The organism is Microbulbifer sp. MI-G, from assembly GCF_030440425.1.
In the GTDB taxonomy this organism is placed as follows: Bacteria; Pseudomonadota; Gammaproteobacteria; order Pseudomonadales; family Cellvibrionaceae; genus Microbulbifer; species Microbulbifer spongiae.
On the sequence record NZ_CP098023.1, the window covers coordinates 4,232,105 to 4,287,863 of the forward strand.

66 protein-coding genes (2 of these 66 cut by a window edge) are annotated in these 55,759 nt (G+C 54.1%); 40 read left to right on the forward strand and 26 right to left on the reverse strand.

Annotated features, from left to right (window positions below; all coding sequences use genetic code 11):
• Positions 1 to 137, forward strand: partial view of a c-type cytochrome gene (locus tag M8T91_RS17470; protein ID WP_301415500.1) — the 3' portion only. It extends 280 nt beyond the left edge of the window; only the last 137 of its 417 coding nucleotides appear in the window; its start codon lies off the left edge, out of view; it ends in the stop codon at positions 135 to 137.
• A 126-nt stretch (positions 138 to 263) separates the two neighbouring features.
• Here M8T91_RS17470 and rep read toward each other — a convergent pair whose 3' ends face one another.
• Positions 264 to 2,297 carry a DNA helicase Rep gene (rep, locus tag M8T91_RS17475; RefSeq protein WP_301415501.1) on the reverse strand — a complete coding sequence of 678 codons (2,034 nt, stop codon included), beginning with the start codon at positions 2,295 to 2,297 and terminating at the stop codon, positions 264 to 266.
• A 123-nt stretch (positions 2,298 to 2,420) separates the two neighbouring features.
• Between rep and M8T91_RS17480 the strand changes: the two genes are divergently transcribed.
• The 5 genes from M8T91_RS17480 (at position 2,421) to M8T91_RS17500 (ending at position 5,252) form a co-directional block, all read left to right on the forward strand.
• Positions 2,421 to 2,669, forward strand: coding sequence for a DUF3565 domain-containing protein (locus tag M8T91_RS17480; protein WP_301415502.1), 249 nt, complete (start codon positions 2,421 to 2,423; stop codon positions 2,667 to 2,669).
• A gap of 2 nt (positions 2,670 to 2,671) precedes the next feature.
• The gene (locus M8T91_RS17485) at positions 2,672 to 3,127 is read left to right on the forward strand and encodes a YaiI/YqxD family protein (protein ID WP_301415503.1); all 456 of its coding nucleotides are present in this window, start codon (positions 2,672 to 2,674) and stop codon (positions 3,125 to 3,127) included.
• Positions 3,128 to 3,166: 39 nt separating this feature from the next.
• Positions 3,167 to 3,640 (forward strand): GNAT family N-acetyltransferase, encoded by a 474-nt coding sequence (locus M8T91_RS17490; protein WP_301415504.1) that lies wholly within the window; start codon positions 3,167 to 3,169, stop codon positions 3,638 to 3,640.
• Between the two features lie 15 nt (positions 3,641 to 3,655).
• Complete coding sequence (locus M8T91_RS17495; protein WP_301415505.1) at positions 3,656 to 4,225, forward strand: GNAT family N-acetyltransferase; 570 nt, start codon at positions 3,656 to 3,658, stop codon at positions 4,223 to 4,225.
• Positions 4,226 to 5,063: 838 nt separating this feature from the next.
• The gene (locus M8T91_RS17500; protein WP_301415506.1) at positions 5,064 to 5,252 is read left to right on the forward strand and encodes a hypothetical protein; all 189 of its coding nucleotides are present in this window, start codon (positions 5,064 to 5,066) and stop codon (positions 5,250 to 5,252) included.
• 70 nt (positions 5,253 to 5,322) lie between these two features.
• On the opposite strand, the gene M8T91_RS17505 is transcribed toward M8T91_RS17500, so the two are convergent.
• Positions 5,323 to 5,661 carry a TGF-beta family protein gene (locus tag M8T91_RS17505; RefSeq protein ID WP_301415507.1) on the reverse strand — a complete coding sequence of 113 codons (339 nt, stop codon included), beginning with the start codon at positions 5,659 to 5,661 and terminating at the stop codon, positions 5,323 to 5,325.
• Between the two features lie 489 nt (positions 5,662 to 6,150).
• On the opposite strand from M8T91_RS17505, the gene M8T91_RS17510 reads away from it, so the two are divergent.
• Complete coding sequence (locus tag M8T91_RS17510; RefSeq protein ID WP_301415508.1) at positions 6,151 to 6,369, forward strand: hypothetical protein; 219 nt, start codon at positions 6,151 to 6,153, stop codon at positions 6,367 to 6,369.
• A gap of 152 nt (positions 6,370 to 6,521) precedes the next feature.
• On the opposite strand, the gene M8T91_RS17515 is transcribed toward M8T91_RS17510, so the two are convergent.
• A complete protein-coding gene (locus tag M8T91_RS17515; protein WP_301415509.1) occupies positions 6,522 to 7,373 on the reverse strand; it encodes an alpha/beta hydrolase in 852 nt (283 codons plus the stop codon).
• A gap of 989 nt (positions 7,374 to 8,362) precedes the next feature.
• Complete coding sequence (locus M8T91_RS17520; protein WP_301415510.1) at positions 8,363 to 8,806, reverse strand: GNAT family N-acetyltransferase; 444 nt, start codon at positions 8,804 to 8,806, stop codon at positions 8,363 to 8,365.
• 776 nt (positions 8,807 to 9,582) lie between these two features.
• Here M8T91_RS17520 and bla point away from each other — a divergent pair.
• Positions 9,583 to 10,464, forward strand: a complete 882-nt coding sequence (gene bla, locus M8T91_RS17525; protein ID WP_301415511.1) for a subclass B3 metallo-beta-lactamase — start codon at positions 9,583 to 9,585, stop codon at positions 10,462 to 10,464.
• 425 nt (positions 10,465 to 10,889) lie between these two features.
• Here bla and M8T91_RS17530 read toward each other — a convergent pair whose 3' ends face one another.
• On the reverse strand, positions 10,890 to 11,096 hold the full coding sequence (locus tag M8T91_RS17530) for a hypothetical protein (protein WP_301415512.1): 207 nt from the start codon (positions 11,094 to 11,096) through the stop codon (positions 10,890 to 10,892).
• 93 nt (positions 11,097 to 11,189) lie between these two features.
• Here M8T91_RS17530 and M8T91_RS17535 point away from each other — a divergent pair, with 93 nt between their 5' ends.
• The 25 genes from M8T91_RS17535 to M8T91_RS17655 all read left to right on the forward strand — a co-directional run bounded on the left by M8T91_RS17535 (position 11,190) and on the right by M8T91_RS17655 (position 24,925).
• Complete coding sequence (locus M8T91_RS17535; RefSeq protein ID WP_301415513.1) at positions 11,190 to 11,651, forward strand: VOC family protein; 462 nt, start codon at positions 11,190 to 11,192, stop codon at positions 11,649 to 11,651.
• A 114-nt stretch (positions 11,652 to 11,765) separates the two neighbouring features.
• Entirely contained in the window at positions 11,766 to 12,110 is a 345-nt protein-coding gene (locus M8T91_RS17540) for an ArsR/SmtB family transcription factor (RefSeq protein WP_301415514.1), read from the forward strand.
• Positions 12,111 to 12,173: 63 nt separating this feature from the next.
• On the forward strand, positions 12,174 to 12,893 hold the full coding sequence (locus M8T91_RS17545; protein WP_301415515.1) for an AraC family transcriptional regulator: 720 nt from the start codon (positions 12,174 to 12,176) through the stop codon (positions 12,891 to 12,893).
• A gap of 74 nt (positions 12,894 to 12,967) precedes the next feature.
• Positions 12,968 to 13,423, forward strand: coding sequence for a nuclear transport factor 2 family protein (locus M8T91_RS17550; RefSeq protein WP_301415516.1), 456 nt, complete (start codon positions 12,968 to 12,970; stop codon positions 13,421 to 13,423).
• A gap of 183 nt (positions 13,424 to 13,606) precedes the next feature.
• Positions 13,607 to 13,948: an ArsR/SmtB family transcription factor gene (locus tag M8T91_RS17555; RefSeq protein ID WP_301415517.1), complete on the forward strand. Its 342-nt coding sequence runs from the start codon at positions 13,607 to 13,609 to the stop codon at positions 13,946 to 13,948.
• Complete coding sequence (locus tag M8T91_RS17560; RefSeq protein ID WP_301415518.1) at positions 13,945 to 14,412, forward strand: SRPBCC family protein; 468 nt, start codon at positions 13,945 to 13,947, stop codon at positions 14,410 to 14,412. Before M8T91_RS17555 ends, M8T91_RS17560 begins: the two co-directional genes overlap by 4 nt.
• Positions 14,409 to 14,882 carry an SRPBCC family protein gene (locus tag M8T91_RS17565; RefSeq protein ID WP_301415519.1) on the forward strand — a complete coding sequence of 158 codons (474 nt, stop codon included), beginning with the start codon at positions 14,409 to 14,411 and terminating at the stop codon, positions 14,880 to 14,882. The genes M8T91_RS17560 and M8T91_RS17565 overlap by 4 nt, the downstream gene beginning before the upstream one ends.
• Positions 14,883 to 14,995: 113 nt before the next feature.
• Positions 14,996 to 15,571, forward strand: a complete 576-nt coding sequence (locus M8T91_RS17570) for a dihydrofolate reductase family protein (RefSeq protein ID WP_301415520.1) — start codon at positions 14,996 to 14,998, stop codon at positions 15,569 to 15,571.
• A 1-nt stretch (position 15,572) separates the two neighbouring features.
• Complete coding sequence (locus tag M8T91_RS17575; protein WP_301415521.1) at positions 15,573 to 15,944, forward strand: YciI family protein; 372 nt, start codon at positions 15,573 to 15,575, stop codon at positions 15,942 to 15,944.
• Complete coding sequence (locus tag M8T91_RS17580; RefSeq protein ID WP_301415522.1) at positions 15,941 to 16,558, forward strand: hypothetical protein; 618 nt, start codon at positions 15,941 to 15,943, stop codon at positions 16,556 to 16,558. The genes M8T91_RS17575 and M8T91_RS17580 overlap by 4 nt, the downstream gene beginning before the upstream one ends.
• A complete protein-coding gene (locus M8T91_RS17585; RefSeq protein WP_301415523.1) occupies positions 16,555 to 17,055 on the forward strand; it encodes a GFA family protein in 501 nt (166 codons plus the stop codon). The genes M8T91_RS17580 and M8T91_RS17585 overlap by 4 nt, the downstream gene beginning before the upstream one ends.
• A gap of 15 nt (positions 17,056 to 17,070) precedes the next feature.
• Positions 17,071 to 17,697 carry a YdeI/OmpD-associated family protein gene (locus tag M8T91_RS17590; RefSeq protein ID WP_301415524.1) on the forward strand — a complete coding sequence of 209 codons (627 nt, stop codon included), beginning with the start codon at positions 17,071 to 17,073 and terminating at the stop codon, positions 17,695 to 17,697.
• 13 nt (positions 17,698 to 17,710) lie between these two features.
• Complete coding sequence (locus tag M8T91_RS17595) at positions 17,711 to 18,166, forward strand: cupin domain-containing protein (RefSeq protein ID WP_301415525.1); 456 nt, start codon at positions 17,711 to 17,713, stop codon at positions 18,164 to 18,166.
• Entirely contained in the window at positions 18,163 to 18,855 is a 693-nt protein-coding gene (locus M8T91_RS17600; RefSeq protein ID WP_301415526.1) for a DUF899 domain-containing protein, read from the forward strand. The genes M8T91_RS17595 and M8T91_RS17600 overlap by 4 nt, the downstream gene beginning before the upstream one ends.
• Positions 18,797 to 19,636 carry an alpha/beta fold hydrolase gene (locus M8T91_RS17605; protein WP_301415527.1) on the forward strand — a complete coding sequence of 280 codons (840 nt, stop codon included), beginning with the start codon at positions 18,797 to 18,799 and terminating at the stop codon, positions 19,634 to 19,636. Before M8T91_RS17600 ends, M8T91_RS17605 begins: the two co-directional genes overlap by 59 nt.
• Entirely contained in the window at positions 19,633 to 19,992 is a 360-nt protein-coding gene (locus tag M8T91_RS17610; protein ID WP_301415528.1) for an iron chaperone, read from the forward strand. The genes M8T91_RS17605 and M8T91_RS17610 overlap by 4 nt, the downstream gene beginning before the upstream one ends.
• Positions 19,993 to 20,052: 60 nt before the next feature.
• On the forward strand, positions 20,053 to 20,532 hold the full coding sequence (arr, locus tag M8T91_RS17615; RefSeq protein ID WP_301415529.1) for an NAD(+)--rifampin ADP-ribosyltransferase: 480 nt from the start codon (positions 20,053 to 20,055) through the stop codon (positions 20,530 to 20,532).
• A 156-nt stretch (positions 20,533 to 20,688) separates the two neighbouring features.
• The gene (locus M8T91_RS17620; protein ID WP_301415530.1) at positions 20,689 to 21,159 is read left to right on the forward strand and encodes an SRPBCC domain-containing protein; all 471 of its coding nucleotides are present in this window, start codon (positions 20,689 to 20,691) and stop codon (positions 21,157 to 21,159) included.
• A gap of 268 nt (positions 21,160 to 21,427) precedes the next feature.
• Positions 21,428 to 21,934 carry an SRPBCC family protein gene (locus M8T91_RS17625; protein WP_301415531.1) on the forward strand — a complete coding sequence of 169 codons (507 nt, stop codon included), beginning with the start codon at positions 21,428 to 21,430 and terminating at the stop codon, positions 21,932 to 21,934.
• Between the two features lie 114 nt (positions 21,935 to 22,048).
• Positions 22,049 to 22,441 (forward strand): DUF1801 domain-containing protein, encoded by a 393-nt coding sequence (locus M8T91_RS17630; RefSeq protein ID WP_301415532.1) that lies wholly within the window; start codon positions 22,049 to 22,051, stop codon positions 22,439 to 22,441.
• Between the two features lie 151 nt (positions 22,442 to 22,592).
• Positions 22,593 to 23,153, forward strand: a complete 561-nt coding sequence (locus M8T91_RS17635) for a TetR/AcrR family transcriptional regulator (RefSeq protein ID WP_301415533.1) — start codon at positions 22,593 to 22,595, stop codon at positions 23,151 to 23,153.
• The gene (locus M8T91_RS17640) at positions 23,150 to 23,614 is read left to right on the forward strand and encodes a VOC family protein (RefSeq protein ID WP_301415534.1); all 465 of its coding nucleotides are present in this window, start codon (positions 23,150 to 23,152) and stop codon (positions 23,612 to 23,614) included. The genes M8T91_RS17635 and M8T91_RS17640 overlap by 4 nt, the downstream gene beginning before the upstream one ends.
• An 11-nt stretch (positions 23,615 to 23,625) precedes the next feature.
• Positions 23,626 to 24,051 carry a YybH family protein gene (locus tag M8T91_RS17645; protein ID WP_301415535.1) on the forward strand — a complete coding sequence of 142 codons (426 nt, stop codon included), beginning with the start codon at positions 23,626 to 23,628 and terminating at the stop codon, positions 24,049 to 24,051.
• 25 nt (positions 24,052 to 24,076) lie between these two features.
• Positions 24,077 to 24,616: a GFA family protein gene (locus tag M8T91_RS17650; RefSeq protein ID WP_301415536.1), complete on the forward strand. Its 540-nt coding sequence runs from the start codon at positions 24,077 to 24,079 to the stop codon at positions 24,614 to 24,616.
• Between the two features lie 3 nt (positions 24,617 to 24,619).
• Positions 24,620 to 24,925 (forward strand): DUF6958 family protein, encoded by a 306-nt coding sequence (locus tag M8T91_RS17655; protein ID WP_301415537.1) that lies wholly within the window; start codon positions 24,620 to 24,622, stop codon positions 24,923 to 24,925.
• Positions 24,926 to 25,636: 711 nt separating this feature from the next.
• Here M8T91_RS17655 and metF read toward each other — a convergent pair.
• The 4 genes from metF to M8T91_RS17675 all read right to left on the reverse strand — a co-directional run bounded on the left by metF (position 25,637) and on the right by M8T91_RS17675 (position 30,265).
• Positions 25,637 to 26,473, reverse strand: coding sequence for a methylenetetrahydrofolate reductase [NAD(P)H] (gene metF / locus M8T91_RS17660; protein ID WP_301415538.1), 837 nt, complete (start codon positions 26,471 to 26,473; stop codon positions 25,637 to 25,639).
• Positions 26,474 to 26,534: 61 nt separating this feature from the next.
• On the reverse strand, positions 26,535 to 27,920 hold the full coding sequence (gene ahcY / locus M8T91_RS17665; RefSeq protein ID WP_301415539.1) for an adenosylhomocysteinase: 1,386 nt from the start codon (positions 27,918 to 27,920) through the stop codon (positions 26,535 to 26,537).
• 95 nt (positions 27,921 to 28,015) lie between these two features.
• Positions 28,016 to 29,236 carry a methionine adenosyltransferase gene (gene metK, locus M8T91_RS17670; protein WP_301415540.1) on the reverse strand — a complete coding sequence of 407 codons (1,221 nt, stop codon included), beginning with the start codon at positions 29,234 to 29,236 and terminating at the stop codon, positions 28,016 to 28,018.
• Positions 29,237 to 29,308: 72 nt separating this feature from the next.
• Complete coding sequence (locus tag M8T91_RS17675) at positions 29,309 to 30,265, reverse strand: metalloregulator ArsR/SmtB family transcription factor (RefSeq protein WP_301415541.1); 957 nt, start codon at positions 30,263 to 30,265, stop codon at positions 29,309 to 29,311.
• A 260-nt stretch (positions 30,266 to 30,525) separates the two neighbouring features.
• On the opposite strand from M8T91_RS17675, the gene tkt reads away from it, so the two are divergent.
• The 3 genes from tkt (at position 30,526) to M8T91_RS17690 (ending at position 34,623) form a co-directional block, all read left to right on the forward strand.
• Entirely contained in the window at positions 30,526 to 32,523 is a 1,998-nt protein-coding gene (gene tkt, locus M8T91_RS17680) for a transketolase (protein WP_301415542.1), read from the forward strand.
• 116 nt (positions 32,524 to 32,639) lie between these two features.
• Complete coding sequence (gene gap / locus M8T91_RS17685) at positions 32,640 to 33,647, forward strand: type I glyceraldehyde-3-phosphate dehydrogenase (protein ID WP_301415543.1); 1,008 nt, start codon at positions 32,640 to 32,642, stop codon at positions 33,645 to 33,647.
• A gap of 439 nt (positions 33,648 to 34,086) precedes the next feature.
• Positions 34,087 to 34,623, forward strand: a complete 537-nt coding sequence (locus tag M8T91_RS17690) for a peroxiredoxin-like family protein (RefSeq protein WP_301415544.1) — start codon at positions 34,087 to 34,089, stop codon at positions 34,621 to 34,623.
• A gap of 113 nt (positions 34,624 to 34,736) precedes the next feature.
• Here the strand turns inward: M8T91_RS17690 and M8T91_RS17695 are convergent, their stop codons facing one another.
• The 4 genes from M8T91_RS17695 to M8T91_RS17710 form a co-directional block, all read right to left on the reverse strand.
• Positions 34,737 to 35,135 (reverse strand): ester cyclase, encoded by a 399-nt coding sequence (locus M8T91_RS17695; protein ID WP_301415545.1) that lies wholly within the window; start codon positions 35,133 to 35,135, stop codon positions 34,737 to 34,739.
• A gap of 155 nt (positions 35,136 to 35,290) precedes the next feature.
• Positions 35,291 to 35,626: a hypothetical protein gene (locus tag M8T91_RS17700; RefSeq protein ID WP_301415546.1), complete on the reverse strand. Its 336-nt coding sequence runs from the start codon at positions 35,624 to 35,626 to the stop codon at positions 35,291 to 35,293.
• A 7-nt stretch (positions 35,627 to 35,633) separates the two neighbouring features.
• Entirely contained in the window at positions 35,634 to 36,107 is a 474-nt protein-coding gene (locus M8T91_RS17705; protein WP_301415547.1) for a type VI secretion system amidase effector protein Tae4, read from the reverse strand.
• 414 nt (positions 36,108 to 36,521) lie between these two features.
• Positions 36,522 to 37,049, reverse strand: a complete 528-nt coding sequence (locus M8T91_RS17710; protein WP_301415548.1) for a hypothetical protein — start codon at positions 37,047 to 37,049, stop codon at positions 36,522 to 36,524.
• A gap of 609 nt (positions 37,050 to 37,658) precedes the next feature.
• On the opposite strand from M8T91_RS17710, the gene M8T91_RS17715 reads away from it, so the two are divergent.
• The gene (locus tag M8T91_RS17715) at positions 37,659 to 38,042 is read left to right on the forward strand and encodes a hypothetical protein (RefSeq protein WP_301415549.1); all 384 of its coding nucleotides are present in this window, start codon (positions 37,659 to 37,661) and stop codon (positions 38,040 to 38,042) included.
• 93 nt (positions 38,043 to 38,135) lie between these two features.
• On the opposite strand, the gene ubiD is transcribed toward M8T91_RS17715, so the two are convergent.
• The 12 genes from ubiD to proC form a co-directional block, all read right to left on the reverse strand.
• A complete protein-coding gene (gene ubiD / locus M8T91_RS17720) occupies positions 38,136 to 39,599 on the reverse strand; it encodes a 4-hydroxy-3-polyprenylbenzoate decarboxylase (RefSeq protein WP_301415550.1) in 1,464 nt (487 codons plus the stop codon).
• 158 nt (positions 39,600 to 39,757) lie between these two features.
• A complete protein-coding gene (gene rbp, locus M8T91_RS17725; protein WP_108731407.1) occupies positions 39,758 to 40,027 on the reverse strand; it encodes an RNA-binding regulator in 270 nt (89 codons plus the stop codon).
• Positions 40,028 to 40,297: 270 nt separating this feature from the next.
• On the reverse strand, positions 40,298 to 41,557 hold the full coding sequence (gene rho, locus M8T91_RS17730) for a transcription termination factor Rho (RefSeq protein ID WP_301415551.1): 1,260 nt from the start codon (positions 41,555 to 41,557) through the stop codon (positions 40,298 to 40,300).
• A 369-nt stretch (positions 41,558 to 41,926) separates the two neighbouring features.
• Positions 41,927 to 42,256, reverse strand: coding sequence for a thioredoxin TrxA (trxA, locus tag M8T91_RS17735; RefSeq protein ID WP_301415552.1), 330 nt, complete (start codon positions 42,254 to 42,256; stop codon positions 41,927 to 41,929).
• A 146-nt stretch (positions 42,257 to 42,402) separates the two neighbouring features.
• Positions 42,403 to 43,614: a radical SAM family heme chaperone HemW gene (gene hemW, locus M8T91_RS17740; RefSeq protein ID WP_301415553.1), complete on the reverse strand. Its 1,212-nt coding sequence runs from the start codon at positions 43,612 to 43,614 to the stop codon at positions 42,403 to 42,405.
• The gene (gene rdgB / locus M8T91_RS17745) at positions 43,604 to 44,221 is read right to left on the reverse strand and encodes an RdgB/HAM1 family non-canonical purine NTP pyrophosphatase (protein WP_301415554.1); all 618 of its coding nucleotides are present in this window, start codon (positions 44,219 to 44,221) and stop codon (positions 43,604 to 43,606) included. Before rdgB ends, hemW begins: the two co-directional genes overlap by 11 nt.
• Before the next feature lie 105 nt (positions 44,222 to 44,326).
• Complete coding sequence (locus tag M8T91_RS17750) at positions 44,327 to 44,779, reverse strand: DUF4426 domain-containing protein (protein ID WP_301415555.1); 453 nt, start codon at positions 44,777 to 44,779, stop codon at positions 44,327 to 44,329.
• Between the two features lie 180 nt (positions 44,780 to 44,959).
• Positions 44,960 to 45,550: a methionine biosynthesis protein MetW gene (gene metW / locus M8T91_RS17755; protein WP_301415556.1), complete on the reverse strand. Its 591-nt coding sequence runs from the start codon at positions 45,548 to 45,550 to the stop codon at positions 44,960 to 44,962.
• Positions 45,541 to 46,731 carry a homoserine O-succinyltransferase MetX gene (gene metX, locus M8T91_RS17760; protein ID WP_301415557.1) on the reverse strand — a complete coding sequence of 397 codons (1,191 nt, stop codon included), beginning with the start codon at positions 46,729 to 46,731 and terminating at the stop codon, positions 45,541 to 45,543. Before metX ends, metW begins: the two co-directional genes overlap by 10 nt.
• Positions 46,732 to 46,846: 115 nt before the next feature.
• Positions 46,847 to 48,814 (reverse strand): dynamin family protein, encoded by a 1,968-nt coding sequence (locus M8T91_RS17765; protein WP_301415558.1) that lies wholly within the window; start codon positions 48,812 to 48,814, stop codon positions 46,847 to 46,849.
• Between the two features lie 149 nt (positions 48,815 to 48,963).
• Positions 48,964 to 49,572 (reverse strand): YggT family protein, encoded by a 609-nt coding sequence (locus M8T91_RS17770; RefSeq protein WP_301415559.1) that lies wholly within the window; start codon positions 49,570 to 49,572, stop codon positions 48,964 to 48,966.
• Positions 49,573 to 49,635: 63 nt separating this feature from the next.
• Positions 49,636 to 50,469: a pyrroline-5-carboxylate reductase gene (gene proC, locus M8T91_RS17775; protein WP_301415560.1), complete on the reverse strand. Its 834-nt coding sequence runs from the start codon at positions 50,467 to 50,469 to the stop codon at positions 49,636 to 49,638.
• Between the two features lie 141 nt (positions 50,470 to 50,610).
• Between proC and M8T91_RS17780 the strand changes: the two genes are divergently transcribed.
• Positions 50,611 to 52,617, forward strand: coding sequence for a S9 family peptidase (locus M8T91_RS17780; RefSeq protein WP_301415561.1), 2,007 nt, complete (start codon positions 50,611 to 50,613; stop codon positions 52,615 to 52,617).
• 178 nt (positions 52,618 to 52,795) lie between these two features.
• On the opposite strand, the gene M8T91_RS17785 is transcribed toward M8T91_RS17780, so the two are convergent.
• The gene (locus M8T91_RS17785; RefSeq protein ID WP_301415562.1) at positions 52,796 to 53,491 is read right to left on the reverse strand and encodes a YggS family pyridoxal phosphate-dependent enzyme; all 696 of its coding nucleotides are present in this window, start codon (positions 53,489 to 53,491) and stop codon (positions 52,796 to 52,798) included.
• A 68-nt stretch (positions 53,492 to 53,559) separates the two neighbouring features.
• On the opposite strand from M8T91_RS17785, the gene M8T91_RS17790 reads away from it, so the two are divergent.
• Positions 53,560 to 54,594 (forward strand): type IV pilus twitching motility protein PilT, encoded by a 1,035-nt coding sequence (locus tag M8T91_RS17790; protein WP_301415563.1) that lies wholly within the window; start codon positions 53,560 to 53,562, stop codon positions 54,592 to 54,594.
• A 64-nt stretch (positions 54,595 to 54,658) separates the two neighbouring features.
• On the forward strand, positions 54,659 to 55,759 hold the 5' portion of the coding sequence (locus M8T91_RS17795; RefSeq protein ID WP_301415564.1) for a PilT/PilU family type 4a pilus ATPase. Its footprint extends 51 nt past the window's final position; the window shows 1,101 of its 1,152 coding nt (coding positions 1-1,101); the start codon lies at positions 54,659 to 54,661; the stop codon falls past the right edge of the window.

A 55,759-nucleotide genomic window follows, 5' to 3' on the forward strand; every position in this document is an offset into this window, starting at 1 on the left:
TCGCCAAGGGCATGGAGACGCTCTACAGCAACGCCATCAACGGTATCAATGCCATGCCGCCCAAAGGCCTGTGTATGGATTGCAGCGATGACGAAATCAAAGCGACCGTCGACTATATGGTGGAAAAAAGCAAGTAGCCGCTTACGCTACCCGGAGGCCGCTCAAGGAGCGGCCTTTTTTGTTCGCCGGTCATGGCCTATGCCCCACGAGAGTACCAGGCGCTGCTGGCGCAACAAGGATAAAGGTATCGCGCTGCGCGCACCTCAATCAAACATGCGCAACAACGACCCCAGGGTCTCCTCTCCCTTTGTCTGATTCTGCTGCGGCGTGGTTTTGCCGAATCCCTCCCGAATTACATCCTCCTCGGGCAATTCATCCAAAAAGCGGCTGGGCGTGGTGTCCTGAATTTCGCCGAACTGCTTGCGCTTGCCGGCCAGGGTCATCGTCAGCGTGCGCTGCGCGCGGGTGATACCGACGTAGGTGAGACGGCGCTCCTCTTCAATATTGTCATCTTCGATACTGTTGCGATGCGGCAGCAGGTTTTCCTCCATGCCGATCATAAAGACATGGGGGAATTCCAGGCCCTTGGCGGCGTGCAGCGTCATCAGACTGACCTTATCGGTAGCCTCCTCTTCCTCCTGGCGCTCCAGCATATCCCGCAGGATCAGCTTGGAGATGGCCTGTTCCAGGCGGATATCCTGCTCCAGTGCATCATCGGTGCCCGCCATGATCTTGTTGAGGGACTCCAGCAGCCAGTACACATTCTCCATGCGCTTCTCAGCCACTTTCTCACTGCTGGCGTTTTGCGCCAGCCAGCCGGCGTAGTCGATATCCTCCAGCATTTCGCGCAGGGCCTCGCTGGCAGTGGTTTCGCGGCAGTTGCGCTGTACACCCTCGAGCCACAGGGCAAAGCGGTTGAGACGTTCGTAGCCCTGTTCGTTAATCTGGGCCTTGAAGCCCAGTTCGCAACAGGCCTTGAACAGGGAGACCTCGCGACTTTTGGCATAGTGGCCCAGGGTTTCCAGGCTGCTGGTGCCAATCTGGCGGCGCGGGGTGTTGATAATCCTCAGGAAAGCGTTGTCATCGTCGGGATTCACCAGCAAGCGGAGGTAGGCCATCACGTCCTTGATCTCGGTGCGGGCGAAAAACGAGGTGCCCCCGGACATCTGGTAAGGGATTTGGTGTTCCTGCAGCTTCAGCTCCACCAAGCGCGCCTGGTGGTTACCGCGGTAGAGCACGGCGAAATCCCTGAATTTGCAGCCGCGACGGCTTTTTTGCAGGTAGATCTCGTTGGCGATGCGCTCGGCCTCGTCATTTTCGTTGATCATCCTGATCACGCGAATCTCTTCCCCCAGGCCGCGATCGGACCACAGCGCCTTGTCAAACTCATGGGGATTATGGGCGATCAACTGGTTGGCCACTTTGAGAATACGACTGGTGGAGCGGTAGTTTTGTTCCAGCTTGATCAGGCGCAGGCCGGGGAAATCGGTCTTGAGGGCAGTCATATTCTCCGGTCGCGCGCCGCGCCAGGCGTAGATGGACTGATCGTCGTCCCCCACCACCGTGAGACTGCCGCGATCCCCCAGCAGCAGTTTCACCAGCAGGTACTGGGCATTGTTGGTGTCCTGGTATTCGTCCACCAGCAGGTAGCGGATCTTCCTGCGCCAGCGCAGCAGCAACTCCGGGTCACTGTCGAACAGCTGCACCGGCAGCAGGATCAAGTCGTCGAAGTCCACCGCATTATACGCCTTGAGGGCCTCGCAGTAGCGATCGTAGGCAATGGCAATGGCCTGTTCACCGGGGCTCTGTGCCTGCTCCAGGGCCCGGCGCGGTGTGCGCATATCATTCTTCCAGTTGGAGATCTGGTTCTGCACCCGGTCGAGCAGGTCCGTATCCAGATCACCATCGCGCAGCATCAGCTCCTTGATCAAGGCGCGGGCGTCCTCGGCATCGAAGATGGAGAAGCCCGGCTTCAGGCCGGCAGCGCGATATTCCTTGCGCAGGATATTCAGGCCCAGGTTGTGGAAGGTGGATACGACAAGGCCATGACTTGCCCTGGAGCGCTTGCCATCCGGCCCCGCCAGCAGTTTGCCCACCCGCTCTTTCATTTCTCGCGCGGCCTTGTTGGTAAAGGTGAGGGCAGCGATATTGCGCGCGGCGTAGCCACACTGCTCGATCAGGTAAACGATCTTGCGGGTGATGACGCTGGTCTTGCCGGAGCCGGCACCGGCCAGTACCAGGCAGGGACTATCGACATATTTCACCGCTTCCGATTGGCGGGGATTGAGCTGGGTCATAGATGGGGCTACATGGTTGCGCGACGGAAAAGCGGGGGATTCTATCAGCCTTGGCTCGATTCCTCCCAGCACCCGTACGAAGGTTCGCCTGGGCGTGTACTTTGACGGTGGGATTGGCTATAAATGCGCCCTATTCTCTGCCTGTGTCATCCCATGCAACAACCCATTGCCGGTTATCATCTGGATGGAGAGGGTCACTGGGTAGCCGAGCTTGCCTGTGGCCACTGCCAGCATGTGCGCCACAATCCGCCCTGGACCAACCGGCCCTGGGTAATCACTGAGGCGGGGCGCGCATCCAGATTGGGCGTTCAACTCAACTGCAGGAAATGCGATGCGGGGCTGCCGCCCGATAAACTCGAAAAGGCGCTATAGCCATGACAAGAATCTGGGTCGATGCCGATGCCTGCCCGGTGGTCATCAAGGAAATTCTGTTCCGCGCTGCAGAGCGCACTGCAACAGAAATGACCCTGGTAGCAAACCAGGCAGTCAGGGTGCCGCCGTCCCGTTATATCCGCTCCCTGCAGGTGACCGCGGGCTTTGATGTGGCCGACAATGAAATTGTGCAGCGCTGTGCAGCCGGGGATCTGGTGATCACCAGCGATATCCCCCTGGCGGCGGAGGTCATTGATAAGGGCGCCGAGGCCCTGAACCCCCGCGGTGAACGCTACACCAAGGCCAATATCCGCGCGCGCCTGAATATGCGCGACTTTATGGATACCCTGCGTTCCAGCGGCGTGCATACCGGTGGCCCGCCGGCGCTCAGCCAGGCGGATCGCAAAGCCTTCGCCGATCAGTTGGACCGGTGGCTGGCAAAGTGCCGCAACGAATAAGCCTGGGGGTCAACATTGGACAGTTTCAGGCTGGAGCCAATGCGGGCAACACAATTCTCAACACTGATGTCCTGGCTGCCGGATCGACAGCAGTGCCAGCAGTGGGGCGGCCCGCAGTTCCGCTTTCCTTTCAATAGGGCATCTTTCCTTGAGGATTGCCGCTGGCCGGAGTTGCCAAGCTACGTTCTCCAGAACCGTGAGGGTAAACTGCTCGCCTTTGGCCAGTATTACCGACACCTGGGCCGCTGTCATTTGGGACGCTTGATTGTTTCTCCCAATCATCGCGGGACCGGGCTGGGAAGCACTCTGGTTACCCGGCTCGCACAAACCGGTATCAAAGCCTTGGAGGTCACTGAGTGCTCCTTATTTGTACTGCGCACTAATTTGGCAGCACGCAGACTTTATGAAAAGCTGGGCTTTGTGGTGACCGCCTATCCAGAGCAGCGTGAGTGGCTCGACGCCTGTGATTTTATGGTCGCCCCGGCCGAAGGTTTCAAGGAGAACAAATCATAAAATAGTTATTAACCAATGGCTGAACTAATACAACCAAACACCGAACGCCTGCAATTACGCCAGTGGCGAGAGGCAGACAAACCCGCTCTCGCCGTAATGAATACCGACCCCAGGGTAATGGCATTTTTTCCTGCACTACTCACACGGGGAGAAAGTGATGCGGGTGTCGATCGTAACAGTACATATATAGAAGAGTATGGCTGGGGCTTCTGGGCGCTGGAACTTAAAGAGAGCGGTGAATTTCTCGGCTTTGTCGGCATCAAACCAGTCCCCGATGATCTGCCGTTTGCCCCTGCGGTAGAAATTGGTTGGCGCTTGGCCCATCCCCACTGGGGCAAGGGCTACGCCACTGAAGCTGCGCGCGCATCCCTGGCGGTGGCCTTTGAACGTTTACAACTGGCCGAAGTGGCCTCCTTCACTGCCCTGCCAAATCTTCGCTCCCAGCGGGTGATGGAGCGCCTTGGTATGCAGCGGGATGCCCTGGTGTTTGCCCATCGCCAGGTGCCCGCTGAAAGCCCGCTGTCGCGTCACTGCCTGTATCGGTTGACCGCAAAAGACTGGGGCCAAATGGTCGCGGCGAAATAATAACACCAGCACAAAGCACTGTTATTGACCCTGAGCGTTTTTAATGGAGTCAGAGGTGAGTGGGCCAAGTGATTGGAGCCCTTTTTCCGGGCAATAAACTAATGCCTTTTCCGCTATGGTACATGGAGAAGGGGCAAGGTGTTAATCCGTGGGCGATAGGCAAAAAACAATCCCGGATGTCCGGGGAATCAATGCTCAATGCCTTGATGCACAACAAACCACTTCAGCAGCCGGTGGGAACTGAACTTGATGTTACCTGAAGCTTCACCTTGATTGTATTCCTTGCTAAAAGACATTGGGGTTGATCTGCTGCCCTAGCGTCCAACCAGTAAACCGGCGCAAGCGAAAAAAACCAATAAAAAGAGCGCGAAGAATATCGCTCTACCCACGAGACGCCCGGTAACGGAGCGCTCGCAGGTAATCCATCACTACAATAAACTTCAAAAAACAAAGAAGAACCGCATCATGACCGCGTAAATAAGAGAAAAACGCCACCTCCCAGTGCGGACAACATCGAGAGATGGCTAGCCCCAATAGATAACTAAGATATCTAGCGAGGCTGTCTTGAATGATACGCCATACACTCGTTCGCCTTCAATAAACGTCTCCCTGAAGGCGCGTTTTGCGAGTCACCCGGGCACCCGGGGGCGGAGTGTGCTGTGGCGTTGCGTGATGATTGGTGCGGTCTTTTACTTGAGCCGCGCACCGCTCCGGCTGTGCACGCTGCAATTTTCCCTTTGCTTTTTTTCCCACACGGATTACGCCTGCGGCGAGAGAAGCGGCGCTATGGGTTTTTGCCCGGCGTTTCTGTCACAGGCGACATAAGGAACCATTAAAAATGCCTATATTACCCTGTCGACTATTTCAGCCAATGGAACTGGAGGATTATTTCACCTTCACGCTGGTCGCCATCAAGGAGCATACGGTAGATCTGCACATTGCACCCGGTAAGGGTAACCGCGTGATGCGGGCCGTGCATTTCCTGCAGCTATTTGTCGATACTTTAATTAGTGTGAACAGGCCCTAGAAGAAAGTCTCGTATATTTTCGTGGTTTATAAGCAGGTAGTTCAGTGCAAGTGAACTACCACAATTTAGTCTATCTACAGGCTGCCCGAGTGGCGATGGCATTGGGCAGAGTGTCTTGAATTACCTGGCCGTTCTCGTCTTCGAACAGAATTGACATGCTGGTGAATTCTACTGGCACACATTGCAAAGGTATTCGCGCCACATTGTTAATAAGAAGTCCATGAGTTTCTGCTTGTACGACGCTACACTCCCCCTCAGCATCCTTGATGTTGACTGTGGTGGGGAAAATGACAAAAGGGTAAGCTTCTTGCAGATTTATTGTCCTGTCAACCAAGCGACAATTTGCATAGCTAAGACTGGTGAAAAAGTTGGAAAATATTATTAAAAAAATTGGCAATATTTTATTCATATTGTTATTCCCTTAACAAAGATATGGTTAATGTTGTGATTCAGCATAGAAAGCAAGGCAATCCATGTGCGCGTTTTATAACGCAGACTTTTTTCATTTCAAGGGAATTTCTCACAACTCTTTCTCAACCAAGCATCGCTTATTCAGTTTGATTAATAGGAATACAGTGGATCAGGCAGACTAAAGCTTTGATATGTCAATATATGCTATTGCTTGCATTAAAGAAGTTCTTTGAGAGTCCAGCTGTTTCCGCGAGCCCCCTTTAGTTGCTTCTTATACAGACGAAAAAAGAATCAGTCATTAGCTACCGCCAGCCCCGCTTTGCTTCCCCCGAATTTTTTGTAATCTCTAAAGTGTGTTTCTTGCTTTTCCTCTCGGTCACGGAGTGATCGCGACAATAAATTGAAATTCTCTTTATCTGCCTCAGATCAAATCTGTGCATAAGATAAGAATTGCTACAGACCTATACGTAAGCTACAACCTAAAAAAGTGGATGCGGCCTTTTCTGAAACCGAGGCGACCAAGAATCCCACCGATGCTGAAAAGTCGTTTATTGCGCTGTATAACGCCCCGGTGGATGCTCCCATTGTCAATCGGAATTCATTCGGTGATACGCAATTTGACTGGCTGATGGGTGCGCTGAACCCCGGTGACAGTGCCGCTGAGGTGATGAGGGAAGGGGGGAGCTACCGGGGAATATTCCTTTAAAGGTAATGGCTATGTCCGCGGTGGCATCTTTGACCCTATCCAGTTACAGCAGTCCGGCAACGTAATCAGCTTTGTGCTTAAAAAAGGAATGAAGAGATTGCACAAAAAATGCGCAAAGCTAGGCGTTGGACTCCAGTGTATTGTCATACGCCTTACTCCCCTGCTAGTGCTGATAGCCAAGTTACACTGCGTACTACAGTCATCGGTAATGCCGCCTGATGGTCACCTTCAATCACTACATGCTTCAAAGACAAGCTCTTATCATTTCTACTTTTTAGTATGGCAATCAGTTTTTCTGCATGCTCACCAAGCTCCTTTTCCAGAGAGCCATATGAAACGAAAACGTTTGCATTCAGGCTCTTCGTTTCTGATTCTGAATGAGATGCCAATTCAATTAGATGGGGTATATCACCCACAAGTGATGGGCTGCCGAGAATGTAGTTTTTAAAGGTATCCGGCTGAGTAAACAATATATAGGCGCCAAATTCACTTCCAAGTGAATATCCAAAAAAAGTGCGGTTACCAGGGTCGACTCGATAGTTCTTTTCTACATAATCAATTATGTCAGTACGAATAAAGTTTAAATGTTTACCGGCTTTTCCAAGTTGATATTTGGTTTGTATTTCCGGTTTGGCTGATTCCTTCATTGTGTAATCTCTATACCTGCTTACATGTATGCCAGCCTCTTTCTTTAAATCTGCATCAATATCCGTCTGCCATGAAATGCCGACCAGAATAACCTCCTCCATCAGAAACTCTGTTGAAGCAGACAGTATTTCGATATTCCATGCAGCATCCGGGAAATAAATAACAGGATATTTTGTAGCATTTTTTTCAAGATACCCCTCTGGCAGTTTTATATAAAGGTCATATTGCCACCCTGATACAGAATTCTTGACCGGTATTACATGGGTTCTGGGCATTTCATAGGGCTTTCCTTCACTCGCCTCAATACTCACCAGTGGAAGCAAAAACGAAAAAGTCAAAATAAGATTCTTTATCATATTATTTTCTCCTATCCAATACCATCGAAAGCAGCTGTTGCTTTGGCGGCGGCCTTTTACGCTAGCCTAGCGGTCATTGCAAAATCGAATAGCGCAATAGATGCCAGACGTCTGGTCTTGCCATGTAATTGTCAATGGATATATTGTGATCGTGACACTTCCACAAACCTTTGCCAACTTTTCTATAGATCCAGCACTGATACAAGAATGGAAATGATTGGGACTCGTACCGCTTTTATACCCAAAAATTAAATGCCTTTTTATAGCTGAATCCCATATCAATACCAACGTGCCCAAGCATTTAAAAATATTTATTACCCCTGAAATATAATATATACTGATCATCTAGGTCAGTATTTCTGGATTCTTTTCACACCCAACCATTAAAAAATCACTGTAAATCAATCTGATACAACATTTAAGCACTATCGAACCACCTAGAAGAATGCTCGCTACGACCAGTATCCCAAAAATCACCAATACATGTAATCCCTTTGGGTTTATTCAATTTTTAGGGGAAGCTGCCCGCTCTCTCGAAAATTACGGTCACGAAGTTTGCAATTTCGGCTCGCGTTTGGCCATTGTCTGTAAGGCTTGGTCACTATCCAGGCGTGGGTATTGTCCGTGCATCCTCTCTTGCCCATTGACACACCTTTGCAGCACAGCCCGCAACGATCGAACCTTACGCACCTACGGTGGCACCAGGGTGGAGCAAAAGAACACTGGCTTGCCGATTTGATTACGCTTACCTCCCCATAGTGGCTGTACGAGAAAAAGCACTTGTGTTAGTGTTCGGGCCTGCACAAACTTCCCCAATACCCCCTTTGCCAAACAGCGCTACGTTTCTTTATTCGGTGGCAGCTTGAATAGCCTGGTGATAGCTGGGGCGTGATCGGCTGTGCCCTCCCTCACCGAGTTCTTTTTCCCTGCGGGAAAACGGTTGGCCAAGGGGCCATAATGATTTGTGCTATTTCAACACAAAATAAAAATCATTGGTAATGGTATCCACGTTGATCGATTTTTGAGAGTTGCTTACTGTAGATAGTGACAATCTCTCCATCATAGGCCATCATCTCCCTCTTGGCCCAACCAGCGCGCAGCAACAAATTGTGTGCTTTGCTTGTGCCTGAATACAGTTTGGATGCACCGATATTGGCCGCAGTGGTTTCAATGCCTGCCAATAGCTGTGAACCAAGTCCACGGCCACGCATATTAGGAACGACATAGCCAGCCGCCGCCCAGGGGCCTAACTCTGGCCGAACTGCTATGGATTCCTGTTTCAAGGCCATAAACCCACTCGGCACACCGTTAACATAGGCCACCAAGCCTATTGGCAATTCATGCTTTCCGGCGTAGCTTTGTAAATCAGCTAACGCGTCACCGGGGCCGGATGGCCCATAGTGTGCAGGCCATTCACTTTCAAAGAATGCCACTAACTGCGGTATGTCTCCCTTTCTCTCACAAAGCGGCCTGATTGTAGTTCCATGGATCATCGGCAGGAAATTCCAATATCTTTAATTACCAGCCACACTGTCGCGTAGCAGTGTTTTTAGCAGGCCAGCCAGCTTGCCGGCGATAGTTGATCAACTTGTTAGGTGGAGTGATACCAATAAATAGTATAGACTTTGCTTAAAAAACCAATGCTTGAAGCAATATACACCAAACTTTGTTTTGAGGATTGATTACAATAGCCAATACGCAAGCCATGGACTACATGCATAACGGCCACTTGGATCCTGTAGATCAAGCCAGTACAGCCTGCTACAAACATTTCCCACCCCAAAATTCATAATGCGTCAAGGTGATTGAAATTCCGGCTCTTATTTGGTCTGATTCTTTGTACAAGCGCACCTGTAAATTTAAGAACTGGCCTGTCCTGCCTCGCGGTAACGCTGACTGCGATTGAGAAAGCACGTTCTTGGCAAAATAACTGCGCGGATGAAACTCCCTTTTTTGCGTATTCCAGAACCATTCGTTGTGATAGGGCAAAGGAGTGAGGCACATTAACTGGGTTCCCCTCCCAAGGATGTACAGAAAGTCCTCCTTGTCACAGCATCTATTGGAGCGGGGCAAGGGGTAGACTTTTTTATGCATTGCCGCAGGGGTTAAGCCTGCCGTACACCTGGAGTACCGGGTTGTGGGCAGAGCACATCCCGCCGATAATCACTGCATTCCAGGCACCAGGTAAAAGATAAAACGAGTCAATTCAATGCATTTCAGCACAATCACTGCCACAGCTCTGTCTGTGGTACTGGCAGGGATAACTTCCGCAACAGAGCTGGACCCACTGCCACAATTGGAGGCTTACAAGGTGCCAAAGTCCTGGCGGCAGCCGGTGGCGCCCCTGCGGATTGCAGCAAATACCTGGCAAATCGGTACACAGGGTATTACCGCTCTGCTACTCACTGGCAGTGAAGGGGCGATTTTGATCGATGGGGGTATGGCGCAAACTGCGGACCACCTGCTCGCAAACCTGGAGGTATTGGGGTTACAGCCCACTGACCTGAAACTGATACTGCACAGCCACGCCCATGCCGATCACGTCGGTTCCCTGGCGGCTGTGCAGCGTGCGACAGGCGCCCGAGTCGCAACCAATGCAGAATCCGCGCTTCTGATGGCCCGCGGTGGAGCTGATGATATCCACTTCGGGGACGGGATACTGTACTCGCCCATCAAGGCCGATCGCATACTGCATCAGGGCGAGGAGGTCGCTTTGGGCAATCTGCATCTGCGTGTACATTTTATTCCGGGCCATACCCCGGGCAGCATGGCCTGGACCTGGCATGACACGATCAATGGTAAAACAACACAACTCGCCTATGTGGACAGCCTGAGTGCACCGGGATATCAATTGACCAACAATAGCCGCTATCCCGATATTGTGCGGGACTACCAAACCAGTTTCGAGCGTGTGCGCAACCTGCCCTGCGAGCTGCTGATCACGCCCCATGCAACGGCCAGTGGCTGGGTATTTGGGAAGACCGCCACTCGGAAAACACCGCTTAGCTGCAAGCACTATGCGGATAAGGCAGAGAGGCAATTTCAAATCCAGCTAGAGGCAGAGCGTCAGGAATCGGCAGGAGGGCAATAACAACTTTCCAAATATCCTGGTCAAACGACATTGCGCTGTCTTCCCTCGAGCCGGAGTCTCGCTAGAAAATATTAACGCTGTTCACTGATATTTACACATCAATAAATCGGTCCCCGTTTTCCACTTCAAATATTACGTACGGAGATTTGCCGCGCTTGTTGCATGGTGATTAAGGCCGCCTCTCAGCGCAACCGGGGCAGCAAAAGTTTTCCGTTGACCTAACTTTTGCCTGATCGTATAGTTAACCATTAAGCTAAGTATTGTCAATGCGACAGTCGTGAAATCGATGTTCATCCTCCTGCGACCAGATCAGAGCCTATTGTGAGGGTTGCGGGAGAAATACCGTTATGGCTCAAGAGTCTGCACAACCAAACGGTCAACGGGCGTTTCTGGTTCTCTATCGACCTGGGCCTAACCGGGGTCAGTCAAAGCGTGTCTGGGAGCAGGCGCTTGGGGGCCATAACGACTGTCTCATCGACCAGTTTGAAAAGGGTGCGCGGAGGTTTGCGGGTCCATCCATGGATGATTGCGGCGGCAGTATCGTTGTCCAGATTGAAGACGTGAGAGGCGCCACACAGGTTGCTGATAGTGATCCAGCGCTCATCAGCGATGTCTTCGTCTTTGTAGTTCATCCGTGGTCTCTTGTGGACTGGGAAGCCGCACTGTCGCAATGCAATACCGCGAAAGAACCCGTCGATTCATAATCCAAGAGGAGTTAGTCAAACGTGAACTCAAAAATTCGTACATGTCTATGGTTTGAAAAGGGAGGTCTTGAGGCAGCGCACTTTTACACATCGCTTATCTCCAACAGCGCTCTCGACGATGACGAAAATTACGGATCGAGATACCCGCTTGTGGTCAACTTCACGCTTGCCGGTGCCCCGTATCAGATTCTGAACGGCGGTCCCCACTACAAGCCCTCACCAGCTGCTTCCATCTCCGTACTGACCGAGACTCAGGCCGAAACCGATCGCCTGTGGAATGCCCTCACAGAAGATGGCGGCGCCGAAGGCAGGTGCGCCTGGCTCACGGATCGCTGGGGCGTTAGCTGGCAGATTGTACCGAGGGCATTGCTTGAAATGTTTAAGTCGACGGACAGAAAAGCTGCTGAACGCGCAGAACAAGCCATGTTGGAAATGAACAAGATCGATATTGCCACTCTCGAAGCTGCCTACAATGGCGATTGATAGCCGCTGGAGGGCCTGCCAAGGCTACACCACACTCTGGCTCGAGATGACTTTTGAGGGCATTACCAACATTCAGCCATTGCCTATCGGTATTTGATCTATATACTTAGTCAAATGGATAACAATCACGAAAATCTGAATATGGTTTTCCAGGCACTGGCTGACCCGACGCGACGTGCTGTCATCCAGCAACTGACGGCTGGACCGGCCTCGGTTAGTGAGCTGGCTGAGCCGTTTGAAATGGCGCTGCCGTCATTCATGAAGCATATTGGTGTGCTGGAGGATGCGGGTTTGATCCATTCTAGGAAAATCGGTCGCGTGCGGACCTGTGAGATCAAACCCAAACAGCTGTCAGCTGCTGAAAAATGGCTCAACACACAAACTGTCCTTTGGGAGGGCCGGATGGAACGGATGGCGAGCTATGTCGAAGCACTTGCTGCAGAAGGTAAGGACAAATGAGATATGTAGGCGCTGGTACTGGCGCCCCACTCTCGAATTAGCCTGGCATACAGGGGTGTGCATATGAAGGATTCTATGCCCACTTTTCCCAGCTCGCTCTTTCCGTTCTCCGCCAATAGGATCAGCGCCCATGCGATGCCCACTACATGCGTCCTGTGCGGCATAGACGGCCCTATTGCACTCAAAACTGCAACAGAACGGATAGAGGGGGCGATCCTTTTGGTCCGCCCCCAAGTGCATCACCAGGTCAAGGCAGTCGGCTGCGCTCGTCTGCTCAACTTCGACGGCCTGGCATTTCCATTCTCTGATACATTGGCACGCTCGCTTGAAGGCCACCTTCAAGGGATTACGATCGACGCGCTGTGGGGGAGTGAGAAAAGACGATTGGAATTGCGCGAACAGCTCGCTCATAAACAGCCATTATGCCCGCCAGACATATCAGCTATTGTGTCTCATCTCGCACAAGATCCGATGTCGCGCATGACACAGATTGAGCTAGCAGAGAAACTGGGCATGGAGCGCACACAATCTCTCAGATACTTTAAGCAATTCACCGGGATGACGTTTCGCAGTTACAAGAGATGGCTTGGCATACAAAACGCTGCCTATCAATTGATTAGTGGGGATCTCGTTCGCAATGCCGCCCTGGACAACGGTTTTTCGGATACAGCGCATCTTTCTCGAAGTTTTCGCACTGTGCTTGGCATAACCCCGACAGACGGAATCGCAGGCTACCGGTGTGCTGTGAATGAAAAGCCGCACCCCGGACTTTTTGTAAATTAGCACGTTTATTCTACGAGGTAGCTGACTTTTTGGGCAACCTCTCTCTTTAGATCAAATAGGAGAGGACCCATGTCATGTCCACAAAAATAGCTGCCGGACAACGCTTAGACACAAAATCCGTTTTCGATCGGTATCATAAGGGATGGGAGGCCAGAGATCCCGGTTTAATTGCTTCGTTGCACTCAGCCGACACTGTTTTCCATATTCATGATGGCTCAGAGCCCATCACTGGGCGTCAATTGCTGAAAGCACAATGTGCGGGCCTATTTGAACAGTTCAAATTCTCAATCGAGAAAATTCGCTTACTTTGTGGTGATGACTTCTGGACTTTTGAATGGCTGATGGTGATGGAGCTGAACGATTGCAAAGGCGTGCTATTCACAGCAAAAGTCGAAATGCTTGATGTTGTGACGCTGAACCATGCCAGGGAAGTTTTACGCAAGGATGTGTATATGAACGGTGCTCAGCGAACAGGCGCCTTCACTCGGGCCGGCATAGAGGCAAAGCCTATGAGCAGGCCATTGACCTAATTGGGGAATGGTCAGTGGCGAATGATCCATCTGCACGCTTCCTTTTTCGTACCCACTCGAACCACGAGCGGCTCCCATTGATTTGAAACCCGTCAAATAGGCTGTGTAGCCTAGGGAAGTACCATCGTGCCGCCCATCAGTTATCCATTGAACTAACTATTGCATTCCACTATAGTTAGCCACATGGATAACTATAGTGATTTTCTAAATTCAGCCTTTCAGGCTTTGACAGACCCCACGCGGCGCTCCGTGGTTCAGCACCTTGCAGAAACCCCGGTAGGTGTGAAGACTCTGGCGCTATCTTTCGACATGTCGCTGCCAGCGTTCATGCAGTACCTCCTGGTGCTGGAAGACAGCGGCCTTATCGCCTCCGACAAAGCCGGGAGCCTGCGTATCTGCCGCCTTACTCCAGGGCGAATTGAGAATGCGGAGAGCTGGTTGTCCGATCAGCGCGCTGTTTGGGAGCAGCAGACAGACCGATTGGCAATGTATGTCGAACACGTATCCGTAAAGGAGGAGTCATGAGTAATTCCGATTTAGACCTCACGGTCCGCCGAGCGATCGAAGCGCCGCGTGCCGTGGTCTGGACAGCATGGAAAGACCCCAAGCACTTCGTGAATTGGTGGGCGCCAGCGCCCGTGGTCACGATTTCCAACAAGCACGAATTTTATACCGGCGGCGGCTTCGATACGACCATGAGGCTTGAAGACGGCACCGTTATGGAAGGCGGAGAGGGCTGCTTTCTTCAGGTGATCGAAAATGAGCGGATCGTGTTTACCGACGCCCTCCAGGGTGGCTGGCGACCGAACGAAGAAGGGTTCTTTTCGGCCATTATCACCCTTGAGGATCACCCTGATGGAACGCTCTACACAGCAACCGCGTTACACAAAAACCGCGAAAACTGTGAAAAGCACGAAGAAATGGGCTTTGTCGTCGGCTGGGAAACCGCCCTCGGCCAGCTTGCAAAGATTGCAGAGGAGTTAGCATGAGCGAGCAGTTGACCCACGACACCATTTCGATCAGCAAGACAATCAAAGCAACGGTGGAACAGGTGTTTGCCGCCTGGGAAGATCCGAATGCCCGCACGATATGGGGCCCACCCTCAGACGATGAGGCGATCGAATTTGTCGAGAATGACTTTCGCGTTGGCGGCATTGACGTTCATCTATGCGGCCAAAAGGACGACCTGCGGTTCCAGGTTGAAACCCGCTACTACGAAATCAATAGCCCTAACCTGCTGATATTTACCGAATGCGTTAAATCCGAAAACGCTCCCTTGAGCACTTCTCTGATCACCGTCGCAATCGCCGGCAACGGAAGCCTGACAGAGCTGAGTGTGACCATACAGATCGCCTCCCTGGTCGGATCGGACATGATCAAGGGAACGCGCAGCGGTTGGCAGATCGCCATCTCGAATTTGGCTGCACACCTAGAAACTTCAACGAGAGAAACCCAATGAGTGAGCACACCAATGGCCAAAGTTAGAGTTGAGGGGTTCACAGTTTCGCTTGATGGTTACGGTGCTGGGCCAACCAAAGCCACGATATCCTGCTTGGAGTTGGTGGTAGCGAGTTGCACGAGTGGCTAATCACCACGCGGACCTTTCAGCAAAGGCTGTTCGGCTCAGACAGTGGAACGACAGGTGTCGATGATGACTTCGCCGCCCGAGGCTTCAGGAATATTGGCGCATGGATCCTCGGAAGAAACCTGTTCGCGCCAAGCAGGGGCGCCTGGTCGGACATGGATTGGAAAGGCTGGTGGGGGAATTCGCCTCCCTATCATGGCCCGACCTTCATACTCACGCATCACGAGCGCGACCCTATCGAAATGAAAGACGGAACCACCTTTTACTTTGTCACGGGCGGAATACTGCAAGCGCTCGATCGTGCAATCGCGTCCGCAAGCGGCTCGGATGTTCGTGTTGGTGGTGGTGCAAACACCATCCGGCAGTTTCTCGGCGCAGACCTGATCGATGAAATGCATATGGCGATCGCGCCAGTATTGCTGGGCAGCGGCGAACGGCTGTTCGAAGAAATTGATCTTCGCGCCCTGGGCTACGAGTGCGATCAGTTCGTTCCTACAGAAAACGCCACTCATGTGGTGCTCAACAAATCACACGGAAATCGGCCTGGCCGAATGGAGTTTTAAGATGCTGGTCTTGGTGCTGATCAAAGCAACGGAGGCCTCTGAGGCAGGCAAAATGCCTTCACAGGAGGCTCGGGATGCAATGGAACGCTTCAACGAGAAACTTCTCGATGCAGGGATCCGCCGCATGGCGGCCGGCCTCAAGCCTTCGGCCGAAGGCAAACGCCTTGTATCTGACGGTCACGCTGTATCAATCGTCGATGGTCCTTTCCTGGAGCGTGAACATCTCGTCTCCGGTTTCTGGCTCTGGGAAGTGCACAACACGGCCGAAGCGATGGCATGGGCCGCCCAGTGTCCGAACCCAATGGAAGGCGCGTATGAAATTGAACTCCGGCCCCTTTACGGCGCTTCTGATTTAGGGGAGGGCGCCGGATGAGTGAAACCGTAACGCCGGATGGTCTAACCGACACAATAAGCCAACTGAAAGAAGCGCATGCGGATGGTATCGCCGAAGCGCACGCTGCGTTGCAGGTCGCTATGTCGGGTCATGAAGGATGTTTACGCACCGATGAGCCGCTTCAGGTGGATTGGGCAGATGCCGTGTGGGCAGACTTCGTAGATCTGCTCTCGCATAAGAACAATCACGTTCGATCCATCGCCGGGCATATGCTTTCCAATCTGTCCTATAGCACCGATCCAGTACGCGTACTTCGTGATTTTGGCGAACTTGAAGCGGTTACGCATGATGAGAAATTCGTGACGGCTCGCCACGTGTTGCAGTCACTGTGGAAGGTCGGTCTTTCTGCTGGAAAGCTCAGAGCCAGGTATCTGCAGTCGTGCAGGGATCGTTACGGTTTTTGTCCATCCGAAAAGAACGCCACGCTTATTCGCTACGACATCCTTGTTGGCATGCGATCACTGTTCGACATCACTGCGGATGTGTCGCTCAGAGAGTTGGCAGGAGAGCTAATCGCACTGGAAACAGACGAGAAGTACAGGAAGAAATACGCAGCCGCATGGCGCGATGCAATGCAGGAGAGCGCCAAGTGACGGACCAGGTTGTTGAAATCTACCCCCTGCAGGGCGGCTGCACATGCGGAAAGATCCGATACCAGATCGAAACCAGGCCGCTTTTTACCCATTGCTGTCACTGCACCTGGTGTCAACGGGAAACCGGCTCGGCCTTCGTGTTGAACGCCATGATCGAAGCCGATCGCGTGACGCTTCTCCAGGGCGACCCTCAGTGCTTTGTCACGCCATCAAATAGCGGTAAGGGCCAGAAAATCTGGCGGTGCGGATCATGCCATGTCGCCCTCTGGAGCAACTATTTCGGCGCCGGCGACAAAGTATATTTCATCCGCGTAGGGACGCTCGACAATCCAAACACGTTACCGCCAGATATCCATATTTTTACCAGTACAAAACAGGATTGGGTGGTCATAGCGGACGGTCAACTGACCGTCGATAAATTCTATGATCGCGAACGTTGCTGGCCGGAAGAGAGCTTGCTTCGCCGCGAACGGCTTCACTCGTCCAACGGTCGGTGAGGAGATGAAACAGCCATGACCATGATTTCAAACATAGAGGAATTTTTTGCAAAGGGCTGCGGACGCTGTGATCGGTTCTCAACGACCGATTGCTCGGCCAGAAAATGGGAGGCCGGGCTCATTGCGCTGCGCCGGATATGTCAAAGCTTGGATCTGGAAGAGGCGGTGAAGTGGGGGCAGCCTTGTTACGACTTCGCTGGCCGAAACATCGCGATCATTGGCGCGTACCAAGACAAGTTTGTGCTGAGCTTCTTTGACGCCGTTTTGATGAAAGATCCGGATGGGGTCCTTGAAAAGCCGGGACCGAACACACAGTACGCCAGCACAATCTACTTCGCTACTGACGAGCAAGTCGGGGAAATGGAAGAAACTCTTCGCGCCTATTTAGATGAGGCGAAGAGCTATGCCGCAGCGGGCATTAAGCCTCCAAAAATAAAACGCGATATCGAGATCCCGGAGGAACTGGTGGAAGCCATGGACGTCGACCCCGAGCTTGCGGAAGCGTTTCAAGCCTTAACGCCGGGTCGGCAGCGAAGCTACGCCATCAACCTGAATTCAGCCAAGAAATCGGAAACGCGCATTTCGAGAATAGCGAAGTTTCGCGACAAGATAATTGCCGGCAAAGGCGCCATGGAACGATAGGTGAAGAACACGGATGGACAATCCACATCAGAGCAACAAGGCTTTCAAACCAGGTCAGGCGATCCTTGTCGAACCTGAAAGCGGACGCTCCTACGACATGGGCCGTATCGCAGCAACCTTCAAAGCTGATGGTGAAGAGACCGCAGATCAGTTTTCCGTGTCGGAATGGTGGATTGAACCGAATACCGCGGGCTTCGGCGCGCACTCGCACGAGACTGAGACCGAGCTGTTCTATGTGTTGGACGGCACGATGTCGTTCCTGGTGGGCGAACAGTGGCAAGACGCCCAAAAGGGCGCCGTCATCTTCATCCCTCCCGGTATCCAGCACGATTTTGAAAACCGTGGTGATCAGCGCGCCGGCGTTCTCAACATATTCCTGGGCGGGCCGTTTGAGGAGAACATGCCCAAAATCGTGGAGTGGTTCGCACAGAACCCGCCTGCTCAAATCCAAACCCGGAGGGGATCATGACTGAAATGCAAAGCAGCGAAACAAGGGAAATTTCCGGCGTAGCGCGGCGCATCGTGTCGCTAAAAGCCTGGCAGGAAGACCTCCGTGAAATCCGCAAGGCCGAAAAAGAGCTTACGCTTGCGCATGATCGGGTGGCGGCAAAACGCCGGCATTCAGCGTGGATGAAGGTCGACCGTAATTATGACTTTGCAGGCCCCGAAGGCTCCGCCACCCTGGCTGACCTATTCGATGGCCGCGCGCAGCTAATCGTCTACCACCACATGTTGAAGCCCTCCGATCCAAGCCCGTGCGTCGGCTGTTGCATGGTGGCTGATCAGCTTCCTCATCTCTCCCATCTGCACGCACGAGATACCTCGCTCGTCTTTGTTTCAAAAGCGCCGACCGTCGAGATCGAGGCGTTCCAGAAACGCATGGGATGGTCAATCCCCTGGTTCGAGACCAAGGACAGCTTCAACCCCGACTTTGATGTGTCCCCCACAGGATTTGGTCTCAACATTTTCTATCGCGATGGCGACGACATCTACCGCACTTATTTCACCAAGGGCCGCGGTCTCGAGACGCTTGGGACGGTGTGGACTTTTCTCGATCTGACGCCTCTCGGCCGCCAGGAAAACTGGGAAAACGCACCCAGTGGCACTCAACAGAGCAAACCATATCATTGGTGGCGAAGGCACAACGAATATGACTGAAACGAGGATCACAAACTCTGCTGACGGCACACCGATCGCTTTCGAGGTTGCCGGCGTTGGCGATCCCATTGTCCTGGTGGAGCCTGCCGGCCACTTTCGGGGTTTCTCGGCATTCGATGAATTGCGGCCTTTGCTGACCGACCGCTTCACTGTTTACAGTTTTGACCGGCGTGGGCGCGGTGACAGTGGAGACGCATCAGTATATTACCCGTCGCGTGAGGTCGAAGACCTTGCGGTAATTCTTGGCATTATTGAACGACCGGCCTTCGTCTATGGATACTCGTCCGGTGCGCTTTTGGCTCTGCACTGTGCTGCGAAAGGGCTGCCTATTCAAAAACTGGCACTGTTAGAGCCTCCGCTTCAGGCGCCGGGGTCAGGTCCCGATCCGCTGACCCAGGAACTCGCAGTGCTGGTTGGCGAGGGGCGATACGCGGATGCGGTCGAGTACTTTCATCTCAGCATTGGCGTTCCCGCCGAACATGTAACACAGATGCAGGGGTCGGAAGCTTTCGAAAAGATGACAGTCATTGCGCCTACGCTCGTCTACGACTGCCGAATTTCGGAGGCAACCGATGCAGAATTGCTTGGTGCAGTGCACGTCCCGACTCTCGTCCTCGATAGCCAGGGCAGCACGGACAATCTCACCGGATGGGCAGCCAGTGTGGCGCGACAATTGCCAAATGCAACGCATCGCAGCCTTCCGGGACAATGGCACAGCGGGGACAGCAACGTTCTCGCGGCAGCACTGGTTAAGTATTTTCAGGAACCGAATAGGTCATGAATTCAACCTTGCTGGAAGACTATCTGGCTGGCGCGCTTGCTCACCATAGGAACGGGCTTCGACTTCTCCATGACACGATCTCGGCTGTCGTTCCCGAGACCGCACTTGTCACCCGAAGGAACGTCCCGGCGTTCCGATATCGGGGCCGAACACTCGTAAGCATCGGGGATGCCCGTCATCATGTGTCGTTGTACATCATGCAGGGTAAGACCATCGAAAAGCACGCAGATGTACTGAAAGCCTTCGATACCTCGCGCACCGTCATACGCTTCAATCCCGAACAGATTCCAACTGCCGTTGTGACCCAGCTCGTGCATGCCCGCAAAGCTGAAATAGATGAGTTGGAGGGTTCATGATGCGAGGCCTGACCGAATTGCAAGCCTTGTCACCACATTAATTGAACCGGAAAAATATATATGACTGATACCAACCAATTAACAATAGAAACGGATGAGTGGACGCCCGTCTCATACGAGAACTGCGAGCAGGTAAGCGGCCCGTTCTTTCACGGCACAAAAGCAAGCTTGGCAGTCGGTGATCTTTTGAGACCTGGCCATCCATGTAACTTCGAAGAAGATCGAGCTTTGAAGCACATTTACTTCGCCGCCCGTATGGAGGCTGCCATTTGGGGAGCGGAACTTGCGACCTCGCTCTCGGGTTTGGCAGGCCGTGGCTACATCTATGTTGTTGAGCCAACCGGACAGTTTGAGGACGATCCAAATGTCACCAACAAGCGGTTTCCCGGGAACCCAACGCGGTCTTATCGCACCCACAAGCCACTAAAAATTGTGGGGATGGTCGATGAATGGGACGGCCACACCCCTGAAGAATTGCAGGCCATGCTGGATTCATTGGCCAACCTCAGGAGTCAGGGTCTCGCTGTTATTGTGGACTAGGGAGCTTGACGGTTTTGCAAAGGCTCTGACCAGCGGGCTAGGGCCAGGCAACCTTTACGCGACCTGCCTACCTTATCGCGGGTTTTGCGGCCGAATAGGGGACTGACAATCAGTTATTCATTGACCTAACTGTTGTGTCTTATTATAGTTATCTAAATGGCTAACTATAGCTTTGCTTTCGTCATTGAAACCAAAGAACAATATATGACCCATAGCGAACAAATCACAATCGAGACTGTCGTCGGCGTGCCGCCTGCAGTGGCATGGAAGGCCTTCAACTCACCTGATGCCATCACGCAGTGGAACCAGGCGTCGCCGGATTGGCACTGTCCTTCAGCCGATGTCGATCTGCGTAGAGGCGGAAGGCTTGTCACCCGCATGGAAGCGCGAGACGGCTGTTTTGGCTTTGACTACTCCGGCACTTTCGAAGAGGTCGATGCGCCCAATGCCGTGACGCTGCGCCTTGGCGATGATCGCCGTACCCGGACGACTTTTGAAGCCGACGGCGATGGCACCCGGGTTGGGACAGGCTTCGATGCAGAAGCGCCCAATCCTTCCGACATTCAACGTGACAGCTGGCAGGCAATTCTCGACAGCTACGCGGCCTATGTTGAACGTACGGGCTAAAGCAAACTTCAGCTCGGACGATGATCCATGATTGATTATCTAAAGACAGCATTATCTTGCGACCCGGACCGCACCGGATGAAATGGACAATCGCTATCGAGCGGCGGCCTCCACAAATCTATGGCTTCACCGATCTCGACAGGTCGCAGCCCGACGCCTGGCCTACCTTGACAAGCCAGCGCACGCGCGGATATTACCAGGAGCGGCCCGCATGCGGCTGGCAGTTACCTCAAGGCCAGTCAGCCTAAAACGTGAGAGACATAACAGGATGCTGAATACCGTTTCCAAAAACCAGATCACAATCATCCGCCGCTGCAAGGCGCCCCGCGAGTTGGTCTGGAGGGTTTGGACAGATCCGGATCATGTCGCGAAATGGTGGGGACCATTCGGATCGGAGCACACGACCAGCATGGTCGAGCTCAAGGTGGGCGGCATTTATTATGTGGGCATGCGCGCGCCGGACGGCTCTGAACATCCAAGCCGCGGTGTCATCTCCGAACTGATACCGTTCGAGAAAATTGTCATTATGGGCGACCCAAACGCTTTGGACGCTTGCGGCGCCGGATTGCCGCCCAAGGCTGTCGTGACGATTTTATTCGAAGACGACAGTCCGGGGACGACTGTGACCCTGGATGCTGTCTTCGATAGCGAGGCGGCCCGTATTGCAGCTGAGGACAGCGATTACCTGATCAACTGGACTGCGACACTCGACGCGCTCGATGCCTACTTAGCAAAGATCATGGAAGAACCTTTAGAAAGCACGAAATCGCAATAAGAAAACCCTCGATAAAAGTGGCCCAGACAATCTTGGCGAAGGCATGAGCTGCTTTCGGCTCAGATCTTGACCATTACAGAACGCATTGTTCACCACGTTTTTAAATGACGCCTTATGAAGCCCAAAACCATTTCAGCTTTCAATAAATCGCAGAATGAGGAAGACAAGAAAATTTGCGACAGACTAAAGCGAGTAATTGATCACCATCTTCCCGAGGCTGAGAGCAAAATTTGGCACGCTCACCCTGTCTGGTTTTTGGATGGCAACCCAACCGTAGGCTACAGCAAGCTGAAAGATTGCATCAGGCTGATGTTTTGGAGCGGGGCCGACTTTGGCGAAGTGAACCTGAAGCCTGGTACCGGTAAATTCAAGGATGCATCTGCTCGCTATACAAATATCGATCAGATCAATGCCGACGATCTGGAAAGGTGGCTCGGTAAAGCCAGGATGATCCAGTGGGACTACAGAAACATTCAACGCAAAGGCAAGCTATCACGAATTAGCTGAACTCCAGATCACACCCTCCATATATGGAGGCGAATAATGACAAACAGGCTGTATTTCAGCGTGCAATGGTGGACTCGACGACCACCAGAGCGACGAGATAGTGGGTTATTTTAAGAGTTTCTGTCTAAATCACCCGACTAGGCGTTCGTTTTTGAGAAACATACCAACTAGTTTGTATATTTCACATATGCCTCGATCAACGAAAGAAGACCCCGAACGGGGAAACGCGAAGGCGAGACTGCTGGAAGCGGCGCGCGATGTGGTTCGCCAGCAAGGCTATTCGGGGACTACAGTTGACGAGCCGTGCGAAGCTGCCGGTGTCACGAAGGGTGCATTTTTCCATCACTGCAAAAACAGTGAAGCACTCGGCGTGGCAGCTGCGGAGTTTTGGGCTGATACGACTTCGGCGATGCTCGAGGCTGCGCCTTATCACGAACTGGATGATCCGTTTGAGCGTATTCTGGCACACCTCGATTTTCATCGCTCGTTGATCGAGGGTGACCTTGCCGAATGGACCTGTCTAGTGGGGACCATGACTCAAGAAATCTACCAGGCGCCCCCTGCTATTCGCAACGCCTGTGCAGACAGCATATTCGGGCACGCCGAAACCCTCGAACCCGATATCCAAGCGGCGCTTGAGAGCAACGACCATCTTCGTCGGTATATCGAACTTCTTTTTCGCCCACCAACAGCAAAGGAGACGCTCTCGTGAGTGAACGACCGAACTCTCGCATGTGTATCTTCTTCGAAAGCCAAGCCGAAGAAGCCACCAGATTTTACGCCGAAACGATTCCGGACACGCATATCGACGAGGTGCAGTCCATCGGCAACGGAATGCACCTGGTACATTTTACGGTGATGGGAACCCCATATATGGCGCTTGACGGCAACAGTTCCTATCAATCGCGTCCGGATCATTCGATCGCCCTCACGACGCTTGACCAGGAAGAAACGGATCGCCTCTGGGCAGTCTTAACCGAAGGGGGCAGTGAAGGGTCTTGTGGTTGGTGTGCTGATCGCTTTGGCGTCCATTGGCAGGTTACACCGGCCGGTATGACCAAACTCTTGAGCGACCCGGATCGCGAAGCCGCTGGCCGTGCTCAGGCGGCAATGATGAACATGAAGAAAATCGATCTTGCGGCGATGCAATCGGCGTTTGATCAAACGGCATAGGAATGAACACAATGCCTAACGATCATGCGGACATTGCGGCTCTGTGCCAACGCCTGGGTGACGCACATCGAGACAAAGACGCGGATGCGATTGTCGACTGCTATGCGCCTGATGCTGTTGTCTATTCACTCGCCCCGCCGTTAAAGAGCACCATGCAGTGCAAGGACATTGCAGCGTGGCTTGAGACCTGGGACGGGCCGATCCATGTGGATGCCCGGGACATGGATATGGTTGTCGGCGGGGACCTCGCCTGGGTGACTGCCCTCAACCATATGACCGGCACGAAAGTCGACGGCAAGCAAGTGGATTTGTGGTTTAGGTCAACCTTGTGTTTTCGCAAGAATCACGGCGTTTGGAAGATCGTTCATGACCACGCATCGACGCCGTTTTACATGGACGGTTCGCTCCGTGCGGCCGTCGATCTCCGGCCGTCATAGCTCGGAAAGGCTGAAAGAGGGTCATATGCGAGAGAGCGATCTAAAAATGCGGACTGCCCATTGTAAATGCGGGGCAGTCACGTTCGAGACGAGCGGCGACCCGATAATGACAGTCGCCTGTTATTGCTCAGACTGTCAGGCCGCAGGCGCACAACTGGAAGCCCTGCAAAGTGCTGCACCAATTCTTGAGCCTGACGGCGGCACCGAGTTTCTGATGCAGCGAAAGGACAGAATACGGTGCTTATCCGGCGCAGTGTATCTCAAGGAACACAGACTCTCTCCCGATTCAGGGTCGCGTCGCGTTTTCGCAGACTGCTGCAATTCGGTCATGTTTCTAGAGCTGAATAACGGGCATTGGCTTTCGGTTTACGCGCGGCGATTTAATCCGGAGGAACGACCGCCGATTCAGATACGAACAATGACAGCCGATCGGCCCGAGGGTGTAGAGTTCAGCGACGACATTCCAAGCCCGGATAAACACACAGTTTCCTTCATGTGGAAGCTCTTTGCCGCCTGGGCCGCGATGGGATTCAAAGCCCCAAAAATCGATTATATGGAAGATTGAACCATGACTCTCGCCAATGAAAAAATCGAGATCGAAAATATCCATACACCGGGCCGAACTGAGCGTGTCAACAAGGTCAAATACATGACCATGCGTGCAGCGCTGTTGCCGGTCCTGCCAACCGAAGGCCCGGGTATTACAATAGCAGACGCCAAAAAGAGACTATTGGAAAACCTCTCACAAGCGGTATTCCCTGGTGGTGAAAAGGCTGGTTGGTGGTTGAAGGCGGTGCAGCTCGATCTGGAAGCAAAAGGCATCATAGCCCGTGGCTCTGTCAGACCTGTTCGGATTTACCGCGTACAGAACTAACAAGACGGCTTCAGGTGAAAAAGTATCATCCGAGCGTCCATCGGGATTCTGGATCAAGGCTATTGACCGCGCGTAGGATACCAGCATTGACAACCTTCACGCGAAAGCCGGTTTTAGTCAGCGAGGGTGGCAGGTGCCCAATACGCTTGCGTCTTCGGGCGGAATACTCTCGCATGACGCGCTGATCGACGCTTTTCATCTAATGCCGACAATCACTGAACTTCGTCAGACAATAAAGGCTTTGTCTGGAATGCGCTTTCTCTTGGAAACTGGCCGATGTCCAGATATCGGAAAATGGGCGCTACACATGCGCACGCTTCGGCTCCCCAAAATAAGTACGTCAGGGGGCGATGACAGGCATTGAGGAAAGCGGGTACATGATGACTGTCAGAGTTCTAAAAAAATGCACGCAAATCTGGGCATCTGATATCGTCGATCCCACTGATCGAACTTCACGCCAGCACATCCGTTGCGCCTTATGAAGGCAGGTTCTTTGCATACCTACAGGAATGAAAGTCAAATCGTCCTGGCTAACCGACATGCCAGATACATATTGTGATGCGCTGCAAGTAGCACACCCCCGACTCCAGAAAACCCTCGCCTATCCTTGATAGGGCCAGCCAGAATTTGGAATTGTTTAAAAGAAAATGATGCACCCGACAGGATTCGAACTTGTGGCCTACACCTTGAAGGGTACGCCTCTGCAGCAGTCTAGGTTTCGGGGGACAATGCCTGCAAAATGCTGGCCGTTGGGTCCACCTGGTTCATGGTATAAAAATGTAACCCCGGCGCGCCGCCCTCCAACAGGGTTTCACATAAATCCGTTACCACCTCGAGCCCCAGTTTGCGGATATCCTCCAGATTGCGGTAGCTCTCCATGCGCTTTTTCAACCACCTTGGAATTTCCGCGCCACAGTTGCGGGAAAACCGCATCAAGCTATCAAAATTGTTTATTGGCATAATACCGGGATAAATCGGTGCATCGATGCCGGCTTTTTCACACTGATCAATAAAGTAGAAATAGGAATCGGGGTTGTAGAAATACTGGGTAAGCGCACTGTCAGCACCCGCTTCAAACTTGGCTTTCAAATAGCGGATATCGTCACCATAGCTATTGGATTCCGGATGTATTTCCGGATAGGCAGCCACCTCCAGATGAAAGTGGTCTCCACTGTGTCGGCGGATAAAAGCCACCAGTTCATTGGCATACACCAACTGTGCAACGGCACCCATACCGGAGGGCATATCGCCACGCAGGGCCACTATGCGGGTGACACCGGCTTCCCGGTACAGATTCAACAATCCGAGAATGGTTTCTTCATTATCTCCACCAAACGACAGGTGCGGTGCGATGGAGATACCATCGCGGCACATATCGGTGACAATACCGGCAGTGGTCTCGCGCGTGGTGCCGCCGGCACCATAGGTCACGGAAAAAAACTCGGGATCAAATGCCTGCAGTATTTCACGGGTCCGGTACAGTTTGGCACGGCCATCGGCCGTTTTTGGGGGGAAAAATTCAAAGCTGATCCGAATGGGATCTTTCATTGTCTGTTCCAGTCCCTGTGGCATCCAGGTACCGGTAAAACCGGCACCTTTTACCAGGATATCAGTATTTATAACTTTCGGGCTTGTAGGGGCCGTCCACAGAGACCCCAATATAGTTGGCCTGCTGTTCGGTCATGCGGGTAATGACACCGCCAAAGCCCTCCACCATATAGCGTGCCACCTCTTCATCGAGACGCTTCGGCAGTACTCTGACATACAGGGCCGGCACTTTCTGGTCTGCAGGCAGATCGGCAAACTTCTCTTGAAACAGATGAATCTGCGCGAGAACCTGGTTGGCAAATGAACCATCCATGATGCGACTGGGGTGGCCGGTGGCATTGCCGAGATTGACCAGGCGGCCCTCGGAAAGCAGCAGCAGGTGATCATTGTTTTCCCTGTTGCGCACCACTTTGTGTACCTGCGGCTTCACTTCCTGCCACTGCCAGTGCTCGCGCATAAAAGCGGTATCAATTTCGTTGTCGAAGTGGCCGATGTTCGACACCACAGCGCCACTCTTGAGGGCCGCCAGCATGTGCGCATCACAGACGTTGGCATTACCGGTGGTGGTAACAATCAGGTCCGTATTGGCAAGCAGCTGTGTATTGATGCCCTCAGCCGTACCGGTATTGATACCGTCGATGTAGGGGGAAACCAGTTCGAAGCCGTCCATACAGGCCTGCATGGCGCAGATAGGGTCCACTTCGGAAACCTTTACAATCATTCCCTCCTGGCGCAGGGAGGCAGCGGAGCCTTTGCCCACGTCTCCATAGCCAATCACCAGCGCCTTTTTCCCAGCCAGCAAGTGGTCGGTAGCGCGCTTGATGGCATCGTTCAGGCTGTGGCGACATCCATACTTGTTGTCGTTTTTGCTCTTGGTGACGGAATCATTGACATTGATTGCGGGCACTTTCAGTGTGCCCTCGCGCAACATATCCTGCAGGCGGTGCACGCCGGTGGTAGTCTCTTCACTGACCCCATGGCACTGATCGAGAATATGCGGATAGTTGCGGTGCAGCAGCTCCGTGAGGTCACCGCCATCATCGAGAATCATATTCGGCTGCCAGCCGGCAACATCCGCACCCACGGTACGCTGCAAGCACCACGCGTATTCGTCCTCGGTCTCGCCTTTCCAGGCAAATACCGGTATACCGCGCGCGGCAATTGCGGCCGCAGCGTGGTCCTGGGTGGAAAAAATATTGCAGGAAGACCAGCGCACTTCGGCACCCAGCGCAACAAGCGTTTCGATCAGCACCGCGGTCTGGATGGTCATATGGATACAACCCATGATGCGCGCTCCGACCAGTGGCTGCTCTGCGTGGTATTTTTCCCGCAGAGTCATCAGTGCCGGCATTTCACCCTCGGCAATCTCGATTTCACGGCGGCCCCATTCGGCCAGGGAAATATCCGCGATCTTAAAATCCTTAAATTCAGTGCTCATCTGATTCATGCTTTTTCAGGTCCAGTAACAGGGTTTTTCACAGGGGCGCTTACCGCCCGCATTTCAGTGTTTCTTGCTGCAGAGCCAGAGATTAGTCAACGCAGCTAAAGCCCGGCCTGGGCACGCAAGGCGTCTGCCTTGTCCGTTTTCTCCCATGGGAAGGCGGTAAAGGTTTCACTGTGCTGCTGCCCGTCGCCGTCCATCCAGTTGTAGGTATGTGTAGCGGGGTCGCGACCGAAATGGCCGTAAGCCGCCGTTAGCTGGTACATGGGGTGCAACAGATCCAGGGACTTGGAAATGGCGAAAGGGCGCAGGTCGAAATTCTCGCGCACCAGTTCCACCAGTTTGTCCTCCGGGACCATGCCGGTGCCAAAGGTGTTGATGGCAACGGAGGTGGGTTCAGCGACACCGATGGCGTAGGACACCTGGATTTCACAACGCTTGGCCAGGCCCGCCGCGACAATATTCTTGGCTACATAGCGGCCCGCATAAGCCGCGGAGCGGTCCACCTTGGAAGGGTCCTTGCCAGAGAAGGCACCGCCACCGTGGCGCGCTGAACCACCATAGGTATCCACGATAATCTTGCGCCCTGTGAGACCACAGTCACCCATTGGGCCACCGATCACAAAATTGCCTGTGGGGTTGATATGGTACTTGGTGTCGGCGTGCAGCCATTCCAGTGGCAGGGTGTGATGTACAATCAGCTCCATAACCGCTTCGCGCAAATCCGTCTGGCTCACATCCGGATTGTGCTGGGTGGAGAGCACCACCGCATCAATGGCACAGGGGCGGCCCTGCTCGTTATAGCGGAAAGTCAGCTGGCTCTTGGCATCCGGGCGCAACCACGGCAGCAGGCCGGACTTGCGCACTTCTGCCTGACGCTCCACTAAGCGGTGCGAATAATAAATCGGTGCCGGCATAAAAGTGGGGGTTTCATTGGTGGCGTAGCCAAACATCAGCCCCTGATCACCCGCGCCCTGATCTTCAGGCTTGGCGCGATCAACACCCTGAGCGATATCTACAGACTGCTTGCCGATCACATTGATCACGCCACAGGTTTCGCCGTCATAGCCCACATCGGAAGAGGTATAACCAATATCGGTGATCACCTTGCGCACCAGTTCTTCCAGGTCGACCCAGGCAGAAGTGGAGATCTCCCCGGCAATCACTGCAATGCCCGTTTTTACCAGAGTTTCACAGGCCACACGGGCCTGTTTGTCACGGGCCAGCAGAGCATCCAGTACCGCATCGGAAATCTGGTCGGCAATCTTGTCCGGGTGTCCTTCGGAAACGGATTCCGAAGTAAACAGTGTGTATTCACTCATGTGGGGGTCTCCATTGATTCCATCTTGGGCGGTTGTATAAATTCTGTTTCTGTCAACGCCTGCCCAATACCTTCAGGGCTTGATAAATTCGCGTATCTGGATCTGAAAACCATTGCGCAGGGCACTGTAGACACTGCGCCCGTCCTTCAGATCGGCGCTCTGCGCCCAGTCGCTCAACTGTTGCGGGGCAAATCCCAGCCACAGGTCCCCACAGGCCTCTCTGGCCCAGTCCTGCGCGTGTTCCTGCAACTCGGCCACCAGCAGGCGCCCACCACTTTTCAGGGCGCTGTGCAGGTCGTAAAAAATCCGGGCGGGGTCCGGTGTGTGGTGCAGCACCATATTCACCACAATGGTGTCGGCACTGTCCGGGCGCGCTGCGGCTGCACGGGTGTCGCTGCAGACAAACTCGATATTGTTCAGGCCGTGCCCACCGGCAAAAATCCGCGCGCGCGCCAGCATGGCGGACGACAGGTCCAGCGCCGTCACTGTGTCAAAGCGCTGCGACAGCTCCTGCAAAAACTCCCCCTCTCCGGGGCCCACCTCTATCGCATGCCCCCCGGGGTGCAGCAGCTGGGCAACCTGCGGACCATATACCCCATAGCCGGCAATCAATTCCTGCTGCTCGCGGAAACGGTTGCCGTTGTCGGCAAAGAAGCGCCGCGAGGCCTCGGCCCGCTCCTCGGAAATACGCGCTACCGACTGAACCCGCCCAGCGGACAGGGGCAGTAGGTCCAGATCGGTAAACAGCTGCATCAGCAGCGCAGAACTGCCGGTGCGCCGATAAAAGAGGTTGTTACCCTCGCGCCGCTTACTGACCAGACCGGCCTGGGCGAGCACCTTCAGGTGGTGGCTCAGGGCCGGTTGGCGCAGATCGAAGATATGGCACAACTCCAGCACACTGTAGGAATCCCGGCTGAGCAGGCGCAATATCTCAAGCCGCAAGGGGTCACCGGCCGCTTTCAGGGTCGCCGCCAAGCGGGAAATTCCCGTGCCGGGGCCGGGTTCCGAGAGGGAATGGGATTCAGGCATGGAAGCGAGTCTAGCAAGCGCACGGCACTATATCAAAATTTTTTGATATAGATTGATAAAATTATTTTGATGCAGGTGAGTTATGGCCTCTCCGATCACCATTTGAACCATTGTTGCTGCGCTTTTATTGGCAATTTCTCCGCCAAGGCTTTGCGCAGAGCGGGCCTTTACGGGAGAATACGCCCCCGTTTTAGTGACCCCACGGAAATCTGCCCACAGAGCAGCGCCGCGGTCCCTCCCAGAACCAGAGAGTCCTCCTTATGTCTTCTATCCCCTCGCGCGCGCACAAGGCCAATGCCATCCGGGCCCTGTCCATGGATGCAGTTCAAAAAGCCAATAGCGGTCACCCCGGTGCACCTATGGGTATGGCAGATATCGCCGAAGTGCTCTGGAATGACTACCTGAAACACAATCCGGCCAATCCCGAATGGGCCGATCGCGACCGCTTTGTGCTGTCCAACGGTCACGGCTCGATGCTGTTGTATTCCCTGCTGCACCTGTCCGGTTACGACCTGCCACTTGAAGAACTGAAGAATTTCCGCCAGCTGCACGCCAAGACCCCAGGGCATCCGGAACACGGTTATGCGCCCGGAATTGAAACCACCACCGGCCCACTTGGCCAGGGCATTACCAATGCGGTCGGCATGGCGCTGGCAGAAAAAGTGCTGGCAGCCCAGTTTAACCGCCCCGGTTACGAATTGATCGATCACCGCACCTATGCATTTATTGGCGACGGCTGCCTGATGGAAGGGATCTCCCATGAGGCCTGTTCTCTCGCCGGCACCCTGGGTCTGGGCAAGCTGATCGTCTTTTACGACGATAACGGTATCTCCATTGACGGTGAAGTCGAGGGCTGGTTTACCGACGATACACCCAAGCGCTTCGAATCCTACGGTTGGCATGTGATCCCCGATATCGACGGCCACGATGTCACAGCCATCAAGGCTGCGATCGAAAAGGCGCGCACCCATACCGACAAGCCCTCCATTATCTGCTGCAAGACCGTCATAGGCTTCGGCTCACCCAATAAGCAGGGCCGCGAGGAGTGCCACGGTGCACCGCTGGGCGAGGATGAGATTGCGCTGGTGCGCGAAACTCTGGACTGGCCCCACGCTCCCTTCGAGATTCCCGAAGCGATCTATGCAGGCTGGGATGCCAGGGCCAAAGGAGAAGCCCAGGAAGACGAGTGGAACGATATCCTCGCAGACTATCGCGAAGCATTCCCGGAACTGGCCGCCGAGTTTGAGCGCCGCATGGGAGGTGAGCTGCCGGCAGACTTCCCGGTGAAAGCCGACGCCTACATCAAACAGTGCCAGGAGCAGGCTCAGAACATCGCCTCTCGCAAGGCGAGCCAGAATACCCTGAACGCCTACGGGCCGGTGCTGCCGGAATTACTCGGCGGCTCCGCGGATCTTGCCGGTTCTAACCTCACCCTCTGGTCCGGCTCCAGGGCGATCAGTGCAGAGGATGCCTCCGGTAACTACGTATACTATGGCGTACGCGAGTTCGGGATGAGTGCCATAATGAACGGCATTGCCCTGCACGGTGGCTTTGTCCCCTACGGTGCCACCTTCCTGATGTTTATGGAGTACGCACGCAATGCGGTGCGCATGGCCGCACTGATGAAACAGCGTGCAATCTTCGTCTACACCCATGATTCCATCGGCCTCGGCGAAGACGGCCCCACCCACCAGCCGGTAGAACAGCTGAGTGCACTGCGTTCAACCCCCAACCTGCATACCTGGCGCCCCTGTGACGCCACCGAATCCGCTGTGAGCTGGAAAATGGCCATTGCGCGGAAAAAGGGCCCCAGCACACTGGTCTTCAGCCGCCAGGGCCTGGCGCCGCAAAGCCGCAGTGCTGCGCAACTGGCACAGATAGAAAAAGGCGGCTATGTCCTGTCTGATTGCGATGGCACTCCGGCTGCGATCATTATCGCCACCGGCTCGGAGGTGGCGCTGGCCATGGCGGCACAGGAAAAACTGGCGGGCAGAAAAGTGCGTGTGGTTTCCATGCCCTGCGCCGAGGTTTTTATGGAACAGGACGAATCCTACCGCGAGTCCGTACTGCCCTCTGCGGTGCGCGCACGCCTGGCGGTGGAAGCCAGCCACAAAGATTACTGGTACAAGTTCGTCGGTTTCGATGGTGCAATTATCGGAATGCAGACGTTTGGTGAATCCGCCCCCGGCGCCGAGCTGATGCGTTATTTCGGATTCACTGTGGACAATGTTGTGGAAGCCGTAAAGAAACTGCTGTAGTTATCTCGGCTATTGGCGCTGTCTCCCGATATCGGCTCGAATGGCAAACCTGCTGCCACTCCAGTTGGCGACGGTTGCTCCAGCGCCCCCTGTAACTTCAACCTGGCAACACTGTTATGACGATTCGACTCGCCATCAATGGCTATGGCCGCATCGGCCGCTCCGTACTGCGTGCCCTCTACGAATCCGGTGCCCGGGCTACCTTGCAGATTGTTGCCATCAATGAGCTTGCCGACTGTGCCACCATCGCGCACCTGACCAAATACGATTCAGTACACGGGCGCTTCAACGGCGAAGTGTCTGCGGAAAAAGATACGCTAGTGGTCAATGGCGATCGCATCGCTGTCACGCACAGCGAACGGCTGGAAGACCTGCAGTGGCACAGAAACAATGTGGATATTGTACTGGAGTGTACTGGCAGCTTTAAGGAGCGCAAGCACGCAGAGTTACACCTGGCTGCCGGTGCCAAGCGGGTTTTATTTTCCCAACCCGCCAGCCGCGATGTGGATGCCACCATTGTCTATGGCGTCAATGACCAGATCCTCAGCGGTAAAGAAAGGATTATTTCTACTGCCTCCTGTACCACCAACTGCAGTGTACCGGTGATTGCGGCTCTGGATAGAGCATTCTGTATTGAAGCCGGAGTGATTACAACCATCCACTCCGCCATGAACGATCAACCGGTGAGTGATGCCTACCACCATACCGACCTGAGAAAAACCCGCTCCGCCGTTGCTTCGATTATCCCCATCGACACCGCACTGGCCCAGGGTATCGAGCGTATTCTCCCCCATTTGGCCGGGAAATTCGAAGCCCAGGCCATGCGTGTGCCCACCGTCAATGTCTCCGCCATTGATCTGTCTGTACAATTGCAAAAAACTGTCAGCCAATCTTCAGTGAATGCCCTGCTTGAATCGGCAGCCGCAAAAAACTTTAAAGGCGTACTGGGTTTTACCGAAGAGCCCCTGGCTTCCTGTGATTTTAATCACGACCCGCGCTCCGGCATTATCGATGCCAGTCAAACGCGGGTGGCCGGAGGTAAGCTGGTGAAGATTTTAATCTGGTTTGACAACGAATGGGGCTTTGCAAATCGCATGCTGGATGTGGCCAGGCAGATCACTTGAACAGCTTACCTTGCCCATTTGGTTAAAATAACCCGCCATCCACATAGCCCGAATTTTTTGCCCTGTAAAACCGGGACGGACCAGGAAGTCTCTGGCACGAGACCGGGATTCCATACTGTGTCCGCCATGTCAATTTACATTACGCTTGTCCACTGAAAATCTCCGAGCGCTGGATACCTTCGATTCGGAACCGGAACCAGACACTGTCACAGCAGGCGATTCACGTTCCGGTTCCGGGTCGTGGGGGGGTAATGCACTGGCCTTTAGGGTATTTGGCCGACACCAGAATTGGAAATTCCCCGCTACTGAGAGGGACTGCTCAGATGTACTAAACTGCCCGTACACTGTGTTGACAGTGCCCGCTCGGTGACAAGACGGTTTAGTTATTGACCTCTAGTCCCTGAAATACAGCTTACACCTGCACTGTGTGAGGAAAACGATGCTGATACCCCGTCAACCAGTCCCGAGGCTGGTATTGGAAACTCTCGCTTCGGGTACCTTTGATCTCACCAGGGACAATCCCCAGTTCGCAACGCTGGTTGTTTTTTATCGTGGTCTGCATTGCCCTATCTGCGCAACCTACCTGAAGGAGCTGGGCCGTGTGTCCCCGGAATGCTTAGAAAGGGGTGTCAAGACCATTGCAATTTCCTCTGACAATGAAAATCGCGCCAATAAGATGGCGGAAAAGGTTGGCTTTCCAGAATTACGTATTGGGTACGACTTACCACTGTCAGTGGCAAAGCAGTGGGGGCTTTACCTTTCATCGGGCCACGGCAAGACTTCTATCGGCATTGAGGAGCCGGCACTCTTCTCTGAACCAGGGGTTTTTTTGGTTCGAAAGGATTGCACGCTCTATTTCGCCATCGTTCAAACCATGCCCTTCGTTCGCCCGCATTTTAAGGAAATACTCGGTGCACTCCAATTTGTGCAAGAGAACCATTACCCGGCACGGGGCGAATACACCGGGCCGGTCTGACCCCAGCAGGTTTGCGGATACGCATGCAATTTGATCCCTGCCTGGGTTTGAGAAAGGTATCGTGCGGAAAGAACGCAAATATGATCCGCTTCGAGGTTCTCCGTATTGTGAAACTACGACTCAAGTGATTGATAGAGCTCCCAAGCACTTCTTTCAACCCACTTTTCAATCATTTTTCCTTCCCTGACTACGGAAATAGTAATTCCGGACAGGTCTATTGGCCGAAGGTTTTTATCCGTACCCATAAAGCCCATATTTTGCCCAGTAATTTGCCAACGGCTGACAACCTTTTCCGCACTGGAAAAGATGTCGTGAACAATAAATCTGAGATCATTGATCCTGGACTGAAAATTCGCCACCCACCTGGAAAATGCATCAATACCAGCAATGTCTTTTCCCGCAGAGTGAATCACAAAAGCCGGGGCTATAAATGCTGGAATTTTATTTAATTGTTGCTTATCCCAAACCTGTATCCAAAAATCAGTTACAAGCTTTTCCTCTTCTGTTTTCATCGCTCATATACCTCCTGTTAAAATGAAGGATTGGCATTATACAAAACAACAACAAGGCTGTTTTCCAGCTTAAATACCGTCGTCCTTCTGTATCCTGTGCTTGCTGTACTGCTGCATCTATTACATCAACGCCACAGAGTGTCAGTCTCTCTTTTTCAAAAGCAGGTTGCGCCCTGTTGATTCGGCTCATTTTTCTTTAAACAGTTAACCAGGTCCACCAGCTCTCTGGCAGTTTTACCATCAATCCTTTCGATCCCGAAATGAGATTCAGTACCATACCAATCCAGGGAACGATTGAACTTGTCAAGATCGCGCTCTTGCAGCCCGGCCTTGACCTGTGCCAGGTTGGTCAGGCCGCTTTCAGGATCGTATTGGAGGACGGGGCCTTGCTCCGGAAGCGTATTAACATAGATCTTGTAGGAAGGCCGCTCTTCCAGGCCACAGGCAAACAGGGTAAAAACAATTAAAGCTGAGAGGATATACCTTTTCATATCGCCCTCACGCTACCGGCCAGAACCAGACAGTCGCCTTTTCATAGTGACGACCGTTGCGGATACTGAATTCAAACCAGGTTCTGAATTTTGTTAATCTGCTCCCGTTCCAGAGATCAATATGGTCGCCCCGATTACCGGGTCCATAATAGTCTTTGAAGAAGACGATTCCCTTCTTTCCAATGATCTTCTGAAACCCTTTTGACGCTTCAAAACCCACTCGTTGCTTGAAGGGAGAGAAAGGACCTTTTAGCCAATTGGCCAATTCCTCTGCGCGGAGGATATGAGCGGGTTTATGCCCATACCAACAACGGGCGCCCTTAAAGGTATCCAGTGTTACTCCCGATTTTTGCAGGGAGACCCCCATTCGGATTGCGCATTGATTAGTATATGTCCTTTTCCCATCCATGGTGCACGGCGCGTCATCCGAGAATATCGAGGCGCCAATGGTCGGGTGATTGCTCCATAGTTTGTCAAACATTACAAGCTCTTCCCTGATACTTGAAAAGACCGGATTTTAAACCATCAATTACCTTTCAAACAGAGATGTAATTCCCATTGGCGCAGATTTGGTTAAACACAAAACTGGTTAATTTTTCGAAATAATTCAAACAGCACAGACTATGGATGATTTCTTAGATTCAATAAGCACCTGGGCCATCCAGGAGAGGGGGGATACGCACCTTACGCTGTCACAATGCAGGGCGGCCCGATACCATCTAAAGCGGCGAGTGCGAATCACTGCGGGTTATCTGCAATAGTTAAATTTTTTGCGATGCAATACATTTCAGTCATTAACAGAAATTGTAAACAAAAAGTCAAAACACCTTTCCTTTGAAACCACTGACTTCTCAAAGCCGCCTCCGCCATTGACAGGAGGCGGTAACCTTCTTATTTAGTTGGGTAGTCGCGGATCTGCTTCGACATAAAAATTTTCCGAGAAGGTAGTGGTTTTATTGCAACCAGGTACTGTTGAGCTCGCCGTCACGGTAATGGTAAACCAGCCGATAGAAGCGGATTTGATAACCACAGCGCCCCCAGTGTTATCACCCAGTATTTGACCATAGTTGACCGACCAAACATAGTTAGGGCCTGCCATGCCTGCCAAACTGTATCGGCCAAAAGGGTGCATTGGCGGGTAGAACGCAGGGATGTTCTCCACAATATCCAGTACCGGAGGCGCAGTGCAGGGTTCGGGACCGCCATCGGTTTCACATTGGGTCACTTGTCCATTACAACTCACATAGTCAGAGCCCGTAAAACAGGACGCATTGGTTCCTTCACAGCTCACAATAGAATTATCCGGACATTGCAGTTGAACACTGCAGTCCCCTTCTAAAACATTGCCCTGGCTGAAGTGAGTGAATCCCAGAAAAAGGATTGAAACAGCCAAGTAATTAAATTTATTTGATTTTTTTAACATTTGCCTAGCCTGTCATTTATTCTTTTAATGATAGAAAAGTGTTTTTTCAATTCTTGTGCCCACTTCAAAAACACAGCTCAAGCATATGCCACACAATACCGCATAACAACAGTATGTATCCTCAGGATCATACAGGAATCCTTTTCTATTCTCTTCTGTATAACGATTAGGTTGATTATCTTCTCAAGTGGTACTTTTATGATAAATAAAGGCACCCCCAGTTAGAAATATGAGTAGTGCATCAAGCTATCACCTGTTCGTCTTTTCCATATATGGCTATATACTCCACCTAACACATTAACTTCCGTCTTTGGAATCGTTTGCCCAGAATCTGAGAGATACATCTTGAAGAGACAGAGAGCGAAAACTATCTTCGATTACTTGCTGACGGGAATCAATTCGGTCAGTTACCTATCGACAAAAGCTCCGGGTATGCGCGTGAAGACAAAAAAGGAACTGGCATGACCGCTGGACAGTCGTGCCGGAAGAAATAACCTGGCGGATGGCTTCCATGAACCCAATGGAATTGGTATACGATAGCGTGAATATTATTGCGTCAATATTTATATCTGAATCCAATTCTCCAATTGATTAAACCATCAAATACCTATGACCGGAAAAAAACTTTCAGAAAAAGAGCTGGATAAGCTCGAAAAAATAATAAAAAAAACCATGCCTAAAGAACTAAGAACTTGGTTAGTCAATCAAACTCAAAAAAGCGTTATTCTGACATGTACGCACCACAATAGAACCTACAAGATTGTGAGTGGCTATAAAACTATTTATAACCGCTACAAAAGACTTCTCAATAATCGAAGAAAAAAACTGCACTATAGTGCAGTAGAACACATGATTTTTCTAGGCCATCAACCCCAGGCTCAAGATCTTGGGTATTTCTATTTAGACCCTATCCGTATGGAAGTTATTGAGTTTAGTGATTACTGCGAAAAAATAGGTAGCATTGGATATTTCACAGATATCTTCCATCCATAATATATAAAGTTATTTTTATTTTCGGCAACAATAAAATTTCCACGCTCAGGCATTTGTACTGGAAAACATCTATAGAATAAATTGCAGCGACGCTTAAAGGCCCAACTTGGACCAGATTTCATCCACTTTTTTGACAATTCCTGAATCCCGCTCAATCGGACTGCCCCATTCCCTGTCCGTCTCACCGGGCCATTTGTTGGTGGCATCCAACCCCATTTTTGAGCCGAGTCCCGATACCGGTGAGGCGAAATCCAGATAATCAATCGGCGTATTCTCTATCATCACCGTATCCCGCACCGGGTCCATACGTGTGGTGATGGCCCAGATCACCTCTTTCCAGTCCCGCGCATTCACATCCTCATCGGTGACAACCACTATTTTGGTGTACATAAACTGGCGCAGGAAAGACCAGATTCCCATCATCACACGTTTGGGATGCCCGATATACTGTTTTTTCATGGTCACCACTGCCAAACGGTAGGAACAGCCTTCGGGCGGCAAATAGAAATCGACGATTTCAGGAAACTGCTTTTGCAGTATTGGCACAAACACCTCATTCAGTGCTTCTCCCAGAATCGCCGGTTCGTCCGGTGGGCGCCCAGTATAGGTACTGTGATAAATGGGGTTGTTGCGATGGGTGATTTTTTCCACGGTAAATACCGGGAAGCGGTCCACTTCATTGTAGTAGCCTGTGTGATCCCCGAAGGGGCCTTCATCGGCAGTGTCCCCGGGGTAGAGAAAGCCTTCCAAAACGTACTCGGCACTGGCCGGTACCTGCAGATCGCATGAAAGGGCATTTGTCACTTCGGTTTTATCCCCGCGCAGCAGACCCGCAAACGCGTATTCGGACAGAGCATCCGGTACCGGGGTCACAGCACCAAGAATGGTAGCGGGATCTGCACCGAGGGCCACAGCCACCGGATAGGGGTCACCGGGGTGCTTTTTACACCAGTCGCGGTAATCCAGAGCACCACCGCGGTGGCTGAGCCAACGCATAATCAAACGGTTTTTACCAATCAGCTGCATGCGGTAAATGCCGAGATTCTGGCGTTTCTTTTCAGGCCCACGGGTAATGACCAATGGCCAGGTCACCAGGGGAGCCACATCCCCTGGCCAGCAGGTTTGGATCGGCAATGTGTGCAGGTCCACCGCATCTTTATCCAGTACAACCTGTTGGCAGGGAGAATCCCGCACCACCTTTGGCCCCATATTGAGCACCTGCTTGAACAGCGGCAGCTTCTCCCATGCATCGCGCAGATTCTCCGGCGGCTGAGGCTCCTTGAGAAACGCGAGTAATTCGCCAACCGCTCGCAACTCCTCCACACTTTCCCGTCCCATACCCAAAGCCACACGCTCCGGGGTGCCGAACAGGTTGGCAAGCACGGGGACATCAGAACCCACCGGGTTCTCAAACAGCAGTGCCGGCCCACCAGAGCGCAACACACGGTCCGAGATTTCTGTCATTTCCAGGTGCGGGTCAACGGGATAGCGAATACGTTTCAACAGGTCACGCTTTTCCAGCAACGTGATGAAGTCGCGCAGGTCTCTGTATTTCATGGGCTAACAGGTGAAGAAAAACCGGCGGTCAGTGTAAAACAGAAGATGCAAAATAGGGAGTGGCTCCCTGGCAGGGTGGCTGAGCGGAGGGGGAGAAACGGCCCGCAAGCGATACCCAGCGGGCCGAAAAAATCTTAAGCTTTTCGCTAGCTTAGAACTTAGAAGCGGGGGCGACGCGGACGGTCTTCGCGAGGCTTGGCTTCGTTAACGCGAATGTTACGGCCGGACATCGGCTGATCGTTCATCTCTTCAATTGCTTTGCGCGCTTCGTCGTCGTTGGGCATTTCTACGAAACCGAAGCCCTTAGAGCGGCCAGTTTCACGGTCGGTGATAACAGTAGCCCGAGAGATTTCTCCGAAAGCACCGAAAGCTTCGTGCAGGTCGTCAGAGGTTACCGCGTAGGCCAGATTTCCAATATAGATATTCACAAAAGGTTCTCACTAGATATGTGGGCTGTCGTGCAGTCACAAATGGAAACCAGCTCCACCAGATTATCCATTTGAGATTGGCCCTTACGGAATTACTCCTGAGCCAATTCAGTCGGGCGCCGCTCAATCACTTGCCTATCCAGCGCCACTCTGTGGAGCTTTATATGCCTATTTGCTCGCCTTTTCAACAACAATCAATCCAAATAATCACCCGATGCAATCCCAGGCACATAAAAAATGCCGATACCAGCGCCTGATATTTGCTGAAAATTACTTACGTTTCATGGACAGGAAGAACTCATCGTTTGTCTTGAAGTCTTTCAACTTATCCACCAGGAACTCCGTCGCGGCCAAATCCTCCATATCGTGGAGCAGTTTGCGCAGAATCCACACCCGCTGCAGCTCGCCCTCTGGCATCAGCAGCTCCTCTCGACGCGTACCGGAACGGCGAACGTTAATCGCAGGGTAGACGCGTTTTTCAGCAATCTTGCGATCCAGCTGCAATTCCATATTACCGGTACCTTTGAACTCCTCGAAAATCACCTCATCCATCTTCGAACCAGTATCAATCAGTGCAGTAGCAATAATAGACAGGCTTCCACCCTCTTCAATATTGCGCGCAGCACCGAAGAAGCGCTTGGGGCGCTCCAGCGCGTGGGCGTCCACACCGCCGGTGAGCACTTTACCCGAGCTTGGCACCGTTGTGTTATATGCCCGCGCCAGACGGGTAATAGAATCCAACAGAATAACGACGTCCTTCTTGTGCTCAACCAGGCGTTTGGCCTTCTCGATCACCATTTCAGCAACCTGGACATGGCGCGCCGGCGGCTCGTCAAAAGTAGAGGCCACCACCTCACCGCGAACAGAGCGCTGCATTTCAGTCACTTCTTCCGGGCGCTCATCAATCAGAAGGACGATCAGATGACACTCGGGGTTATTGCGGGTAATGGCCTGGGCCATATTCTGCAGCATAATGGTCTTACCGGCCTTAGGTGGTGCCACAATCAAACCGCGCTGGCCCTTACCAATCGGCGCCACAAGATCGATAATACGACCAATAAGGTCTTCGGAAGAACCGTTGCCGCACTCCAGGGTAAGGCTTTCATTAGGGAAAAGCGGGGTCAGGTTTTCAAACAGAATCTTGTTTCTGGCATTCTCCGGCTTGTCAAAATTAATTTCGTTAACTTTCAATAAAGCAAAATATCTCTCACCTTCTTTGGGTGGACGAATTTTTCCCGAAATCGAATCCCCTGTACGCAAATTAAAACGGCGAATCTGACTTGGGGAAACGTAAATATCATCCGGTCCCGCGAGATACGAAGAGTCTGCGGAACGTAAAAATCCAAAACCATCTTGGAGGATTTCCAATACGCCATCTCCATAAATATCTTCACCACTTTTGGCATGGCGCTTTAGGATATTGAAAATAATATCCTGTTTGCGCGACCGGGCCAGGTTTTCCAGGCCCATACCTTTGGCTATTTCGATTAACTCTTCAATGGGTTTGGTTTTTAATTCGGATAGATTCATACCAATTGCTTATTAAGGTTTCTGTTGTCATTTGGCGCGGACACGCCGGAAATTTTTCGAGGAGGGGTTTTAAAAATTAAAAGGTTGCTCTTCTATTTTGCCAAAACACCAAAGTGCCCTTGTCCATCCAGAGCGCAGTATTCGTCAAGCTTATGCGCCCCATCGTCAAATCTGGAGCAGTATCACATAAGCTCAATCCGAGGAATATAGACGCCGGGAATGGTCAGAGACCCTGTGGAGGGGCGTTTATTTCAGCTGGCCACCAGTTGATTCATAGCCGCCGGGCTATTACAGAATTACAGCCAGTATAACGGGTGTATTCCATCCTGCAAGCAAATTTACCCTCTTTACAGGATGGAACCACCGGGATTACAACTGGCTGTCAATAAATTCCGTCAGTTGGGCACGGGACAGAGCGCCAACCTTGGTGCCTTCCACGTTGCCGCCTTTGAACAGCAACAGAGTGGGAATACCGCGCACATTGTATGTCGCGGGGCTCTCCTTGTTGGTATCCACATCGACTTTGACAATTTTCAGCTTGTCTCCATAGTGCTCTGCAAGGTCATCCAGCACCGGGGCAATCATCTTGCAGGGACCACACCACTGTGCCCAGAAATCCACCAATACGGGGCTTTCAGCCTTGAGTACCTCCGCTTCAAAATCGGCGTCAGTTACATTGATGATTGCGTGCTCGCTCATATTGCTTTCCTGTTCTCTAGTTACTCAGTGCGGGGCCACTCGGAAGCATCAGCGCACGATGCCGGCCGCAGAAATACAGCCGGAGTATGCCAGCTAACGCGTTGATTGGGGCGCTGACACAGAATTCAAGGTCCGGCGCAGGTACCTCACGGCTGTTCCAGAAAGCGTTGCAGAATCTCATCGAGATAATCAAAGCCAAAGGCACTGGCGGCAATACGTCGCTCAAGGGGCTCTACCAGATCCATGGCCACCAGTGTCGGCCAATGCCGCGACAGCACCTCCAGGGACTGTCCGGTATAGCGCTCAAAACTGTACAGGGGCACACCCTCAACCAAACGCAGGGCGTTCATCAAAAACTCCAGCGGCAGGTCTCCCGCCTCAATCGGATCGACCTGCGGTGCAGCCAGCTCTGTATACAGTAACTCGCGGGCAGGCGCAATCGCCAGGTAGTCCCGCGGGGTGCGCGTGCGCCGTGTACGCAATACCTGGCCATCCCGTGGCAGTGTGACTTTGCCGTGTGCCCCGGCTCCGATGCCCAGATAGTCGCCAAATGACCAATAATTGAGGTTGTGGCGGGATTCCAGCCCCTCTCCGCTGTAGGCGGATATCTCGTAACGGAGATAACCCCGTGAAGTGAGGAACGCACGCCCACTGCCCTGCATACCGGCAATCCGTTCCGGGCCCGGTGTGGAGGGCGGCGCACTGTAGAAGGCGGTATTGGGTTCAATGGTGAGCTGGTACCAGGAGATATGCTCCGGTGCCAGGGACACCGCGCGGTGCAGATCTTCCAGAGCTTGCGCTTCCGTCTGTTGTGGCAGACCGTGCATCAGGTCCAGGTTGATATTGTCAAACCCGGCCCTGCGCGCCATGGCCAGGGCGCTGACGGCCTCTTCGCCGCTGTGGATGCGGCCTAAGCGGTGCAAGTGGTCGGTATTAAAACTCTGCACCCCGATCGACAGACGGTTGACACCGGCGGCACGGTAACCGGTAAACTTTGCCTGTTCGAAGGTGCCCGGATTTGCCTCCAGGGTAATCTCGATGTCCCTGGCAAAGCCCACAAGAGCTTCGGCCATCGCCAGGATCTGCCCGATGGCCTCTGGGGAAAACAGGCTCGGGGTACCGCCGCCAAAGAAAATCGACTGCAGCTTGCGCCCCTGCACCCAGGGTAGCTGGCTCTTCAGGTCGCGGCGCAACTGCGCCACATAGTCCGCCTGGGGCAGGGCGTAGTCGGTATCCGTGTGGTCACGGGCGGCCTGGTGGGAATTAAAATCGCAATAGGGGCATTTGCGTACACACCAGGGAATATGCACGTAGAGACTGACAGGGGGCAGAGCAAGGCTGTTGTCGTTAGCCGGCAAAGTTGGCTCCCAGCATGGCTTGGCGCCAAATGACCTCAAACTTTGCGAGAGCCTGGGCGCGGTGGCTAAGGCGATTCTTCACTTCCTGCGGCAACTGCGCCGAGGTCAAGCCTTCGGCGGCCACATAGAACAGGGGATCATAGCCAAAGCCGTGCTTCCCGGCCGGCGCGTCGAGTATACGCCCGCGCCACTGTGCACAGCACACCAGAGGTACCGGGTCATCGAAACGGCGCACAAAAGCCAGGGCGCAATGAAAACTGGCACCGCGTAAATGCTCTTCGACTCCCCGCAGTGCCTCGAGCAGCTTGCAATTATTGCGCGCATCTGTGGCCCCTTCGCCGGAGTAACGGGCCGAATAGATGCCCGGAGCGCCACCCAGTGCGTCCACCGCCAGGCCCGAGTCATCTGCCAGTGCCGGCAGACCGCTGATACGGCTCGCATGGCGGGCTTTAATCAGGGCATTTTCAATAAAACTGAGCCCCGTTTCCTGCACTGCGGGCACACCGAAGGCTGACTGCGGCAAAACCTCTATTTCCCAGGTGCCAAAAAGCTGGGAAAACTCTCGCAACTTGCCGGTGTTACCGCTGGCAAGAACAATGCTTTTCACCTTACCTCACCAACTAAAAAGCGGGCGCCAGGCCCGCAGGAAATCCCATTCAACAGTGTCATTTTCCCGGTACCAGGCACCGCTGGGGACCGGCGGCGGGACCGTTCAGGGCCTGTCCAGCTTACGGCGAAACGTGACTGTCTCTTTTTTGCCGTTGGGCAGACTGACATCCACGTTGAAGGTGAGCGTCTCCTCGTCTTCAAAGCGCAGGGCTGCCAGATAGTAGACCGCATCTCCCTCTCGGATCTCGGTGAACTTCAGCGGCCTCGACTGCTGGATCAGGTTTGTCGCCGAACCCGACATCTCAGCACTGAGGCCGTGGGTCCCACCCTCTTTTTTTACCACCGTCACATTGACGAAGGCGCGGTCCTTGGCCCGCACCAGTTGGTACTTCTGAGCAATATCTGGCTGGATAAAGTCGCTGTTGAAGACCGAATAGACCACCCGGTAATCGCCAAAATCCTCATGGTTCTTGATCAGCCGGGCCTGTTGCGCGGCAGCGCTGGACATCCAGAAAAGCAGGGCCAGTGTGGCGGCTGCGACAGGAATGGGTTTCACGCTTCACCTCCAATGGTTTTGGGCACCGACCGGCAAACGGGGTCAGCACTGTATCCCGGTGGCGCGCTCACAACCCATAAGCACCCACCCCAAGCGGCTCGCCGTGCCCGTGATAGGGATACAAGACATGGCGCCGGAATCATTATTAGGCAGCGCATCATTGGTCACCGGACTACTAGTTTAGCGAGTCAGATGGTAGATCGCGGTCTCACCAAATAAATTGGGTAAATACTCTTTAAAAATCCCGCCCGGCATAGATTCGCATACTACCTGGCGATGCAAAATAGTCCAACTGCGCTCCCTGCACAACACCTCGAAATCCCGGAAAGTACAAAAATGAATATTGGGTGTGTCATACCATTCATAAGGTAATAGGTCGGAAACCGGCATGCGCCCGGAGAAGGCCAGATGCCAGCGGGCTCTCCACTGACCGAAATTGGGGAAGGTGATGATGCAATCGCGCCCCACCCGCAGCATCTCCTCTACAACCAGGTGAGGGTGTCTGAGTGTTTGCAGGGCCTGGGTCATCACCACCGTATCAAAGCTCCCATCGGAAAAATTGCCGAGACCCGCATCCAGGTTCTGCTCAACCACATTCACACCGCGCTCTACACAGCGGGTGATCTGTCCCGGGTCAATCTCCAACCCATAGCCTGTCACACCCCTGTTCTTGCCCAATTGCTCCAGCAGCGCACCGTCGCCACAACCCAGGTCGAGTACACAGCTGCCGTGCGTTATCCATTCCTGGATCACATCCAAATCTATTCGCATCCGCGCATCTCCTCCGCCACCCGCTGCATATAGGCGAGAAAGAGAGTTTCGTAGCGCTCACTCGGCAGCAGAAAAGCATCGTGGCCCATGGCCGACTCAATTTCCGCATAGCTCACAGGTATATTGGCGTGCATCAATGCATCCGCAATCTCCCGCGAACGCTGTGGCGCAAAGCGCCAGTCGGACGTGAAGGCAACCAACAGGAAACGGCAGCGGGCATTGGCAAATGCGGCCACAGGGTCGTCACCGTACTCCCGTGCGAGGTCGAAAAAGTCTAGGGCACGGGTCATCAGAATATAGGTGTTGGGATCGAAACTGCTGGAGAAGGTATCGCCCTGGTGGCGCAGATAGCTCTGTATCTGGAACTCCACTTCCTCAGTACCCTGCTGGAAACTGCCGGTGCGCAATTCCCGACCAAACCTGCGCCCCAAACCATCGTCGGAAAGATAGGTGATATGGCCTATCATACGCGCCACTGCGAGGCCGCGACGGGGTAACTTTTTCCGCTCCAAATAGCGCCCCTCGCAAAAATCCGGGTCTGAAGTGATGGCCTGGCGAGCGGTCTCATTGAAAGCGATATTCTGCGCCGACAATTTCATCGCCGAGGCAATCACCACACAGTGGCGCAACCGCTCTGGATATTCCAGTGACCAGCGCATGGCCTGCATGCCGCCCAGGCTGCCACCGATCACCACCGCCCACTGCTCGATTCCCAACAGGTCCGCAAGGCGCGCCTGGCTGTGTACCCAATCGCGCACCCGCAGAGCGGGAAAATCCGGCCCCCAGGGTTTGCCGGTGTCAGGATTGATGGAAACCGGCCCGGTGGAGCCATGGCAGCCGCCCAGGTTATTGGGGGCAACCACAAAAAATGTATTGGTATCAATCGGTTTACCGGGGCCGATATAGTGATCCCACCAGCCCGGCCGCTTGTCATCGGGGCTGTGCCGCCCGGCGGCGTGGTGGTGACCCGAGAGGGCATGACAGATGAGTACCGCATTGCTCTTCTGGGCATTCAGCACACCGTAGGTTTCGTACACCAGGGTATAGTCCTGCAGAATGCGCCCGCAGGCCAGGGACAATGGTTCGATAAACCTGTGGCGCTTGGGGGCGACAAGACCTACAGAGCCCGTGGCGTTGGCACTCTGATCCTCCTCAGGCGTAGTGGGGTTTTCCGTGAACAAGGCGTTTATATCTGTCGATTACTTGGAGGCTGGCAACTACCGGAGCAGCAAGTGTACGGGAGCGCCGCAGCGGATGACAATCGAAGAATCCACCCGTGGAAACCGCCTGCCCTGTTCAGCAGCTGAGAGAGGTCTTCAGTGGCGTGACATTACGCGCGCGGGGTGCCCGAGCCAGCGGTTGAGGAGTGGAAGCGCTGTGGCGAAGCAACGCCTCCAGTGCCGACAGGGCCCCGTCGTTACGCAGCACCTCTTCCTCCAGGCTGCGCAGATTGGTGCGCCGACTGCGGCTTTTCTGTTTCAACTCGGTAAGCTTGATCAATTGTCGGTTCAACAGATGCTTCTGGTACTGGGCATGTTGCTTGAGGGGGTCCAGGGCCCGCTCCAGCCAGGCCTCTGCGGCACTGCTCATCTCACCGTAGAGCCGTCTCACCTCACTGGCGAGGGTCGCGATAAAGCGCTCGCTCAGTCGATTGCGCCGCGCCAGTAACAATTGCGGTGAGCGTCGTAGCTGGGCCGCCTGACCGTGCAGGCCACGCAGAGTGGCACGGAATTGTCGAATATTGAAATACTCTCCGGTACTGGCCGCCTTCTTCAGACTGGAGCGCTCGAAAACAGCATCCAAAAGACGATTGACCTGGTTGACCTCGCGCTCAAGATTAGAGAGCTGGTGATCGACACCCACCATAAAACTCTCGATGGCTTTGGCCAATCCCATGGGCGTCCAGCGTTTGTGCAATGCTTTGCTGGTGTCTTCGATCAATAGCTGCAGCTGGTGGCTGGAAATTGGGGCCAATAGAGACGGGCTCCGACGCATCAGCATGCGCTGGCTGGATTTGAGCGTGAGCAGCTCCTGGTGACACAGCTTGTGCTGTTCACGTACCGTCTGCTGCAACTGGCTCAGCTCCGCCAGTTGCTCCCGGGTACTGGTGCTGTTTCGCTGCAGGTGTGTCAGCGCCGCGCGACCACTGTTGAGACGGCGTTTGAGCAGATCGCGGGTATCTGCCATCAAAGTCAGGGCCTGGTGCAGGGCGCGGTGCTCTGCCATCTTCTGGCGGTGTTCCAGCAGGCGCTGCACCAGGAGAGTTTCAAAATCGGCAAAGCGGCTGTTGCGCATAAGTGCCACATCACTTTGCTGTCGCGCCAGCAGCGCCATTTTCGCCGATACAGCAGTGACACTTTCCCGGGGCAGCGACAATAGACCGGCGACCTGGGCGCGCATTCGCTGCAACAAAATCTCGACATCCTCATCGGGGTCCTCCCAGAGAACATCCACTTTATTCAGCAGTGCCATCACCGCCGTGCCGCGATGATTGCGCAGGGGTGCCAGGTGGGTCTCCCACATATGCATATCGGTACCACTGACGCCGGCGTCCGCGGCGAGCAGGAAGGCCACCGCCTGGGCCCCGGGCAGGGTGCCGAGTGTCAGCTCGGGCTCATTGCCAAGGGCGTTTAGACCCGGTGTGTCGATGATGCGCAACCCCTGATCCAGCAGCGGGTGTGGCAGGCAGATCAGGGCATAGCGCCAGGCGGGAATCTCTACTAGTTTGCCATTGTCATCCAGGTGGCGGCGGTCAAAGCCGTATCGCGCCGCCTCCTCCGGTTTCACCGACTTGGTCGCGGCAACCTTCAACAGGGCTGCGCGGGTGGCCTCGGGATCATTGGCATCGAACTCGTGGGTGACCCATTTTTGTGGAATGCGGCGGAAACTCTCCAGGCTGGTATTGGTGGCGAGGGTTTCGATCGGCAGCAGGCGCAAGCTGGCGTACTCGGCGCCATCGTTGAAGATCTCCGTGGGGCACATGGTAGTGCGCCCGGGTTTGGAGGGCAGCAAGCGCTTGTCGTAAGTCTGTGACAACAGCGCATTGATCAGTTCAGTTTTGCCTCGGGAAAATTCCCCCACCAGAACAAGGGTAAACTGGTCTTCGGTGAGCAGAGTGCGCGCCTGCTGCACAGCCTGGCGGGCCCCTGCAGAATTGGGGAAGTAGCGCTCCAGCCACTCGCTGAAAAGGGCAAACTGGCAGTCCAGATTCTTTTTCCAGCGATCGTAGTCCGCAATATGCTGGCGTAAAAGTGCGTCTTCCATGTCAAGGCGTTCTTATTGTTGACAACCTGGATACAGATCCCCCGCCCGTTGCAGCCGGCGGGAGCCAACCGCTTCCAGTATAAGGGCCCGACGCTCGGGCAAATGCGACCCAGTGCGCAGCGCAAGAAATCTTCCCTGCGCACCATCCTTCACAAGCCGGGGATATGCCAAAACAGCTGGTACACAAAAGCGGGCATATTGGCCATCTGCGCAAAACCCAGCAACAGTTTGTCTGCCACTGTCAGCAGGATAAACACGAAAATCGGGCTGATATCAATCACCCCCAGAGGCGGTATCAACCTGCGCACCGGGGCACAGAAGGGCTCCAGCAGCTGGCGCAGCAACATCAGTGCTGGATGGCCACTGTGGGGGGCAATCCAACTGAATACGATGGAAATCAGCAGGCCGATAAACACCACCGCGATCACCGTGGCAACACAGCCGATCAAAGACCACAGCAGCGCACTGAGAGGGTTAAACAACCCAAAGCCGGCCAACAGTCCACAGGCCAATATCATCGCCAGTCCCACCAGCAGCGCCAGCACCACCGAAGCCATATCAACGCCAAGTACCCCGGGAACCACCTTGCGCAGGGGCAACAGCAGTGGATTAGTGATCTTGACGATCCCCTGGGAAATGGGGTTGTAGAAATCCGCACGGGCCAGCTGCAGTAACAAGCGCATCAACACCGCAAACAGGTACAGGATACCCAGGGTCGCCACCAGGAAGACGCCGATATTGCTGAAGGTATTTGTCATTGAAAACCCCTGAAGCGTGACTGATAGGCGATGCTGCCTGCATCACCCAATTGATTGATAATCCTAGCGGTCCAATTCCCGCTCCATCTCTGAAGCGCGTTCGGCGCAATCGCGCATGGCCTCGGCCACCAGATGGAAGAGTCCCCCCTGCTCAAAACGCTTTACGGCACACTCTGTGGTACCACCCGGTGACATCACATTGCGCTTCAGCTTGGCCACATCCTCTTCGCTGGCCATGGCCAGTTTGGCGGCACCCAGGGCAGTTTGCAACACGAGGCGCTCCGCATCGGCGCGGGCAAATCCGCTGGCGACAGAGGCCTCAATCATGGCCTCCATAAACAGGAAAAAATAGGCTGGGGCAGAGCCCGCCACAGCAATGATCTGGTTGATTTCACACTCTTCCCGGACCCACAGGAAAATCCCCACCGCATTGGCAATCCGCTCGGTGATGGCGCGATGCTCAGCGGTCACGCCTGCGCCCGCATACAAACCGGTCGCCCCCGTCTGCACCAGCGCCGGGGTATTGGGCATGGCGCGCACGATGGGCAGGTGCTCACCGAGCCAGCGCCGATAGGCAGCCAGGGGTATGCCGGCTGCAAAACTGATGATCAGCGGATTGTGCCCGTCCAGGTGCGAACGCAGACCCGTGCACAAGTCGCGCATCGCCTGGGGCTTGACCGACAATACAATCACATCCGCATCACCGATCGCGGCAAGAGTATCACTGTGCGCCGCCACACCGTGGCATTTCGCAAACGCTGCCAGCTTTTGGGGATCGCGCCCGGTTGCCACAATCCTGTCCGCCGGGTAGCCGGCCGCCAACAGGCCGCCGATCACCGCACCGCCCATATTGCCGGCACCGCCGATAAAAACGATTTTGGGATCTGTCGCAGTCACTCGGATTACCTCGGCAAGCACCCAGCTCACCTGCTGTAAATTTCAACACTGTTTCCCCTGTTGAGGATTCCGTTAATATGTGGCCATCTCATTCCAATAACAAGAGAGCTGTGCCTGCGCGGGCCAGCCAAGGAGAACACTATGTACCAGTGGCGCTCTTTAATCACTGCCGTATTGCTCGGTGCATCGGGCCTGGCCAGTGCGGTGGAGAGCCGTACGGAAAACAACGGCCAGTTGCTGCTGGAAGATGTCCCCTCCATTCCCCAGAGCATTGTCGACAGGCTGAACCGCTACCAGAACGTGCGCTCGGCCAGTTTCCGCGGCTGGGATATGGAGGGCATCGGCCTGTTTGTCAGCACCCGTTTTGGCGAGGTGAACCAACTGCACAAGGTGGAGCGCGCCGGTGGTGCCCGCCGCCAACTGACCTTTTTTGAAGAACCGATCAGCACCGTGGCCACCCGTCCGGAACACCGGCAGCTGGCTTTCACCATGGATGCCGGTGGCAACGAATATGCGCAGATCTTCCTGTTCGATATCGGCAGCGGCAAGCACAAGATGATGACCGACGGCGAATCCCGCAACGGTGCCTTGCTGTGGAACAAACAGGGGTCTGCCCTGGCTTACCAGAGCACCCGTCGCAACGGCAGCGCCAACGATATCTGGCTGAGCACCTTTGACGGTGATACCCAAAAGGACCGCCTGATCGTGAAGGCCGAGGACGGCAGCTGGTGGGGTCCCGCCGGTTTCTCCCAATCCGGCAACCAGCTGCTGGTGCTGCAATACCTCTCCTCGACGCGCTCCCTGGCCCACCTGCTGGATCTCGACAGCGGCGCACTGACACTGGTAGCCGGAGGTGGTGAAGACGACTCGCGCAACTTTCCCGCGGGCTTTAGCCACGACGACCGCTCTGTCTACCTGATAAGCGACCGAGGTGGCGAATTCACCCAACTGATTCGCAAGGACCTGGCCAGTGGCGATGAAAAAGTGATTAGCGCAGATATTCCCTGGGACATCAGCAATTTTGTACTGAGCAAAGATGGCCGTCGCGGCGCCTTCACAGCCAACGAGAACGGCTTATCCGCGCTCTACCTGTACGATCCGCGCGACGACCGCTACAGCAGAGTGGATGCCCTGCCCATCGGGGTTATCGGCGGCATTGAATTCACGCCGCGGGGCGACAAACTGGCACTTTCCCTGAACACACCAAAGACCCCCACCGACACCTTTGTGCTTGCCCTTGGCCGGCATCCGCTGTCCAGTGGCAATCTCACCCGCTGGACCTACAGCGAAGTGGGCGGCCTGAATACCGGCAAATTTGTCGAGCCGGAACTGGTGCACTACCCCACTTTCGATACAGTCGACAGCAAGGCCCGCGAGATTCCCGCCTTCGTATACAGGCCGCGCGGGGCCGAGGGCCCGGTACCGGTCATTATTTCCATCCACGGGGGACCGGAGGGCCAGTACCGCCCGGTGTTCTCCAGTACCTACCAACTGTGGCTGGAAGCGCTGGGTGCCGCGGTCATCGCGCCCAATGTGCGGGGTTCCGCTGGCTACGGCAAAAGTTACCTGGCCATGGATAACGGCTATAAGCGCGAGGACTCGGTCAAGGACATCGGTGCCCTGCTGGACTGGATCGCCACACAGCCTGATCTGGATGCGGAGCGGGTCGCCGTGTTCGGTGGCAGCTACGGCGGCTATATGGTACTGGCCGCCGGTATGCACTACTCCGATCGACTCAAGGCAGCAGTGGATATCGTGGGCATTTCCAACTTTGTCACCTTCCTGACCAACACCAAGAGTTACCGCCGCGACCTGCGTCGGGTGGAATACGGTGATGAGCGCGACCCGCAAATGCGCGCCTTTCTGGAGAACATCAGCCCCAATAACAATGTGGAAAAAATCCAGGTGCCCATGTTTGTGGTGCAGGGGCAAAACGACCCCCGCGTGCCCGTTACCGAAGCGGAGCAGATTGTGGCAGCCCTGCGCGAAAACGGCAACGAAGTGTGGTACATGAATGCGCTGAACGAAGGGCACGGCTATCGCAAGAAGGAAAACCGCGATGCCTTTACCCAGGCCACCGCGCTATTTTTTGCCACCTACCTGCTCAAAGAGGAACAGAAAAAGAATCTGGCGCAATCCCGGCCTTGATCCCGGTACATTTGATCCCTCCACGGCCCTGCGGGGCCGTTTTTACTGCAGGACTTCTACCCCAGCACCTAGAGCCCATGCCCGCTGGATGGCGAGGATACCTCTGACAGAGAGCACAACGGGCTTGCAATAACAGTATTCCCGGCGCCGGAAAAGAGCGCAGATCACGGTACACAGACTATTTCCGCACGCCAAAAATATCTGTGCCGATGCGCACAATGGTGGCACCACAGGCGATCGCCATCTCCATATCCGCCGACATTCCCATCGACAGGGTATCCAGGGGCTGTTCGGGAAATTGCTCGCGCAATGCCTGCAGCAGGCGCGCCAGTTCGGCAAAAGGCCCGCACTGTTGCGCCGGGTCCCGCTGCGCCGCAGGAATCGCCATCAGCCCGCGCAAGCGCAATCCCGGCAGCGGCACCACGGCCTGTGCCAGCGCTGCCACTGCCTGCGGGGCAACGCCAGACTTGCTGTGCTCCCCATCAATATTCACCTGCAGGCAGATATTCAGCGGTGGCTGTGTATGCGGACGCTGTGCGGACAGGCGCTGGGCGATTTTCAGTCGATCCACGCTATGTACCCACTGGAAGTGCCCGGCCACCGCACGGGTTTTGTTGGACTGCAGTGGTCCAATAAAATGCCAGCAAATATCCAGGTCCGCCAGTCTGTCCTGCTTTTGCAGGGCCTCCTGCAGGTAGTTTTCGCCAAAGTGGTGCTGGCCGGCCTCGTAGGCGATGCGCAGCGCCTCCGCCGGTTGCGTTTTGGAAACCGCCAGCAGGGTGATTTCTGCAGGGTTGCGAGCGCAGTTGTTGCAGCATGTCACAATCCGCTCACCGACTGCATTCAGGTTTTCGACGATGGTCTCTTTGCGCATATACTGGGGCCCGTACCGAATTGAGCGGCAATTTTACCTGAGCCAAAACAAGAACCTAAGGTAGCAGTATGGATATCACGGAACTCCTCGCCTTCAGCGCCAAGCAAAACGCCTCAGACCTGCACCTCTCCGCCGGCTTGCCGCCGATGATCCGCGTGGACGGCGATGTGCGCCGCATCAATCTGCCGGCAATGGAGCACAAGCAGGTGCACGGCCTGATCTACGAGATCATGAACGACAAGCAGCGCAAGGACTACGAGGAAATTCTGGAGACAGACTTTTCCTTCGAAGTGCCCGGAGTGGCGCGCTTTCGTGTCAATGCGTTTAATCACAACCGCGGCGCCGGTGCCGTTTTCCGGACCATCCCCTCCAAGGTACTCACCATGGAAGACCTGGGAATGGGACAGGTATTCAAACAGATTTCAGACACCCCCCGCGGCCTGGTGCTGGTCACGGGCCCCACCGGTTCCGGCAAGTCCACCACCCTGGCGGCGATGATGGATTACATCAATGACAACAAATATGAGCACATCCTCACCATTGAAGATCCGATCGAATTTGTGCACGAATCCAAAAAGTGCCTGGTGAACCAGCGCGAGGTGCACCGGGATACCCACGGTTTTGCCGAAGCGCTGCGTTCGGCACTGCGTGAAGACCCGGATATTATCCTGGTGGGTGAGATGCGGGATTTGGAAACCATTCGCCTGGCACTCACCGCTGCGGAAACCGGCCATCTGGTCTTCGGTACCCTGCACACCACTTCCGCAGCCAAAACCATCGACCGGGTTGTGGATGTCTTTCCGGCACAGGAAAAGGCCATGGTGCGCTCCATGCTGTCAGAGTCCCTGCAGGCGGTTATCTCCCAGACTCTACTCAAGAAAACCGGCGGCGGTCGTGTCGCCGCCCACGAAATCATGCGCGGCACTCCGGCAATTCGAAACCTGATCCGCGAGGACAAGATCGCCCAGATGTATTCCGCCATCCAGACCGGTGCCAGCACCGGCATGCAGACCATGGATCAATGTCTGGAAGATCTGGTGGCGCGCCGTATCGTCAGCCGAGAAGTTGCGCGGGAAAAAGCCAAGATGCCGGAGAACTTCTAAGCGTCAATTCTACCCGGGCCACAGGCGGGGCCCATCACTTCAAGCATAAATTGCGGTAACCACCATGGAAATTGAAAGACTTCTACAACTGGTTGTAGAGAAAGGCGCTTCGGATCTGTTTATCACCGCTGGCATACCACCCTCCATCAAACTGCACGGCCGCGTGGCGCCCGTTAGCAGCACCTCGCTCACGCCGGAGAAGGCACGCGAACTGGTGGTGGGCACCATGAGTGAAAAGCAGCGGCGCGAATTTGCCGAGAAAAAAGAGCTGAATTTCGCCATTGCGGTGCGCAATGTAGGCCGTTTCCGGGTCTCGGCATTTTTCCAGCGCAACCTGGTGGGTATGGTACTGCGCCGCATCGAGACTAAGATCCCCACTATCGACGGGCTCGGCCTGCCGGATGTGCTCAAAGACCTGGCCATGACCAAGCGCGGCCTGATTATTTTTGTGGGCGCCACCGGCACCGGTAAATCCACCTCGCTGGCTTCCATGATCGGTCACCGCAATGAGAACTCCAAAGGTCATATCATCACCATTGAAGACCCCATTGAGTTTATCCACCAGCACCGCGGCTGTATTGTGACCCAGCGCGAGGTGGGCCTGGATACCGAATCCTTCGAAGTGGCCCTGAAAAACACCCTGCGCCAGGCACCGGATGTGATCCTGATTGGAGAGGTGCGCTCGCGGGAGACCATGGACCACGCCATCGCCTTCGCCGAGACCGGCCACCTGTGCCTGTGCACCCTGCACGCCAACAACGCCAACCAGGCCCTCGACCGCATCATCCATTTCTTCCCCGCGGACCGCCACGAGCAGATGTTTATGGACCTGTCACTGAACCTGAAGGCGATGGTCGCACAGCAACTGGTACCGACACCGGATGGGGACGGCCGCCGCGCCTGTCTGGAAATCATGATCAACACCCCGTTGATGTCAGACCTGATCCGCAAGGGCGAGGTGCACAAAATGAAGGAACTGATGAAGCGCTCCGGCGAGCAGGGTATGCAGACCTTTGATCAGGCCCTCTACGAACTCTACGACCGCGGTGAGATCACCTACGAGGATGCCCTCGCCCACGCGGACTCCTCCAACGACCTGCGCCTGATGATCAAGCTCAAATCCGAATCCGATGCCGAATACTTAAACAGCGCCGCAGGTGAATTG

Coding starts and splice junctions, on each gene's coding strand:
- rep (WP_301415501.1), bottom strand. CDS start 2,297: ATGACCCAGCTCAATCCCCGCCAATCGGAAGCGGTGAAATATGTCGAT.
- M8T91_RS17480 (WP_301415502.1), top strand. CDS start 2,421: ATGCGCCCTATTCTCTGCCTGTGTCATCCCATGCAACAACCCATTGCC.
- M8T91_RS17485 (WP_301415503.1), top strand. CDS start 2,672: ATGACAAGAATCTGGGTCGATGCCGATGCCTGCCCGGTGGTCATCAAG.
- M8T91_RS17490 (WP_301415504.1), top strand. CDS start 3,167: ATGCGGGCAACACAATTCTCAACACTGATGTCCTGGCTGCCGGATCGA.
- M8T91_RS17495 (WP_301415505.1), top strand. CDS start 3,656: ATGGCTGAACTAATACAACCAAACACCGAACGCCTGCAATTACGCCAG.
- M8T91_RS17500 (WP_301415506.1), top strand. CDS start 5,064: ATGCCTATATTACCCTGTCGACTATTTCAGCCAATGGAACTGGAGGAT.
- M8T91_RS17505 (WP_301415507.1), bottom strand. CDS start 5,661: ATGAATAAAATATTGCCAATTTTTTTAATAATATTTTCCAACTTTTTC.
- M8T91_RS17515 (WP_301415509.1), bottom strand. CDS start 7,373: ATGATAAAGAATCTTATTTTGACTTTTTCGTTTTTGCTTCCACTGGTG.
- bla (WP_301415511.1), top strand. CDS start 9,583: ATGCATTTCAGCACAATCACTGCCACAGCTCTGTCTGTGGTACTGGCA.
- M8T91_RS17530 (WP_301415512.1), bottom strand. CDS start 11,096: ATGAACTACAAAGACGAAGACATCGCTGATGAGCGCTGGATCACTATC.
- M8T91_RS17540 (WP_301415514.1), top strand. CDS start 11,766: ATGGATAACAATCACGAAAATCTGAATATGGTTTTCCAGGCACTGGCT.
- M8T91_RS17545 (WP_301415515.1), top strand. CDS start 12,174: ATGAAGGATTCTATGCCCACTTTTCCCAGCTCGCTCTTTCCGTTCTCC.
- M8T91_RS17550 (WP_301415516.1), top strand. CDS start 12,968: ATGTCCACAAAAATAGCTGCCGGACAACGCTTAGACACAAAATCCGTT.
- M8T91_RS17555 (WP_301415517.1), top strand. CDS start 13,607: ATGGATAACTATAGTGATTTTCTAAATTCAGCCTTTCAGGCTTTGACA.
- M8T91_RS17560 (WP_301415518.1), top strand. CDS start 13,945: ATGAGTAATTCCGATTTAGACCTCACGGTCCGCCGAGCGATCGAAGCG.
- M8T91_RS17565 (WP_301415519.1), top strand. CDS start 14,409: ATGAGCGAGCAGTTGACCCACGACACCATTTCGATCAGCAAGACAATC.
- M8T91_RS17575 (WP_301415521.1), top strand. CDS start 15,573: ATGCTGGTCTTGGTGCTGATCAAAGCAACGGAGGCCTCTGAGGCAGGC.
- M8T91_RS17580 (WP_301415522.1), top strand. CDS start 15,941: ATGAGTGAAACCGTAACGCCGGATGGTCTAACCGACACAATAAGCCAA.
- M8T91_RS17590 (WP_301415524.1), top strand. CDS start 17,071: ATGACCATGATTTCAAACATAGAGGAATTTTTTGCAAAGGGCTGCGGA.
- M8T91_RS17595 (WP_301415525.1), top strand. CDS start 17,711: ATGGACAATCCACATCAGAGCAACAAGGCTTTCAAACCAGGTCAGGCG.
- M8T91_RS17600 (WP_301415526.1), top strand. CDS start 18,163: ATGACTGAAATGCAAAGCAGCGAAACAAGGGAAATTTCCGGCGTAGCG.
- M8T91_RS17610 (WP_301415528.1), top strand. CDS start 19,633: ATGAATTCAACCTTGCTGGAAGACTATCTGGCTGGCGCGCTTGCTCAC.
- arr (WP_301415529.1), top strand. CDS start 20,053: ATGACTGATACCAACCAATTAACAATAGAAACGGATGAGTGGACGCCC.
- M8T91_RS17620 (WP_301415530.1), top strand. CDS start 20,689: ATGGCTAACTATAGCTTTGCTTTCGTCATTGAAACCAAAGAACAATAT.
- M8T91_RS17625 (WP_301415531.1), top strand. CDS start 21,428: ATGCTGAATACCGTTTCCAAAAACCAGATCACAATCATCCGCCGCTGC.
- M8T91_RS17630 (WP_301415532.1), top strand. CDS start 22,049: ATGAAGCCCAAAACCATTTCAGCTTTCAATAAATCGCAGAATGAGGAA.
- M8T91_RS17645 (WP_301415535.1), top strand. CDS start 23,626: ATGCCTAACGATCATGCGGACATTGCGGCTCTGTGCCAACGCCTGGGT.
- M8T91_RS17650 (WP_301415536.1), top strand. CDS start 24,077: ATGCGAGAGAGCGATCTAAAAATGCGGACTGCCCATTGTAAATGCGGG.
- M8T91_RS17655 (WP_301415537.1), top strand. CDS start 24,620: ATGACTCTCGCCAATGAAAAAATCGAGATCGAAAATATCCATACACCG.
- metF (WP_301415538.1), bottom strand. CDS start 26,473: ATGAAAGATCCCATTCGGATCAGCTTTGAATTTTTCCCCCCAAAAACG.
- ahcY (WP_301415539.1), bottom strand. CDS start 27,920: ATGAATCAGATGAGCACTGAATTTAAGGATTTTAAGATCGCGGATATT.
- metK (WP_301415540.1), bottom strand. CDS start 29,236: ATGAGTGAATACACACTGTTTACTTCGGAATCCGTTTCCGAAGGACAC.
- M8T91_RS17675 (WP_301415541.1), bottom strand. CDS start 30,265: ATGCCTGAATCCCATTCCCTCTCGGAACCCGGCCCCGGCACGGGAATT.
- tkt (WP_301415542.1), top strand. CDS start 30,526: ATGTCTTCTATCCCCTCGCGCGCGCACAAGGCCAATGCCATCCGGGCC.
- gap (WP_301415543.1), top strand. CDS start 32,640: ATGACGATTCGACTCGCCATCAATGGCTATGGCCGCATCGGCCGCTCC.
- M8T91_RS17690 (WP_301415544.1), top strand. CDS start 34,087: ATGCTGATACCCCGTCAACCAGTCCCGAGGCTGGTATTGGAAACTCTC.
- M8T91_RS17695 (WP_301415545.1), bottom strand. CDS start 35,135: ATGAAAACAGAAGAGGAAAAGCTTGTAACTGATTTTTGGATACAGGTT.
- M8T91_RS17700 (WP_301415546.1), bottom strand. CDS start 35,626: ATGAAAAGGTATATCCTCTCAGCTTTAATTGTTTTTACCCTGTTTGCC.
- M8T91_RS17705 (WP_301415547.1), bottom strand. CDS start 36,107: ATGTTTGACAAACTATGGAGCAATCACCCGACCATTGGCGCCTCGATA.
- M8T91_RS17710 (WP_301415548.1), bottom strand. CDS start 37,049: ATGTTAAAAAAATCAAATAAATTTAATTACTTGGCTGTTTCAATCCTT.
- M8T91_RS17715 (WP_301415549.1), top strand. CDS start 37,659: ATGACCGGAAAAAAACTTTCAGAAAAAGAGCTGGATAAGCTCGAAAAA.
- ubiD (WP_301415550.1), bottom strand. CDS start 39,599: ATGAAATACAGAGACCTGCGCGACTTCATCACGTTGCTGGAAAAGCGT.
- rho (WP_301415551.1), bottom strand. CDS start 41,557: ATGAATCTATCCGAATTAAAAACCAAACCCATTGAAGAGTTAATCGAA.
- trxA (WP_301415552.1), bottom strand. CDS start 42,256: ATGAGCGAGCACGCAATCATCAATGTAACTGACGCCGATTTTGAAGCG.
- metW (WP_301415556.1), bottom strand. CDS start 45,550: ATGCGAATAGATTTGGATGTGATCCAGGAATGGATAACGCACGGCAGC.
- M8T91_RS17765 (WP_301415558.1), bottom strand. CDS start 48,814: ATGGAAGACGCACTTTTACGCCAGCATATTGCGGACTACGATCGCTGG.
- M8T91_RS17770 (WP_301415559.1), bottom strand. CDS start 49,572: ATGACAAATACCTTCAGCAATATCGGCGTCTTCCTGGTGGCGACCCTG.
- M8T91_RS17780 (WP_301415561.1), top strand. CDS start 50,611: ATGTACCAGTGGCGCTCTTTAATCACTGCCGTATTGCTCGGTGCATCG.
- M8T91_RS17785 (WP_301415562.1), bottom strand. CDS start 53,491: ATGCGCAAAGAGACCATCGTCGAAAACCTGAATGCAGTCGGTGAGCGG.
- M8T91_RS17790 (WP_301415563.1), top strand. CDS start 53,560: ATGGATATCACGGAACTCCTCGCCTTCAGCGCCAAGCAAAACGCCTCA.